Consider the following 57671-nt stretch of genomic DNA (forward strand, 5'->3'; position numbering starts at 1 on the left):
ATCAACTTTATCGTAAATATCTTAGCTGGATTAGCAGCATACAGTTTCTTCCCTAAGAAACCTTCAATCAAATATCAAACGGTAAAAACTAACCAATTGTACGCTTTTTAATTATCGAATTCAGGTTGATAATTTTGTTGATAAAAACATTAAAAACAATTAAACTTCAGAAGAAGAATAGTATGGAAGAGTCAATATTTTTAAAATTAGGTTATTTTCCAAAAGAACTACCACCTCCTTTTAATACGACCAAGCTAGCCAAAAACATCGTAGAACTAAGATCAATATGGACCAGTACTTTTAACAGACTTAATAAGACAGAACGACAGAAATACAGAGAAACAAACTCTTGTAAATATAATATTCCAAAAAATGGATACATAAGGAGGGTACTCCATATTCCAAATCCTTTTAGTCACATCCAACTTACAGAAGTTATTTCATCTAACTGGAATGATATCCAAACTAAGTTAAATAATTCAACAATATCTCACAGTAGGCCTGTAGAAAATACTCTTTCTATCAGGTCATTAAAAACAAAAAGTAATTTTAGAGACTTCACTTTGGAGCGTTTGCTATTGTCAGCAGATATGCTATTCGAAGTAAAAACTGATATTTCAAGGTTCTATAATAGTATTTACACGCACTCAATTCCTTGGGCGATCCACGGTAAAAGTGTAGCGAAAGAAAACAGAACAGATTTAGACCTATTGGGTAATAAGTTAGACAAAATTCTTCGGGAAGGAAATCATGGTCAGACAATGGGAATTCCTATTGGTCCTGACACCTCCCTAGTTATTGCTGAGATTGTTCATAGCGAGATAGACAGGTCAATTCAAGAACAATTTCCGAGATTAAAATTTTTGAGATATATGGACGACCTATATGCATATTGCGACAACTTAGCAGAAGCTGAAAAGTTTATCAAAAATTACCAGATTTTGTTAAGTGAATATCAGCTTGAACTCAATGAGGAGAAAACAACCATCAGCCAAAAAATATTTGAATTCGAAAACAAATGGACATCACAACTATCTGCCTTCAAATTCAGAGGTACTATAGGACAGAAAACAGATATTGAGCGATTTGCCTCCATTACTTTTGATTTATATAAAAAATACCCGAATGACTCGATATTACTTTATGCCATCCAAATATTATCCAAGCAAGATATCATCGACAACTCTTGGGAAATATATCAGGCTATTCTTTTCAAAGTTTTGTTAGTAGAACCAAAGGCAATGGAAACTATCGCAAAAATTTTCATTAAAAATGAGAATAAGGTTGATAAAAAAATATTTAAAGGAATCTTAGACAAGATACTTGATGAAAATGCAGGTAAAAACCATCATTATGAACTATCGTGGGTACTCTGGTTAATGAAAGAGTTCTCTTTTAAACTGACTAAAGCGCGAGCAGATATGATTGTAAAATCACAAGATAGCTTTTCTCTCTTATTATTATTGGATTTAAAATCTAATGGTATGATCTCAAGTCGTTTTGACACAGAAAAAATCAAAGATATGATTAGCCAAGATGCTTTATCTGGAGAGAAGTGGTTGCTAATCTATGAAGCTCTTCTAAAGGGTTGGATAGAATTAGATAATGACCTTTTATCAGACAATAAATTCTTTTCTATTATGAGAGAATTAAATATTTCTTTTTATGATGAGACATATACATCTCGACCAACGATCAATGAGAATACAGTTCAAGAAAGATCAATTTATGATTTCTTAAATCCACCTATTTCCAGACCTTTTTAAACATGAATGATTTTAAATTAATAGCAGTACGTCCCAGAAAAGGATGTTCGAAAGATATCTTGAAGAACCTAAAAGAAGATCACTACTACTTTTTTGACAATAATTACGAGCCCTCAGAAGACGATTTTATTAAAAAGAAAGACATATCCTACGGACATGTACCTCAAAATTTTTATTATGAAAGAAAAGAAGGCAACAGTACCTCGCTTAATCATGTAAACATACAAGCAGTTGTAGGCAAAAATGGTGAAGGTAAAAGTAGCCTTTTAGATTTTCTGATAAGAATTCTAAATAATTTTCATTTTTTAATTATCCCTGGTAGCTTTAACCAGCTATTATTTATAAAAGACTTGTATGGGGAAATTTACTTCAGCTTAAACGAAAACATCTATAGAGTAAAATTCGTCAATGAAAACTCTCTATGTACCTTCGATAGAAAAAAAGATGATAAGATAGAATCAACGAATATTTTAGATGAGCCAGAAGATGAATGGACATATAAAGAAATCTTGTTTTTTACTTTGGGGATAAATTACTCATTATACTCATGGAACACAGAACATTACAAAAACGAAAAAGTTTCTTCCGCCCCCTCACTATACACAGACAATGGAATTTCTTTTGCAGAACAACAAAATTGGCTTAGGAGACTATTTCATAAAAACGATGGATATCTGACGCCAATCGCACTTCATCCATATAGAAACAAGGGAATTATTGATGTAAATAACGAAGAGTTTCTAACGAGACAAAGATTATTAAGCTTATGTATAAATCCAAAATTAAACTTTGATAAAATTAGCGAAGAGCAAAACTTCACGGATTTCGTAATCAGAGAGAAAGAAACAGATTATATCCTTAATATACTATCTTCTATATCATATGTTATTGATCCAAAAACGGCAACAGATATTTATAGTTTTGTAATCGACAATATAGAGAAACACTATAGTTCATTAGTAAACGAGGACTTAATAAAAACAATTGATTACTTCAAGAACTTACCTCCTAATTTCCTTACAAACATTAATAAAATCAATAGTGTTTTTAAAGACAAAACTCTAGGTGGCGAAAATCAAATTTCTAACTTCCCAAGAAGCAGAAGTGCTCTAGAAAATGATTTAAACCTAAGAGGTCTCACAGAAGAAAATCATAATACCATTATAGACTTCGTTGAAATATTCGAAGAGGACTTACCATATATTAATGATAGAATTCTTATTTTATCATTTTATATAACTGAAATTTATGAAATCTGGAAACAGGTAATTTATAAAAATGGAATCAATGACATTGAAAAAGGTGAAATAGAAAAATGTTTAAATTATTTAACATATAAAACGCTATCAATAACAAATAAGTATCCGAAATACAAAGAAAGACTACCTTTTGACGGTATATACATTTTCTCAAGTAAAACAGTGGAATACTATCAAAGTCTAAGGGAAGTATGTAACGGGTATATCACTTCTTTACTAAATGACCGAAGTCATATTACACTAAAATTATTTCAAACCCTAAATTACGTATGTAATTTTAATAAGGTAAAATATCCTCATGATTATAGTAAACTATTTAGAGACTTAAAAAAAGATAATCTAACAAAAGAGAGTTTCGAAATAAAAATCGAAAAGTATACATCCGTAGTACACTCATTATATGAATCATATTCTAATAAAAAAGAAAATAATACAATTAGCATTGAAAGATTCTACTTAGAATTTTTACCCCCTCCTATTTTTTTTGTAGACTTAAATATCAAGAACGAAGAAGGACAAAAAACAACATTTGACTCTCTTAGCTCTGGAGAAAGGCAACTGATCAACGTTACAAGTTCTATTGTTTACCACTTAAAAAATATCGATTCAATAGATAATAGCAATGAGCACTATGAATTGTTTTCATATAATTACATTAATATTGTACTAGATGAAATCGAGCTTTACTTTCATCCTGACTATCAGAGGCAATTTATTAGTCGATTATTATTCTTGTTAAACCACGTTCATTTTTCAAATGTAAAAGCATTAAATATCTTAATGATTACCCACTCTCCTTTTATACTAAGTGATATACCGAAAAACAATGTATTATTCTTAGAAAAAGGCAAGCAGTCATACCCTATGTCCGAGAACACATTCGGTGCTAATATACATACTTTGCTTCAGCATGGCTTCTTCTTGAACAGTGTGCCTATTGGCGAGTTTGCAAAGAATAAGATCAATGATCTTTTTGATACTCTTCACAATAAAGACCTTAATGACGAATCTTTCCATGATATTGAACAACGGATACTTCTAGTCAGCGAACCTTTCATAAAGTCTCAATTATTAAAGTTATATCATGAAAGAAAACCTCAAAAAAAAACACCTAGAGACGAAGTTTATATATCCTTAATGGAACGAATTAATTACTTAGAAAAACGTTTAGATGATATCAATAATCAAAGATCAAAATAAGCTAGATCAACTCGCACAAGAGTACCTTGCAGAGGTAAAATCGTATTTTAATATTCCCAAAAAAAACAGATTAGCAACTATTTCTAAAGGTAAAAGAAGACTGGAGTTCAGAATGATAAAATATTTAGATGAACACCTTGAGGAGATTATTCTTTGTACTCCATCTAACTTAAAAGCAAAGCACGCTGATTTTATCGATTCTTTTAAATTGAATCTCAACGGAAATAATCAGCATCGAAATCAATTCAAGGCATTTAAAGAAAGAATGGAGAACTACTTTAAACGCATTTTATCAAAGAAAATCACGAAGAATCAGGAAGAAATATCGATTGGGCGATGGCTTACAAAAAAAATAGAGGTAAGTGTATGCCCATATTGTAACCATAATTATACTCTAACAGTAAATGATTTTGAAAATGACGTAAATTTTAGACCAGAATTTGACCATTTTCTACCAAAGTCAATTTACCCAATACTTGCTTTGAGTTTCTATAACTTAGTACCAAGCTGTTCTATATGTAACAAACTTAAAAGCAGTAAAGAAGTAAGGCATACACCTTATAACTTAACTGAAAATACTCCTATAAAATTCGAGTTCTATGGCTACAACAAAGAGCAAATAGAAAACGATGACGAAGATCAGACAAAAAAACACTTACTAGGCTTAGGAAAAAACTACGATTCAATATATATCAAAGCAATTTCAGAGCCCCCATCCACGAGCCCAAACTGCAATATTAAAGTATTAGGGATCGAGCAAGTCTACAATCATCATACAGATTATGTTCAAGAAATAATGGACAAAGCACAACAGTACAACATAAATAGCTACGAAGCAATGATAAATACCTATAAAGGCTTAGGAAAGACAGAAGCAGAAATCGATAGAATAATATGGAGCTCTTATCTGGATGATCATTCCAAACGGCCACTTTCTAAACTAACCCATGATCTTTTAATACAATTAGGGGTAAAAAATGGATAGATACACTATACTCGTTGGTAATGACATCAACAATATCTCACCCGGCGTAAGTTGGGGAGATTTATTAATGAATATAAAAGCAAAATATAACGTTCCTCTTCTTGCTAATGGTAACAAACCATTCCCAATGCTATATGAGGAGATATTCCTTCATGCTATTAAAGAAAACAATATTGATGAAACACAACTAAAAATCTATATTGGAGAGGAAATTTCGCGGATATCTCAAAATAAAATACACAGTTTAATAAGAGAATTATCTACGGACAACATTCTTACGACAAATTATGAATTCAGTCTAGAGGGGGGAATTCCGAAAGTTAATACCAGTTTGGTAAAAGAGACCGCATACAGTGTATTTCGACAGTATGAGGTTAATAGCAAAAAGTACTGGCATATCCATGGAGACTGTAATGTTCCCGCCTCTATAAATTTAGGATATGAGCATTATTGCGGTCAGTTGCAGAAAATGAGGGATTATGTTGTAAATGGCCCTAATTACACATCAAAGAGAATACATAAAGAATCGCTCATCAGGAGGTTGAAAAAGCAAGAAAAACTTAATCTCCAATCTTGGATTGATTTATTCTTCACGAGCGATGTCCATATTTTTGGACTAGCTTTAGATTTTGTAGAAATAGATATTTGGTGGTTATTGACTTACCGAGCTCGATGTAAATATTACAAGAAAAATAGCTTTATTGAAAATAAACTATACTACTATATTCCTCATAAATATGTCGAAGACTCTACTGATAAGATTCAATTACTGGAAGCTAATGACGTTAATATTATTATCATCGAGATCGATGATATTGCGGAATATTATCAAGACGTAATACATAAAATACGGTCAAAGTATGATTGATTTTGAAAAGCATGGCAGTCTATTAGAAGAGTTCAAAATTGCCAACAAATTAATACGTTTAGGATTTGGTGAACTACAGAACATCGACGGAACAAATGATTTCTATTTTCTTCCATTTCAGCTGTTATCTCAGGGATTTGAGCGAATTATGAAGGCTTACATCTGTACTGTTTACTATCATCGTCAGGAAGAGTACCCTAATTATGAATACCTAAAGTCTCTAGGTCATGATTTAAGTAAGTTACTCAATGAGATTATTGAACATTATTATGAGAGAAGTGATCAACACCAGTTGTTGTTAGATCAGAAGCTGTTAGATGACGATAAAGATTTTTGGAAGTTACTCTCCATTATCTCTGAGTTTGGCAAATTTGCACGTTATCACCATTTTGATATTATAACAGGGCACAAAAAACCAAGTATCAACACGGTAAAATCTTGGACGGATTTTGAAAGCCGCCTAATTGAAAGATTGGAAATACCTACTAAAAAAATATTTGATCCAGATCCTAAATCCTTAAATGAAGTATATGCTGAAGTAGCCCGATATATCATTGTAAAATTTGAAAGCTTTGTATCAACACTCGGGAGACAAATTATCTTTGAAATAGCGGGTATCTACGGCAAGCAGGTTTCCTCAATTGGGCTTTATGATTTTGGATTACTTTATCAAGATGATTTTGGATTGACTAACTATAGAGTGAATACTTCGAATTATAACGAGAAACTAAAGCCCAAAACACCATTTACTTTAATCGATAGAATCAAAAGATTCTTGAATACTGACGTTAAATACAAGACTATAAAGAAAGAAGAGTATCAAGGAAGCTGGCCCTTCTATTCTGACAAGGTAACCGTACAGTGTGAGCGGAAAGTTTGGTGTACTATAATCATTGAAGGGAATCAGTATGCACTCAATGGCTCCGCAAAAAGTAAATACAAATTAGAGAATCCACACGACGCAGGCATGGCTATTCTTGGAATATCACTTGGTGATTTTATAATTATAGCTAGGAGTTTGTAACTAATAATTTATGATGAGTGATGAACTAATCAAGCATCGATCTCTAAATCCTTTATATGAATGGGCTGTATGGGGACACCTTTCGAACAAAAGGGAATTAGAATTGATTCTTCTTAAAGGACATTTAATGATTGAGAGCACTTTAGAAGCTTGTTTGTCCGAGAAGATGGAAAATAGATTTAATGAATTGTCATTTTTCAAGAAAATAAAAATATTCGAAGAAATGACATTCGAAAATAAGACCAAACACAATTTCATAATAGAATGTTTAAATCAATTGAATGTGATTCGCAATGAACTAGCTCACGATGCCCTCTTTGAGATGGACGAATCGAATATTATGGATTGGTCAGAAGAAATACATAAGGAATTGTTCGGGACGAAATATAGCAAATACACAATACGCACAAAATTCATTCATGCCTTTTCTTTTTTAGCAATCAACATCCTAGAAATGGATAGTTTAAAATACAGAATGATATCTCAGATTAATGAGACCACTACACCAACTCCACCGCTTGTAGCTCTGCTGCCAGACGATGAAGCCCCTCTTCTATCTTCTTAAGCTGAGGCTGGCGAGGTTTCTTTAGCCCCGAGGAGTAATGTTGTAGCTGACGCTGATTGATCCCAGTAATCTTTTCTAAAGCGGCATTGGTAAAGATCCCTTTGTAATAGCTGAGAAAACTCTCTGCATCAAAGTGGTACACGATCTCATACTTACCTTTGAGTATGGATGGTATATTGTCATCTGTAAACTCCTCGGTAATGATCGCTATGGCATCTAAGATAGATTGCTTGGCCTCTTCGACGGTATCACCACCACCATAGATGCCTGCGGCATTCTCTGCGTAGGCGCTGAACATGTCTTGGCTACGTTCGATAATGATCTTTAATGTTTTCATATCTGTTTATTTTCTATTATCATGGGGATCGGGAGCTAATTAAAGCCCCAGATCCTTCATGATTTTCTTGCGAAGGCCCTCTCCTATCTCTTTGCTACCATGATAAGGAACTGGATAGGTCTTTCCATCCTTCTCATAAATGTAATGAGATCCTTTGGTACGGATATGGATCCAGCCATTGTTTCGCAATAATCTGTGGAACTCACTTGATTTCATAATGAAAAAGTTTTAAATGTGCCTGGATAATTTATGCCTTAAACCACCAATCACACCTCGAACTCCACAATACAAAGGTAGTATATTCACTACTTTAATTCAAAATTATTTTGCACTACCTTTAGCTAGTTGATAAACTTATTCTCTAAAAATGAAAAAAGGAACAAAAATCACCAATAAACCATACCCTTTCAATCCAGATGAAGATCATAACTTGGCTCCGAAAAATAGGATCGCCTATATTATGACTAAGGAAATTAGAATTTTATTTATCGCAGTTAGCATAAATCTGTTTATTGCATTTTTCCTGTTCTACCTTTTGCCGGGGAATGATCTTGCTGATGTCTTTGACTTTATCAATAATTTCGGTCTTAATCTTTTCGTAGGCATCACGGGTTTGTACGCCTTTGCATATTACTGTGGTTTACGATTAAACTGAATGCTTAGAATACGTACTTACTATGGGATTTTAGCCATTTTTATGATATTGTTTGTAGGCACATTAGCAGGCTCTACAGTGGGATATTTACAAGAAGGACTCCCATTAAAACACAATGAATCAATAGTTGAAGGGATAGTAGATTATTATGTTAAGCCATTTTTCTGGATATCCTTCATCGGATTTATCCCGACTATGATATCGGGTGTAGTGATCGGAAGTTTAATAAAAAGAAATTCTAAAAATTAATCGAGAATAGTATAAAAAGTCTCTACATTTAAGTTGCAATTCCACTTATAATTGACTCCTCAATTGAAACTGATTCAGAGAACTTACGTTTATTTTATAAACTTATTTGTGCTGTCTGGCTTGGGAGAATATTGATGAACACGAAACGTATCTTGAATAGCGTCTTCTTTAAAATTATAATTGTTAAACCGTTCTGTTAATATAAACGTTGTATCGTTTAGAATCACACCACTCCTAATTACTGTTTTCACCCCACCTCCTCCTTAGCGTGACTAATACTTATTTCTCTTTCTAAAAAAATTGCTACCGATTAGGCCTAAAATTTGCTATATTGAACTAAGTAAACTTAAATGTGCAAGCAAAGTAATACAATTCGTACCTTTGCAAAGACGAATGGCTAGCAATCGATCATCATGGGACAACAAGACTATATAAAAGATATCGCTCGATTTGGGTTGGAAAACGACCAGGAGAAGCTATTGTCTACGTTGAACGAATTTATCGAGCACAACAAAAGTAGCAAGAGGGTCAACTTTGCCCTGCAGCTACAATCTTTGCTCAAAGATAGCCTACGCAAACAGCAACATAGCGCACTGCAAAAGGTCGGCTCGCCATCACACTATCAACAGTTACAAGACAGAGAAACAGATGAGTTGATCCTAGAGAAACTCACGTCCGACTATAGCTTGGAAAATCTGGTATGTACCGCATCTGCTAAAGATAATCTGGTCAACTATCTGGAAGAGCACCGCAACAGCGAACTGTTATCTAAATACCAACTACCGATATCCAACAAGCTGCTGCTCTATGGCCCATCGGGATGTGGTAAGACATTGGCGTCCTATGTCATCGCGGGTGAGCTACAGAAGATGATGATCGTGGTCAATCTCGGTGCTATAGTATCTTCTAAACTGGGGGAGACAAGCAAAAACTTGGCAAAGATATTTCGTAAGGCGGCACAGGAAGACTGTATCATCTTTATCGATGAGTTTGACTCACTGGGCAAGGTGCGTGACTACAGCCAAGATCATGGTGAGATGAAGCGCGTGGTGAATACGATATTGCAACTCTTTGACTATCTACCGCATAGTAGTATGGTGATCTGTGCGACCAACCAAAAGGATATGTTGGATGAGGCTTTGCTCCGTAGATTTGATCTGGCGATATCGCTAGAACTACCAGATCAACAACAGATACAGCAATTAATACAATTGGTCTTAAAAGAAGGACAGTTTGGCTTTGACCGGAAGGTACCGATGAAGAGTCTGATAGAGGTAGCGCAAGGGCTCTCCTACTACAGTATACAGAAGACGCTGATCAATGCAATAAAACGAAGCTTATTTGCAATAAAAGATACAAAGGCACTAAAGCCCAAGATCAATACGCAGATCTGGTATGATCTGCTGATACAGGAAAAAGAAGCCTTGGCTATTGTATAAGCCAAGGTTTTTTTGTGTAAAAGCATTTTATGCTTCGGCTTCGAGATCTTGGTCGAGATCTATATTATTATTATTAATCACCTCCAAATTATTTATCGCCTGCAATTCGTCATATAGACTCTGATCTTGGCTTTTTGATTGATCCTGTATTCGGATCGCCAACGAGAATTCATGCTCCGGTGTTCGTTCTATCCACTCTCTCAAGTCGTAATCTAAATTATCCTTGACAGCGCAACGAATGACTAGAGCAAGCTTATTTTCTATCTTCTCGATATCATTTTTAGCTAGCATGATATTCATCTGCTGTCTGTTGGAGAGCGGTTTATTGACTAGTGGAAAAAAATCTTCTGACCATGACTGAATATCCTTTTTTACACCAAGTACTTGATTTTTCACTTTTAGTTTTAACGCTGACAATTGCTTATTCTCATAATCGCTTAGTCCTGTACCTTCTTTTCTTTGCTCAAGCCCCCATATCTCGTCTGTCCAATAATCTCTATAGTACCCATGATTTCTATCAGATATGATATCTGCTAAATCATCTACAGAGTCTACTACGCTATTTGCAAAATTAAATGATATGTGCAAAGGATTATAATCTACGTGATTTCCCCAAGCAGGATTAACCTTAAAACATAAGGTAGCCTGGATATCAAGACACTTTGAAGTCGTGGTATCTAATAGATAATCAGGAATATTGACAAGAACAACTTTGTGATGATCTGTAGGGATAATATCTTCGATAAGCAAAGAAACTTCGTCATCGTTTGAATACAACAATCGCTCTCTATCTGGTTTCCCATATCCTACTAAATTACGATGTATATCTTCTGCTGATAAGAATTGTTTTGTGACATTAGCTTTATCACCTCTTTTTAGATCATCAAAATTCGCTTTAAATTTTTCTCTAGAAAAAGTTCCTTTCCGCTTCGTGACTGAACCTTCTAGGTAACTGTGAGAGAAACTATCGGCGCTATTTAGCATCAACGCTTTAACTGATTGTAAGGATATATTGGGATATTTATTAACCAATTTTACAGCCAAATTGAGTGCTAATGGTGTCGCTAGACTGGTCCCTGCATCGAAAGTGTAATAATCTGTCCCAACATCTCCAAATCCGAGTACCTGCATTCCTGAATCGCCGTCTAATAAATCTCCTCCTGGCATCACAATGTCCGGCTTGAAAAGATTTTTATTCGCATAGCTATTGCTCAATAACACACCATTGATTTTTTGCTTAAAATCGTAATGATTTTTTCGTGAATAATAGGCTGGTAAATCTCTATCAAGACTTAAATGTGTAGTAGTGTCCGAGCGATAATTGTCCGCCAATGCACCAACTGAAATATGATTCATGCTTTCGGCAGGCTGGCATATATTAGTAAATTCGCAAGAATGCCAATCGGACGATTCTCCTGGATTATAAAAGTGATTGGGATAGCTATGCAACTCATGGTCATCTGCCTGCATAGCTACAAGATCATCGTAATTCATATTGCCTGCGGCTATAAATATCAAGATATCTTCTTCGTAAGCCAATTTATCTAATAAATATGCAAATAATGAAGGAGCTTCATTATAAGCTTTGCTAGGTCCACAAACAGAAAGATTAAATAGTCTAATTCCTTGGCTACGATGCACATCACGTATTGCTTCAACTATACCTATGATATCGAGGTAACTATTCATACTCTCTAGGATTTTGACAGAGAATATCCGTGCATCTGCGACAATATTCTCCTCAGCTGAAAAATACCTCGCACCAACTGCTGCAAGACTCGCAACTACTGTCCCATGCTGATGAACTGCAAGTAGTGCATCGTTAGTAGCTGTAATATCATGCCCACCCACAACAATTTCTTGAATGGGCTCTATTGGTCTTATTCCATTATCTAGAACTCCAACTACCGTATTGAAAATTAGATTATCCAGAATTCTAAAATCCCAAGTTAATCGAGCCGCATTAAATTGATCTGGCTTTACTTTCACACCACGTAAAGAATGTGCTTGAACCAGAATATCAAAGTTTTTCGCGAGTTCGACTACAATCTCTCGACTTGCCCCTTTTAGCTGAACCATCTTATCATATGCATCTACAGTAAAAGAATCAATTGTTCCTGATGCTTCTAGTTCCTTGAGATGCTTCTCTAAAGTATGTCGCTGTGCTTGGTACGCAGCATCAATATAGGCGGTGTTATTTATGAATTGAAAAACAAGATCTGTAGCACAATTATTTCGGATATCGTCCGCTGTATGATATTTAACATCATACAACGTCGTCATTATAGCATATGCTTTGCCTTGCGGAGAAATCTTATTACTACTTTCTACATATTGATTCAGTAATTCATCAAATCTTCTAAATTTTTCTTTGTCAGTAATGGCAAATAAAATAGTCCTATTGAAGTCTCGTTGCATCACGGCGCTAAGTCCAAATTCGTTCAAAAATCGCGACCGCGTTTTGAATAAGGCTCCATCATTGAAGGGAATTAAAAACCTTATTTCTACAATCTCAATATTCACATTAACAAGTGTCTTGTGACTTAATCGGACTGATCTATCTTGAGCTAATTGAACAAATGAATTGTAGAGTTTTTGCTTATGTAACCTATATGCTTCAGGATCTTTGGGTTCTATTTCTGTATCAGAAACATATCGAGATTTATTAAATTTATTTACCTGTCCAAAAGGATTTTTTAAATATAGATGGGGTAGTTTTCGTTTCATAATTAGCAATTAACTGGATTCAAGACCAATATATCAAATAACACACATTATTACAATATCACTGTTAATATAAGATACCCTTCAAATAGGCCTGTTGTCTGAAAATTTATAAAATATTAGTTTAATTTATTGGGATTCTATGCTAGCTCATCAGCTTTAGCTGCTAGTCTTATAACGTGATGAACTAAGAAGGTGTCAATCAAAGAAAGCGCGTAGTTTCTGTCGATGGGTAACATATCGGGTTTTAATAACTCTTCATCGATATAACGTTTCGCATTCCACAACGAACGGGTCAGTTCAGGATGTTCTGGTTCAATCCTTTTGATGATACGATCGAATGAGCGATTTGCGGCCTTTATAAATTTTTTATGATCTTCCCCTGTTAAAGATAATGAGGAAATTTTTGCGGTAGATGTCTTTGAAATGGAATCTTCTTGTTCCCATTCCATGTCTATTTCTTCATCTTTGGACAGTCGATAACTTTCGTAATAGACGTCCTGCTCTCTTTCCAAGAAAACGTCTTTAAAGATTTGCAATTTGAAGTCATCATCAAGCTTTAGGTTATTTTCGTTTTCTATACCCGATACATATGCATCCCAATCCCGCACTTCAACTCTATCCATATTAGTATACAATAGTCTGGATAGCTCAATTTTGGCCGAAGATGCTTTTGATAGGTCACTCCATTTTTCCAGTCCGCATAACTTCGCAATCACATGCTGGGCATTTCCTAACTTGAAGTTTTCTTCATTAATATTGAAGTCATTTACTAGCAGGTCGATTTGGAAAAATTTTGGATCGTAATCATAAACCTTACGGTCCAGTTTTGAATCAAATGAAGAACTTTGGGTTTTGAAATCTTTTAGAAGATTTTTTGCTTGGAGTTTGAAGTAATCAATAGTTGTCATAATACATTCCTGTTTAGACCTACTTTACTATCCTGGGTATTGATGCGTTCGTAATCTTGTTTGGATAATAAGCAGGAAAAAAGTTTGCATTATTAAACCATTGGCTGAATAGATCTTTGCACGAACGAGCAGGCTTGCCAACAAGCACATACAATGATAAAAAATAATTTTGTTGAAACAAAATTATTTTCAAAGTTAGATCTGCGTATATTGTAAGCTAAATCTTAATCAATATGTCTCCTGAAGAAATTATAGACAGTATTATAGAAGGGCTTACTCAATATCCTGACATTAAGATGGAGAGAAACAAACCGAACGAATTAAAGCTATACGAAACTAATGTTAACGGCCTAGGGATAGAGCTGTACGCTGACTTTCGTGAACATACGGTCTATATAGCCAATTTTCACTGGCATTTTCGTAACGATGAAAAAGAAAATATGGAGATGTATGATCTAATCATCAATGTCCTCCTGGGAAACAAGCGTCTGAAGATATGGTCTTATAATGAAGTAGAACATAAATGGGTTCTCCAACAACTGAATGAAGATGGAAACTGGATAGATGAAATGAGTACAGGCAAACTCAAAAAAACGCTTATTGAATCTGCTACTATCTATTATCGTCAGAACCAAAAAATCACGATGTCCAAATAATGAATAACCTCCTGTCATATAGACCCTTAATCAAGCATATAATTAAGATCGGAATCCTAGTACTCCTCTTGAACGCTGTGGAATCCTGTTCGTATCAAAATGGCAACCTCGCGGAAAATAAGGATACAAAATATTCTTTAACGGATTCACTTTATATAGATACATTGACTAGCGTGTACAACGACATCTTGGAAACAATACTGGAGACAGATACTAACACTGTTGAATTTAAAAATGAAAGGGGACAGCTAGCCTATCTCAAGAACTATTTTGAACAGAATAATATTTCGGACACAATTAACCATCATACCCCTGAAATACTACACCAAATATACTATGAGAATCTCAAAACTTTGTTTGACGATTGGGCTAAAGACTCTCTAGCTATCGTCAAACAGGCCAAAATACCGGATACTATTTTTATCAATCAAACGCTAAGGGATCGATACTATGGCAATCCTAATATCCTGAATATCCAGGCTCAATTGGCCCATTATTCATTTAGCCGCCCCTTACTTTCTGCCGATGGCAAACTCGCCGTCGTATATATGAATTTTGAATGTCCTTTTTGTGGTCACGGCATCATGTACTTCCTAAAGAAAATAGATGCAAGATGGAGAATTATCCTTAAGACAGACACATGGATTTCATAGTGTAAAAGGAGATATGGTCGTACGCTTGGATAACGATAAACGAAAAAACATTGAAGACATTAAAAATATTCTTGTACCTACTCCTCAAGGCATACAGATACCGTTAAGCCAGATTGCCAGGATTGAACTAAAGAACAGTCCTAACCAGATTCAGCGGGAGGATACCAAACGAAGAATCGTGGTCGGCTTCAATGTTCGCGGCAGAGATGTACAAACCATTGTAGAAGAGGTTCAGCAGAAAATAAATGCGAAAGTTAAACTACCAACAGGTTATCGAATTACCTACGGCGGATCATTTGAAAACCTCAATCAAGCAAAAGCCCGTTTGGGTATAGCCGTACCGGTTTCACTGGCCCTGATATTTCTACTGCTATTTTTTGCCTTCAAATCTGTCAAACACAGTCTGCTTATTTATACAGCCATTCCGTTGTCAGCCATCGGCGGTATTTATTTTCTTGCTTTGCGTGGCATGCCATTCAGCATCAGTGCCGGTGTAGGCTTTATCGCCCTGTTTGGTGTAGCCGTACTCAATGGTATTGTATTGATTGCCGAATTCAACCGCCTAAAAGCAAACGGCATAGCCAATACTACGCGTATTGTCTTGAACGGTACCCGTATACGTTTACGCCCCGTATTGATGACCGCATTCGTTGCCTCGCTCGATTTCCTGCCTATGGCTATCAGTACCGGTTCAGGAGCAGAAGTACAACGGCCTTTAGCGACTGTAGTCATTGGCGGATTGATGCTCGCTACCTTTCTGACACTATTTGTACTGCCTATTTTGTACATTCTCTTCGATAAAATTCAAAAACCGAAAAAACGATTTAGAAAAAACAAGAAACTGGTAACAACCGTCCTCCTACTCTTGCTGTTCTCATCCGTTTATGCACAGCAGCCTATCCAACTGGAGCAAGCCATAGATATTGCACATAAAAATAGCAGAATTGCCAAGAACAGTGCTTTGGTGACTTCGTATCAGGAACAGCTGAAAAACAGTTATTTGGATATACCTCAAACGGCTTTAACAGGTGAGTACGGCCGTATCAATACGCAGCACAATGACTATAAGATCGGGGTTTCGCAAAGTATCGCTTTCCCAACAGTATATAACCGAAGAAAGGACTGGCTGCAGGAACAATGGAAAGAAGCGGTTATCCAAGAAGATCTGACTAAAGCACAATTGGAAAAGAGTGTATCCGAAGTATTTTACCAGCTATTGATTTTGCAGGAGAAAGAAAAACTCTTACTAAAAGCCGATAGTTCTTTCGCTCAATTTCTGGAAAAAGCGGCCAACAGATTGCATCTTGGTGAAGCTAATGTTTTGGAGAAATCATCTGCAGAAGTACAACGTGCCCAGATTGCTATTCAATTAAAAGAGCTTCGTAGCACTTATACTATTGCCTTGTTGCAGTTTCAGCTATTGCTCAATACAGAGCAGCAGTACATGCCTGTTGGCAACATTGCCGAACCTGTTGTTGACCTTTCTCTAGCCGAAAACACGATTGATCAACATCCGGAAGTTGCCGTATACCAACAGCGGATTGCAAACGTAACAGCAGAAACCCAATGGGAAAAATCCAAATTACTGCCTGACCTTTCTGTTGGATATTATAAGCAAACGATGAACGACATTAACAAGAGCATGTTCAATTCTGTTCAGGTCGGAGTTGGCATTCCCATTTTCACCAGGGGGCAGCGAGCTTTTGTGAAAGCAGGTCAACAGAAAATTGCGATTGCAGAAAATGAATACCAACATCAAGCGGCCCTACTGCAAAACAAATTCAGGCAAACAATCTTACAATACCAAAATCATGTGGAAGTAGTCAAGAACTATCAGGAAGTCCAGATACCTAATGCCAATTTAATAATCGGCACATCGGAAAAACAGTTTGCCAACGGTGAAATAGATTATCTGCAATGGTCTGTGTTGAACAATCAGGCCATCAACATACAAATCAATTACATAGAAGCTTTGCGATTGTTTAACGAAACTATCATTGAGCTGAATTACATTTTATACGCTAAATAAATAAGATATGAAATATATATCGTTTCTATTATTTTCTTTCCTGACATTTTCGTGCAATCAGGAAAAAACAAATGAACAATCAACAGAGCCCAAAGTCGAGTTGGCTGAAAATGAATTAGTGCTTTCCCCCGGCCAGTTGAAGACCATTGGCATCAATATTGGCACGATAGAGAAAAAACAATTGGCCGGTCTGTTACAGTTAAATGGCAAGGTAGATGTAAACCCGGATTATAAAGTTTCGATATCCAGTACTCTGGGGGGTCACATCACTTCCATCAATGCCCTACCTGGAAAGGCAGTGAAAAAAGGAGAAGTAATCCTGAACTTGGAAGATCAGCAGTTTATCCCGATTCAGCAGGATTACCTGACCACACAAGCCGCATTATTGAGTGTGCAGCCCAATTATGAACGTCAAAAAGAACTGAACAACAGCAAATCGACCAGTGATAAAGTCATGCAGCAGGCAGAAACGGAATACAAATCGCTACTCGCTATCAAAAGAGGACTGGAAGAAAAACTAAGACTGATCAATATCAACCCTTTCAATCTAACTTCAGATAACATCAAAAGAAGCGTCCCTGTATTGGCTCCATTCAACGGTGTCATAAGCAAAGTGTTCGTTAATAAAGGCAGGTATGTTTCTTCTACCGATGTGTTGGTCGAGCTGATCAATCCACAAGGTTTTTTACTTAATATTACGGTGTTTGAAAAAGATCTACCTAAAATTGAAACAGGACAAATTATTGATGCATACACCAATGAGAATCCGGATACGAAATTTCGGGCTAGAATAATCACCAAAGGAACCAGTATCAACGATAACGGTAGCAGTGAGATCATTGCCCAGCTTACGGAAAGTACTCCGGCAAAATTGGTGGATGGTCTTTATATCAATGCGAAGGTAGCTCTTGACAATATCGATGCCTATACCGTCCCAAATGATGCAGTGGTGACTTTTGAAGGTAAAAGTTATATATTTGAATCAAAAGAAAACAATAAATATATACTGCAAGAAGTTGAAGCAGGAGAAAGCAACAATGGTTTTATCGAAGTAAAAAACTATGCGGATTTATTGAACAAAAAAATCGTATCAAAAGGTGCCTATGATCTTTTGATGGCGTTGAAAAATAAAGCTGAAGAATCATGATAGAACAAACCCCAGAACAAAAAGCTATCAAGACCACTTATTTTAGTATAGCCGGTAATTTTTTACTGGCTGTACTGAAATGGTTGGCAGGATATTTTGGTAATTCCTATGCATTGATTGCCGACGCGATAGAATCTACGGCCGATATTTTTTCTTCCTTCCTCGTATTGTTTGGATTGAAATACGCACAACGCCCTGCAGATAAAAACCGTCCATACGGTCATGGAAGGATTGAACCTTTGGTCACTTTTGCTGTAGTAGGTTTTTTAATTATTTCAGCTACCATCATTGCTTACGAAAGTATTCAGAATATCCAAACACCTCACGAATTGCATAAACCTTGGACATTATTTGTTCTTGCGTGCATCATTATCTGGAAAGAAGCATCGTATAGAATTGTTATCAAGAAAAGCAAAGAGACAGGCATGTACGTCATCAAAGTAAATTGGAATTGTAACTTAAAAGTGGGGATTTCTTATTTTACCAAAACTGATTACTGACCCAACATATAAATTATTTTTAGTATTATACCAGATTATTCACTACAAGAATTATTTACAGTAAAAAAAAGCTAAACAATTCTGTAGTGCCTAAATTCTAAATATGATAAACTGATTGATAAAACTAACTCTTAATTTGAAATATTTTAATACTTAAAGTATCAAATACACTGTCATTTTCATCATCGATTATTAGATTAAATCCTCCGAATACATAATATCTTCATAGTCATCTACGAAGGTCGACATATTTAAACTCCCCTAGGTACAAAGGCTTATCATATGATAAGCCTTTTTGCGTTTATAGCTATGCCCATAACCACATTTATACAAACATCCTTTGCAACACGTTGAATAAGTTATATTCAATATGTTACTTTTTATTCCGCTAATCCTTCGAACAATTCAGTATCTTTAAATCTATCAACACATCAATCTATAGATTTTATGAGAAAAACATTTTTATTTAGCATACTCTTTGCTATATCGCTAAATGCATTTAGTCAACAAAACCCAGTATTTCCGGGAAATTATGCAGACCCTGAAGCAATTATTTATGATAATACATATTGGATTTTCCCTACCTACTCTGCTCCTTATGATGAACAAGTTAAATTTGACGCATTCTCCTCTAAGGATATGGTATCTTGGAAAAAACACAGCAACATAATTGATAATATTGAGGTTAAATGGGCAAAACGTGCAATGTGGGCTCCTTCTGTAATAGAAAATAAAGGCAAATACTATTTTTTCTTCGCAGCAAATGATGTACATCAAGGGCAAATAGGAGGAATTGGTGTAGCTGTAGCCGATAAACCAGAAGGACCTTATAAAGATTTATTAGGAAAACCATTAATTAGCGATATTATAAACGGAGCTCAGCCAATTGATCAATACGTATTTAAGGATAAAGACGGTACATTTTACATGTACTATGGAGGCTGGAAACACTGTAATGTGGTTAAGCTAAGTTCTGATTTCACAAAACTGCTACCCTTTGAAGACGGAAGTTATTATAAAGAAGTCACACCGAAGGATTACGTAGAGGGACCAACGATGTTTATTAAAGACAATAAATACTATTTCATGTGGTCTGAAGGCGGCTGGACAGGTCCAGATTATAAAGTCGCGTACGCTATTGCGGACAACCCTTTAGGGCCCTTTGAAAGAATAAATACTATCCTTGAACAAGATCCTGCCGTCGCTACTGGCGCTGGACACCATTCTATAATTAAGATTCCAAACGAAGAAAAATATTATATCGTGTATCACAGAAGACCTCTTGGTAAGACAAGTGCTCACGACCGTGTAACCTGTATTGATGAGATGAAATTCGATAAAGAAGGTAAAATTTTGCCCGTTAAGATGACATTTACTGGGGTGAAACATCCTTTAAAATAATTGCAAAAACAAAGCCGTCTCAAATTTATTAATCCAGACGGCTTTGTTTCTATTTGCATTCCGCTTATAATCTTACAATCTCTCCTGTTTTTACACTTTCATCACAGGCTAAAGCAATTTTCAGACTATTTAAAGCATCGTCCATTGATTTGGAAAGATCCCAATCGTTTTTGATTGCATCACAAAAAAAACGCTGCTCACGATTGCATAATTCTTGGTGATCTGGTTCATCTGCAAGATTAATCCATTCGTCTTCTTTTACAAACTTATTATTTTCATCAATTAAAGCATGATGCACACGAATGGACTCTGTCTTAGTGTGCGCTTCTACAGAATCCGACTGACCGTCTTTTGAAGCTGCATTCGCAACGATAGAAACAGCACCCTTAGGGCCGATGACATCTTTTACAAAGAAAGCTGTTTGGCTAACCATAGGCCCCCAGCCTGCCTCGTACCACCCTACAGAGCCGTCATCAAAACGAATTTGTAACTGTCCATAATTGTAATTATCCGCAGGAATATCATCCGTCAATCGTGCGCCAATAGCAGATACAGATACTGGCTTAGCAATGGTCATCTGACACATGACATCTATATAATGAACACCACAATCCACTATTGGGCTTAAGGTTTTCATTAAGTTACGATGAACATCCCACATATAACCTTGACTTTGTTGATTTAGGTTCATTCGAAATACCAAAGGCGAACCTAACTTTTTCCCCTCTTCTATGAATCGCATCCAAGAAGGATGATGTCTTAGGATGTAACCAACTACTAATTTCTTCTTGGCTTTATTGGCTGCATCAATCACACGCTGAGCACCAACAACCGTGTCTGCAAGAGGCTTTTCAATAAACACATGGGCACCATTTTCAAATGCTTTAACTGCATAATCTTCATGTGTATCAGGATATGTAGAAATACACACAGCATCAGGATTTGTCGCTAATAATGCATCTTCGTAATCATCGAAAAGCGCATAATCAACACCCAATTGCTTTTGCAATTCAACATTACTATTTCCGCGAGACACTAAGCCTACAATTTCAAATTCTGAAAAGTTATGGTAAGCTTTGGCATGTGAAGCCCCCATATTTCCACAGCCTACAACTAATATTTTAATTTTATTCATTATACAAATGATTTCATCCCTGGCCTAGCTATTTCAAAAGTATCCTCTGGCATATCCCACGAATAGGCATTTGAATTCGGACTTAAAACCTCTTGTGAGGATAATATTTGTTCTAATGTTATACGTTTACCGGTGTATGCGGATACTTTCCCCCAAATGGCGAGCAAAGTTGAGTTTACCATATGGTCACCATCATTGATTGTTTTTCCACTACGTAAAGCTGCTACCAATTCATCATGTTGCGTTTGATACATATTATTCGAAGCACCTGAATATTCATATGGTTTATCACCGTGAATTTTGTAAGAACTCATTAAATTTACATCAACATTCCCTTTGGTTCCTAATACTTCAACAGAATTACGGCTGTCAGTTCCACTTTGTTGTCTACCAAAATGTATACCTTTTACCCCATCACCATAATCGTACTCTACGGCAAAATGATCGTACCCATTACCTAGCGCATCCCATTTCCATGTTTGTCTACCCCCTGTAGCGAATACGGATTTAGGCAATCTGTTTTGCATAATCCAGTTCATATAATCTAAACTATGCACAGTCTGTTCAATAATTAAATCCCCGGCATAACGCTGGAAGTAATACCAATTTTTTAATTGATACTGCATTTCATTATACTGCGCTAATCTCGGTTTAACCGTATTTTCACCACCACATCTAAAAGTTGTGACCGAACGAACCTCCCCAATATCTCCTCCTAAAACACGTTTCATGATTTCGCGATTTGGCACGAGGTAGCGAAAGCAAAAACCAGACACTATATTTAAATTCTGTTCTTTAGCAGCTTTTACACTCTCCATAACTCGCTTTAAGCCTGGAATATCAATAGCTACAGGCTTCTCGCAAAAGATATGTTTACCTTTTGAAACTGCATATTCCATGTGGTCAGGTCTGAAGTTTGGCGGACTACACAACAACACAATATCAACATCCGTATCAATCAATTGCTTGTAACTTTCAAAACCCAAGAATTGTCTTTCTTTAGGCACGTCAACTCTAGCGTTATCCTTTCTTTGTGCAAGCTTTAAAGCTTGATCCAACTGCTCAGAAAAGACATCAGCTAAAGCTGTAACAATTACATCTCGGTCTGCAGTCATTGCTTGCACTAGAGCTCCTACACCTCTTCCTCCACACCCCACTAAGCCGACTTTGATTTTTCGATTCATAGGTATATAATTAGCCATGGAAGCAAATGGTAAGCTACCAATTACTAGACCACTTGTTTTGATAAAATTTCGTCTAGAGTATTTCATGCTATAAATATGCAACATTTAAAAATTTTTAGAAAGTTGAAAGTCATTAGTTTCCATTTTTATAACTGAAAACATCAAAAATATTACATATTTTCACGCAGCAATGGTATAAACTATGGAAAGCACACAAAATTTAGAACCACTTATTACCAATAACACCGTGATTGTCGGAATCTTAATGGCAATTTTAGGTTTAGTATTTTACACATCAAATATTAACAACAAATTTGTAAAAGGATTTTACGATATAATCCCTCCTTTGTTGCTCTGCTACTTTTTACCAGGATTATTAAATTCGTTTAATGTTTTCGATGGTGCTAATTCGCCACTAACAACGATTGGAAGTCGCTATTTTCTTCCAGCCTGCTTGATTTTATTTATACTCAACTTAGATATTAAAGAAATGTGGGCATTGCGCAAACGCGCAGGATTGATGTTTATAACAGGTACAATCGGTGTTTTATTGGGCGGACCTCTGGCTGTTTGGTTGACTGCATTAGTAGCTCCTCAGGTTGTGGGTGGTATAGGCCCAGATGAAGTATGGCGAGGATTGGGGACTTTAGCGGGATCTTGGATCGGAGGCAGCGCGAATCAAGTGGCATTGAAGGAAATTCTTCAGCCCTCACCGACACTATTTTCTTCTATTATAGCTGTTGATGTTTTTGTAGCCTACACGTGGATGGCTCTCTTGTTGTATGGCGCTGGCAAAAGCAAAATGATGGACAGATTTTTCAAAGCTGATTCGCGAGATGTGGATGAATTGATGGTAAAACTGGAAAAGAAAGCCCAAGAAAATGCTAAAATGCCACAAACGAAAGACATTATTTTGATGTTGTCCATTGCCTTTGCAGGCACAGGGCTTGCAACTTTTTTAGCTGAACCTGTTGCTGCGTACATAACTGAAAATCATTCGCAATTGGAAACATTTTCATTGACAAACACCTTCTTTTGGATTATTCTATTTGCCACAATTATTAGTATAATATTATCCTTTACGCCAGCACGTAAGTTGGAAAACGTTGGTGCTTCCAAAATGGGTACCGCTCTATTATATATGCTGATTGTAACCATCGGTATGCAGATGGACATTTTAGCCATTCTAGACAATCCAGGACTTTTTATAGTAGGTATTTTATGGATTTCCTTCCATGCTTTATTACTTATATTAGTAGCTAAGATTTTTAAAATTCCTTTTTTCTATTTTGCCGTCGGAAGTATGGCTAATGTGGGAGGTGTAGCATCAGCTTCAGTAATGTCAGCTGCATTCCATCCTTCATTGATTTCTGTTGGTGTTATTTTATCTGTATTTAGCTATGCTATTGGAACATACGCTGGCTGGCTAACAGCTATACTTATGCAATTGGCTTCGCCAATTTAGAAATATTTAGCATTTAAAATAAGAGCGATAAAATTTACATTTATCGCTCTTTCTTTTTTCATAAATGCCCGTTTAAATAATAATCACTATTTTAGAAGACACTTAATCATTATGGACGAAAATATTTTTTACGAAGGGCAGGTATTATGGTCTCAAATAGACGCAAATCGTCATTTAAGGCATTCTGCATACGCTGATTTTTGTGCGCAAGCACGAAGCAATATGCTCACTAAGGCAGGATTATCATTAGAGGAATTTGCTAAGCAAAAAATTGGTCCTATTTTATTTAGAGAAGAACTAATCTACCAACGTGAAGTGAAACTTGATGAATACATTAAGGTTAGTACCGAATTAAGTAAATATAACACTTCGAATGGTCGATTTTCTTTTGTACACAAAATCTTAAAATCTAATGGAGAAATAGCTGCTACAGTAAACGTCGATGGTGCATGGCTCGATTTGGTCGCTAGAAAACTAACCTCACTTCCTGAAAATTGGAAGCCTATAATACAAAACATTCCTAAATCACCTCACTATATAGAAGTAAATGAATAAAATATATCTTCCATCTGCACTTTTGTGTGCATGTTGCCTAATTGCATCTCCATCAAAAGCACAATTGATGCGTGCTAAAGACTTGTACACAAAAGCTGACTCCCTAAGAGGGCAATTGACACCTTTACGAACTTGTTACGATGTACAATATTACCATTTGGATGTCAAGGTTGATCTTGAAAACAAGTTTATATCAGGCTCTAACCTATTTAAATTTAAAGCTGTAAATGATTTTAAAAAATTACAGTTTGACCTTTTTGATAACTTATCTGTTGATAAAATTGAATACAAAGGCAAAGAGTTGAAGTTTACCCGCGAATTTAACGCTGTTTTTGTGACGTTTCCAGAACACATCAAAAAAGACCAAATAGAATCTTTCAAAGTGTATTATTCGGGCAATCCTATTCAGGCTACAAGAGCACCTTGGGATGGTGGATTTGACTGGAAAAAAGACAGCAACGGAAAACATTTTGTAGCTACTGCAGTGCAAGGACTTGGTGCAAGCGCTTGGTGGCCGAACAAAGATCATCTTTCCGATGAGCCAGATAGTATGTTGATTTCGGTCGCAGTACCCAAAGGTTTGATGAATGTTTCAAACGGTAGGTTGGTCAGAACTGAAGTATTAGACAATAATTATATAAAATACCATTGGCGGGTAACAAAGCCTATCAATAACTATAACATATCACTAAATATTGGTGATTATGTACGTATCCATGATAAGCTGAAAACCGAAGACGGGTTGATGGATGTAGATTATTATGTGCTAAATGAAAATGCAACAGCAGAAAAAATCAACCATTTGAAAAAGAATGTAGCTGAGACATTAGAAGCATTAGAATATTGGTTTGGTCCATATCCATTCTTTGAAGACAGTTACAAAATTGTGGAAACAGCACATCTGGGCATGGAGCACCAATCTGCTATTGCCTATGGTAATAAATACCAAAATGGTTATTTGGGACGTGATGGATCAAACACGGGCTGGGGCAAAAAATGGGATTTCATCGTAGTGCATGAGTCGGGACACGAATGGTTTGGAAATAACATAACAGCTAAAGATCTAGCAGATATGTGGATTCACGAAAGCTTCACCAACTATTCCGAAGCGTTATTCATTGACTATCATTACGGCAAAGAAGCTGGTCAAGCATATGTCTATGGAAATCGCTCGGGGATAAGAAACGACACACCTTTACAAGGTCCTTATCACGTAAATAAAGAAGGTTCGGGGGATATGTATGTCAAAGGCGGCGTACTATGGAATATGGTTCGCACAATAATCAGCGACGATGCTAAATGGAGATTTATTCTAAGAAGCTTGAACAGAGATTTCAAGCACAAGCAGGTAGATTATAATGATATTTTGAATTATGTTTCTCAAAATGCAAATTATGATTTTAGTAAAGTTTTTGAGCAATATATTCAAAACACTACCATTCCTACACTCGAAGTTAAGTTTCAACCGAACGGCGATGTATTTGCAAGATGGAAAACAAATGTAAAAAATTTTAAAATGCCAATTCACTTGGGATTGGATAAGACTACTTCGCGTGTAAATTTAACAGATGAATTTTCTAAAATTGATATTAAAGGTTTGACAAAAGATAATTTAAAAATAGACACACATAACTATTATATCAAAGTTCAATTACAATAAAAACACTTCAAAAGTCGTTAAATACGCATTGAGGAATAGAATATCTATTTCAATATAAAAAAGATAACTAATTGTAGGATTTTATGGTAATCCTACTATCATTATCAGTTTTTTTTAATTAATTTTGTTCAAATTTTACACAAAGAATCAGGACTTTTTAAATGGGTTTATTCAATTGGTTTACGCAAGAAGTTGCGATTGACTTGGGGACGGCAAACACCCTAATTATACATAACGATAAAGTAGTAGTGGATGAACCTTCAATAGTGGCATTTGACCGCACTACCAATAAAGTAATAGCTATTGGTAGACAAGCGATGCAAATGGAGGGTAAAACACATGACAATATAAAAACAGTTAGACCTTTACGTGATGGTGTTATTGCAGATTTTACTGCTGCTGAAGCACTTATACGCGGTATGGTTAAGCTCGTTAACAATGGTAAATCTTGGTTCTTCCCTTCTTTACGAATGGTAGTATGTATTCCTTCAGGAATTACAGAAGTAGAAAAACGTGCTGTGCGTGACTCTGCAGAAATTGCTGGAGCGAAAGAAGTATATCTTATCCATGAACCAATGGCTGCTGCTGTGGGTATTGGTATCGATGTAGAGGAGCCTGTAGGAAATATGATTATTGATATCGGTGGTGGTACTACCGAAATCGCAGTAATTGCATTATCAGGTATCGTATGTGACCAATCCATTCGTGTCGCCGGTGACAATTTTGACTCAGATATCGTACAATATATTCGCCGTCAACACAATATTATGATCGGTGATCGTACGGCTGAAAAAATCAAAATCGAAGTTGGTGCTGCTCTTCCAGAGCTTTCAGATCCACCAGCGGATTTTGCAGTTCAAGGTCGTGATTTGATGACGGGTATCCCAAAACAAATCACAGTTTCATATACAGAAATTGCGCACTGTTTGGACAAATCGATTTCGAAAATCGAAGAAGCAATTTTAAAAGCTTTAGAAATTACTCCTCCAGAATTGTCAGCTGACATTTATCAAACTGGTATTTATTTGACTGGTGGTGGAGCTTTATTAAGAGGTTTAGACAAACGTATCCAAGCAAAAACGAAATTGCCTGTCCATGTCGCTGAAGATCCTCTTCGCGCGGTTGTTCGTGGTACCGGTATTGCATTGAAAAACATTGGAAGATTCAAATTCTTAATGCAATAATCATTTCGATATAAGATATTTAAGCGCGATATAGAAAAGTAAAACTTCTTCTATATCGCGTATTTGTTAATAGTAAATTAAACTTTTAGTCAACAACAATACATGAAAAATCTGTGGCTTTTCTTGGTCCGATATAATGCCTTTTTTTGGTTTATACTATTTTTCGTGTCAGCTTTAGCTTTGGTTGTTAACAATAACAATTACCAGCGTTCCTCTTTCATCAACTCCTCAAATTTAATTGTTGGATCTTTTTTTACAAAATTCAATTCTTGGAAAGAATATATGCATTTGGCAGAATCTAATAAAGATCTTTTGGATGAAAATGCACTTCTTAGACATCAACTGCAAGAATTAAGAAGTAGAGATACCCTTTTTGAAGCTTTGAATACCGACTCACTTGACAATCCTAGTCGTTATGAATTCATAGTTGCTTCTGTTGTAAATAATAGTGTACACCAGAAAAACAATTATATTACTATTAACAAAGGATCACGTGATGGAATTCAAAAAGATATGGGCGTTATCTCATCTACTGGCGTGGTAGGAACGGTTTTGAATGTCTCACCTAATTTTAGTACAATTAAATCGTTGCTGCACAAAACTGAGAAAATTTCAGTTTCGATAGACTCTACGTCGTCAGCATTTGGTTCATTGGTGTGGGGTGACAATACCGAATCAAGATTTGCTATGGTTAGAGATATTCCTAATCATGTAAAATTATATGTTGGACAGCCAATTTATACATCTGGTTTTTCATCGAAATTTCCTAAAGGCATAAAGGTGGGTTATATTGTGCAAACAGATATTGTATCTGGAGGATCATTCAAGGATGTACGAATATTACTGACAACTAAATTTGAAAAACTGACACATGTATATATTGTCAAAGACAAATTGGCTAAAGAAAAGGTAGAATTAGAAACATTAAGCGAGCAAAACGATGGCTAAAATTGTACTTTTCAATATAATTCGATTTTTAGTGTTGATCCTTATTCAGGTTGCGGTATTAAAGAATATAGGCTATTACAATCTAGCAGTAGCATTCCCTTATATTTTAATCGTTCTGCTACTACCCATCGGAATTCCGAATATTCTGCTTTACGTATTGGCATTTTTGACGGGATTAAGCATTGATGCATTTTACGATAGTATAGGAATTCATGCAGCAGCCTGTGTTGCACTTGCTTTTTTTAGAATATTCTTTCACAAAATTACCATAGAATTAGACGAGCAAGAATCCTTTAATACACCGTCGTGGGGAAACATGGGCTTTAAATGGTATTTAACATATATTTCGCTTTCTATTCTCATTCATCACGTTATATTGTTTTTTGTGGAAGCCTTTTCATTCCATAACTTTATACAGACAATGCTAAGTATTGCATTTAGCTCCATATTCACATTAGTCCTTATTTTTGTTATAAGTCTATTGACTTATCATAAGAAATCACGTGTAATAAATTAAACTTCGATGAATCATGAATAGTTTTTTTGAGAGAAAATATGTTATTCAGGGAATCATCCTTATTATAGCAATTACAATAGTAGCACGATTATTTTATTTACAAATAATCGATGATTCCTACTTATTATCAGCCAATAACAATGTCTTACGTAAAGTAATAGAATACCCAGCTCGAGGAGTTATTTTGGATCGTAATGGTGAAATTTTAGTTCAAAATGAACCTGTCTATGACCTTATGGTTACACCAAGGGAGGCAAAAAATATTGATACGGCATTGCTTTGCCAACTTATAGGAATTGATAAAGAGGGATTTGATAAACGCATGAAAAAAGCGCGAGATCATTCGCCATATCGTGCTTCTCTTTTCGAAAAATTAATTCCCAAGGAAACTTTTGCTATACTCCAAGAGCATATGGACAAGTTTCATGGATTTTACACAGTAGATCGTAATATTCGTACTTATCCAGATAGTGTAGCAGCACAGTTTTTAGGTTACATTCAAGAAGTAAACGATAAAGATATAGAGCGTTCAAATGGATTTTACCGATCGGGGGATTATATTGGTGCATCGGGTGTGGAACGTTCTTATGAAGAATTGTTACGTGGCACGCGCGGTGTAAAAAACCAAATGGTGGATGCTTTGAATCGTCCGCAAGGTGCATTTATGGACGGGAAATACGATACATTAGCTATTTCGGGAGAAGGATTAATCTCTTCATTGGATAAAGAAGTACAACTTCTTGCTGAAAAATTGATGCGGAATAAATTGGGATCAGTTGTTGCCATTGAGCCTTCGACAGGTGAGATTTTAACTTACGTAAGTAGCCCAAGCTACAATCCAAATCTAATGGTAGGTCGTGAAAGAGGTAACAATTACATGAAAATGCTTCATGATCCTTATAAGCCTATGTTCAATCGCCCCATACAGGCTTCCTACCCTCCTGGATCAATTTTCAAAGTAGTAGCCGCACTTACTGCACAACAGGCAGGACTTATTACGCCCCAAACAATTTTTAATTGCCCTGGAGGATATCGCTATGGTCGAAATGCGATTATGCGATGTACACACGTTGACGGTCCCACCGATCTAGTCAAATCTATCCAAAAGTCTTGTAATACATACTATGGTTATGTATATGCGCATATGTTGGACAAACGTGGGATGCCAACATATCAGGCATATGATTTATGGCGCGATGGATTATTACAATTTGGCCTTGGACAACCATTAGGCATTGATTTACCAGGTGAAAAAGGTGGAAACGTATATTCCGCAGAATATTATACGAAGAATTTCGGTAGCAATAAATGGACTTCGAGTTACAATATATCACAATCGATTGGTCAGGGGCAATTAGGTATTACTCCGTTGCAAATGGCGAATGTCACGGCGATTGTTGCCAATCGAGGATATTATTATAGACCTCATCTTATAAAAGGCATAGGTGAAAAAAAGATTATTAAAAAAGAATTTACGGAGAAGATTTGGGCTGGTGTAGATTCGAAGCATTATGAACCAGTAATCGAAGGAATGAGTCGAGCGGTTTCCTCGGGTACAGCTGCTGCTTCAAAAATTCCGGGAATAGAGATGTGTGGTAAAACAGGAACTGTACAGAATCCACACGGTGAAAATCATGCTGTTTATTTTGCTTTTGCACCAAGAGATAATCCGAAAATTGCGATAGCTGTATTCGTTGAAAATGCTGGTTATGGCGGTACTTGGGCGGCTCCAATTGCAAGTATGATTATTGAAAAATATATTCGCGATACCATAAGCTTGCCAAAACATATTCAAGATCGTGTAATGAATGCCGTTATTTTACCTAAAGTAAAAACTAAAGAAGTAAAACCACAGGTTAAGCAAAAACAAGATAGCACAAAAAATAGTAAAGGTTCAACGGGAGCAATTAAACAAGCTGCTTTACAATCGACAAACAGCGGAAATATATTGGTTCATCACAGTCAAGTGAGAAGAAATTATGAACAACGATAAGAAAGGATTTTTGGGTAGAATTGATTGGATTACCATTTTAATATGGTTGGTTTTGTGTCTTATTGGCTGGTTCAATATACATGCTGCTGTTTATGACCCCGAAAACCCGGGATTATTTAGCATGGCTACGAATTATGGGAAGCAATCGATCTATATTTTCACAGCTTTAATCATTGGATTTAGTATACTAATAATCGACCAAAGATTCTTTATTTCAGCCACACCTTTTGTTTATATCGTAGTTGTGCTGTTATTAGTTGCTGTATTGGTCGTTGGTCGAAATGTTGGAGGAAATCAGGCTTGGATTCCAATAGGAAGCTTTCGTTTACAACCTTCCGAATTTGGAAAATTAGCAACCTGTCTACTTCTAGCATACTTTTTAAATACCCAGACTAACAAAAACCCTACATTAAAAGGCTTAGTAGTTGGTGCTTGTATTGTACTATTTCCGGTTTTTTTGGTTATGCTACAACCAGATACAGGCTCTGCGTTGGCATTCTTTTCGTTAATTTTCGTTTTCTATAGAGAAGGCTATGTGAGTACCAAACTACTTATTTTTGGTGGATTAGCTATTTTACTCTTCATTATGGCATTGTTGATCAATCAATGGATACTCATTGGAATTATAGCTGCCGTGTGTGTAATATTTATATTTCTTCTTGGCAAAAAACGAAAGTATTTGATTGATATAGGTGTTATTTTCGCTGTTGCAAGTATATATGTACTTAGTGTGGATTTTGCCTATGAAAATGTATTGCAATCTCATCAGCGAAATCGTATTGATATTATTTTAGGTAAAATGGATGACCCCAAAGGTCAGGGTTATAACCTAAATCAATCTAAGATTGCTATTGGCTCTGGTAAATTATTTGGAAAAGGCTATCTTCAGGGTACACAAACCAAGTACAATTTTGTCCCAGAACAAAGTACAGATTTTATTTTTTGTACGGTAGGTGAAGAATGGGGATTCGTAGGTTCAGTGACTGTAATAGCAATTTACATCTTCTTACTCATGCGAATCATTCATATCGCCGAACGGCAACGAACTACGTTTGCTCGGGTATATGCCTACGGAGTCGCTTCTATCCTATTTTTCCACTTCTTTATTAATATTGGGATGACAATTGGGATTGTACCAGTAATTGGGATTCCATTGCCTTTTATTAGCTACGGTGGGTCATCTTTGTGGAGCTTTACGATATTATTGTTTATTCTTTTAAAGTTTGATTCGACAAGAAAAGGACTTTCACCGAATTAAATTACTATAAAGTTCGCAAGTAATTAAATTTAGCCCCTTCGACTTTTTCCATTTTGGTCACAAATGAATTTACTTGCATTTTGCGCATTTCAACTGTCATGGTGCACGCATTATCAAATTGTTGGTCTAATACAGTGATATTTTCATCCTTGACGATGCGCATTACATCATTCATAACCAAATATTCAAAATCTATTTGATAAACATCATTTACAGTCTTCTGAACAATTACTGCATTTGCCAAAGCTTCTTGTGCAGCAGTTTTGTAGGCGTTAATTAGGCCAGGTACGCCCAATAATGTTCCCCCGAAATAACGAACTATGACTACGAGAATATTTGTAACGTCTTTGGATAATAAGACATTTAGTATTGGTCTACCTGCAGTTCCAGATGGTTCACCATCATCATTGAGACGAAAAACCGTCCGATCTGGAGACAAGCGATACGCCCAACAATGGTGTCTAGCCTTTGGATGCAAAGATTTTAGTTCAGCAATAATTTCTTTGAGCTTATTTTCATCCTTAAAAGGATAAGCATAAGCTATAAATTTACTTCCCTTGTCACGGAAAATTCCTTCCGCAGTTTCCTCAATTGTAAAATACGTATCTTCAAATATACTCACAGGTATGCAATTAATAAAATAGAAATTACAGCCAATACCAAACCTATTTTGTTGGTCAAGCTCAACTTTTCATTAAACATAAAAACTCCCACTAAACTTCCCAAAACGATAACCCCTACATTCATAGCTGTAAAAACTATGGATGGATTCTCCGAAATTGCTCGGTGTGCCTTCATGTAATAATAAATATTTGCAAAGTTAAACAAACCCAAAATCAATCCCCAAACAATTGCCGATTTATCCAACGAATCCTTTTTCCAACCAACTTTATATCCTAAGATCAGCGCAGCAAACAGCATAGCTCCAATAAAAACAACAAACATCGATGCGGTATATGGGATTTCCTTGTATTGCGCTATTTGTTTGAATAATATATCTATAAATCCCATACCCACGAAAACTATTATTGGATATATGGAGTTAGTTGATGTATTGGTGTATGATTTCTTTGTCCAGCCGACTGAACAGCCTACCGCGACCAAACCTATCACAATACCTACAATTTTATTAAGATGTATTACCTCCTTAAAAATAACAAAGGATGCAATTAATGGAACAAACAAAGACATGCGCTGCGCAACATCTGTCTTCACAATACCACTGTATTTTACAGCCAGTGCGATAAAAATAAACAAGGTGGGTAAAAGTATGCTTAATGGAATATAGAATTGATAAGGTAATTTTGTCCAACTCAAACCGGCTAACGATGGATCAAACAGGAAATAAGTCAGTAATACCGTTGTAGGATAATTCCATAGTACCAACTGTTGTACATCGACTTGCCTTTGCCTAGCTATCTTTATAAGTACACCTACGATTACACTACAACAGACACTTATCAAAACATATATCATATAACAACTTTTTTTTACGATTACAATTATATCAAATAAAATTGAATTAGACATATCGTAAAAATCAACTATATAATCGACAAACTATCATTCAATTTACGACATTTTTCAACCAAAAAAATGATTAAAAATTAATCAAAAAATAAGCCTATTTTTTATATAAAAATTAGACAAATAAAATTCATTAAAAAAATCTATAAAATCAATTAAAACCACAATTAAGGCACATTTTAAAATTAAATGAATAAATTTATACATTATTTTCAATAAAAATATAGCGATTTTTATGTTTAAAAAACGTCAATTTTTACTCTAATAAATGATATGAAAAAACATTTTTTAATAAAAAATTTTGCATTTATAAATTATTAGTCTACCTTTGGAATATCAAAACGAGAACATGAAAAACTTTAACACATATTATTTTAACTTCTTTTATTTTAGCAATAAGAGCTGGGACAACTAATTGTGTAATTGTTAAAACATAACTACTAAGTCCCGGTTTGAAAACTGGGACTTTTTTTTGTGAACATAAAAACAACATGAGTATAAAAATTGCAATTCAAGGTGTTAAAGCATCATTCCACGAAGAAGCTGCTTACAAATATTTCGGTCAAGATATCGAAACAATTGAGTGTGGTTCTTTCAAACAAACCTGCGAAATGCTTAAACAAGGTAAAGCAGATTATGTGGTAATGGCAATCGAAAATTCCATTGCAGGAAGTATCCTACCGAATTACAATCTGTTGAGAGATTACAGATTCCACATTATCGGTGAAGTACATCTGAATATTCAACAAAATCTTTTGGCTTTGCCAGGCGTGAAGTTGAGTGACATTCAAACTGTGGAGTCCCACCCTATTGCAATCCGTCAATGCGATGAGTTTTTGGGAGAACACCCAGAATGGACAATTAAAGAAGGAATGGATACTGCGGGCTGTGCTAAGAAAATTGCAGAAGATAAATTGACTTCAACAGCAGCTATCGCAAGTGAATATGCAGCTAAAATCTATGGTCTTAATATTTTAGAAAAGAGAATTGAAACACATAAAAAAAATGCAACGCGTTTTCTTATTCTAGCAAACGAAGTAGTAGAACAGAAAAATGCGAATAAAGCTTCTTTATCATTTCAAACAGGTAATGCAGTTGGTTCATTAGCTGCTGTATTACAATGTTTCGCAGAACAAAATGTAAATCTGAGCAAAATCCAATCGATGCCAGTAGTCGGTCGTCGCAATGAATATGATTTCTATGTCGATGTAGAATGGAAAAAACAATCAGACTTCGATGCAGCCATTCGCAAAGTACTGAAGCATACGGTGAATTTTAGTATCATGGGCGAATACATTAAAAACGAAAAAGTATAACACAAACATATCAGCGTAACTAATCAAATTGTAAATAAAAAAATTGAAATAAAAATGAAACATTCATTAGAAATCCAACCATTAAATTCTTGGATAAATACAGACGGTAAACCATTAATTATATCAGGTCCATGTAGTGCAGAGACTGAAGAGCAATTATTATCTACAGCACACTTACTAGCAAATACAGGTAAAGTTCATGTATTACGTGCAGGTATTTGGAAACCACGTACACGTCCAGGAGAATTTGAAGGTATCGGAAGTATTGGATTAGAATGGTTGAAACGTGCAAAAGAAGAAACTGGTCTATTAACTGCGACTGAGGTTGCAACAGCTCAACACGTAAAAGAAGCTCTAGATTCTGGCGTTGATATCTTATGGATTGGTGCGCGTTCGACAGCAAACCCATTCACTGTTCAAGAAATTGCTGATGCGATCAAAGCATACGGTAAAGATGTTCCAGTTATTGTTAAAAACCCTGTCAACCCAGATTTGTCGCTATGGATTGGTGCATTAGAGCGTGTTAATGGTGCTGGAATCAAGAAAATTGCTGCTATCCACCGCGGTTTCTCATCATACGAAAAAACTGCTTTCCGTAATGAACCAATGTGGGATTTAGCGATTCAATTGAAAACAATCGCTCCAGAATTACCTATTATCAATGATCCTAGCCACATCTGTGGTAACCGTGAATTGATTCCTTACGTTGCGCAAAAAGCAATGGATATGGATATGCAAGGTTTCATCATCGAATCACACATCGATCCTTCAGTAGCTTGGACAGATGCAAAACAACAAGTTACGCCTGCTGCTTTAGCAGAATTGTTAGATAATCTATCATACCGTCAACCTGAATCTGCAGACCCTGCTTTCTCTGATAAATTAGCAGAATTACGTTCACAAATTGACAAATTGGATGACCAAATCTTAAAGTTAATTGGTGATCGTATGAAAGTAGCGGAGAAAATCGGCGAATACAAACGTGATAACAATGTTACTATTTTACAAGTTTCTCGTTGGGATGAAATTATTCAAAAACGTGTTCAATTAGCTAAAGCATTAAATTTGGGTGAAGATTTCTCAGTGAAATACTTAGAGTTATTGCACAATGAGTCAATCCGCAAGCAAAATGAGATTATGAACGTTAATACAGCTACGGAGGCATAATGAGTCAAACAAGCATTAAGCTATCTCATTCAACAAAAAAATTAAGTGGCACGGTACAACTTACTGGCTCTAAGTCAGAGAGCAACCGTGCTCTTATTATACAAGCATTAAGTAAAGGCAAAGTTTCTATTGAAAATCTTTCGGAAGCTGATGATACTGTTTTATTGACAAGAGCCATAAAAGATGCAAACGCAGAAGGCGAAGGTCAAAAAACAATTGACATTGGTCCAGCTGGAACTGCGATGCGTTTTATGACGTCCTATTTGAATCTGATTCCGGGTGATTTTATACTGACTGGTTCAGAACGTATGCAACAACGTCCGATTGGTATTTTAGTGGATGCATTGAAGACTATTGGTGCGGATGTGCATTATGTCAAGAAAACAGGCTATCCTCCTTTACATATTGAAGGCAAATTATTTCAAGGGAAAGATAAAGTAAGCATCAAAGGCGATGTAAGTAGTCAATACATCTCTTCGCTCCTATTGATAGCGTCATCTTTGAAAAAAGGTTTGACTATTGAAATTGAAGGGGAATTGACATCGCGTCCTTATGTAACAATGACCTTAAATATGCTTGCTGAAGCGGGTATTCAACACACTTGGGAAGGCAATAATATTCAAATTCTTCCACAAGAGGCGAAAGAAGCAACGATTTACGTAGAACCAGACTGGAGCGCAGCTTCATACTGGTATGCTATGGTTGCCTTGGCTGAAGAAGCTGAAGTCAGACTTCCAGGATTAAAGAAAAACAGTCTGCAAGGTGATATCGCGATCTCTGAAATCATGGAACATTTTGGCGTGAAAACGACTTTCGAAGAAAAAGGAATTTTGCTCCAGAAAACAGCTTTACAATCGGATAAAACGTTATTTGATTTGAAAGAATGTCCTGATTTAGCGCAAACTGTAGTTGTTGTTGCCGCTGTTTTGAAACGCAATGTATCTTTTACAGGTTTAGAAACCTTGAAAATTAAAGAAACAGACCGTATCGCTGCATTGCAAAATGAAATCGGAAAATTTGGAGCTACATTTACAGAAGATAATGAAGTTTATCATTTGAATACCGATAATGTACAAGAGCCTGAAGCAATTTCGATAGCGACGTACGAAGACCATAGAATGGCAATGGCATTTGCACCTTTGGCTTTAGTTTTCAAAGAAATCCAAATAGAAGAACCACACGTGGTTGAAAAATCATATCCAATGTATTGGGATGATTTAACAGCACAAGGTTTTTCCATAGCAGATTAAAATAACGCTGATTGTCATTTTGAACGAGCTTCAAAGTAATGAGAAATCTATCAGAAAGGATAACTGTTAATTGCAAAGATTTCTTCTAACGTCGGAATGACAGGATGTAAAATTATTAGTCGGCAAATAGTATATTTACGCTACTAAAATCAAATTATGGCAGGAAATTCATTCGGCGATTTATTTAGAATAACCACATTTGGTGAGTCCCATGGCAAAGCAATTGGGGTTATTGTAGATGGTTGCCCCTCAAATATTGAAATTGACGAAGCATTTATTCAATCTGAATTGGATAAACGCAAGCCTGGTCAATCAAAAATCACAACACAACGCAAAGAAAGCGATACCGCGCAAATTTTATCAGGAGTTTTCGAAGGAAAATCTACAGGTACACCAATTTCGATTGTGATTCCCAACGAAGACCAACGTTCTAAAGATTACTCTCATATCTCAGATAAATTCCGTCCTTCGCATGCCGATTACACATATCAAATGAAATATGGAATTCGTGATTACAGAGGTGGAGGTCGTTCTTCAGCACGAGAAACAGCAGCTCGTGTAGCGGCAGGTGCTATCGCCAAGTTATTTTTAAAACAACAGGGTATTGAGATTTTTGCGCACGTCTCTGGAGTAGGTCAAATTGAAGCACCAAATGTGGATTCTTCGGATTTGAACGCTTTGTTAGAAACACGTGAATCGAATATCGCTCGTTGTGCTGATCCCGCAACTGCCAATGAAATGATTGATTTCATTGATAATATCCGCAAAAATGGCGATACTGTTGGTGGACGTATTTCTACTATTATTAGAGGTGTGCCTGCAGGATTGGGCGAACCTGTATTTGACAGATTACATGCGGAATTAGGCAAAGCTATGTTGAGCATTAATGCCGTTCATGGATTTGAATACGGTTCTGGATTTGAAGGTTCGAGAATGCAAGGTTCTGAACACAATGATATTTTCATTACTGAAAACGACAAGGTAGTGACCAAAACTAACTTTTCAGGAGGTATACAGGGAGGTATTTCTAATGGTATGGATATCACATTCAAAGTAGCTTTCAAAGCTGTAGCAACTATTATGCGTGATCAAAATACCTTGAACCAAGCAGGCGAAGAAACAACCATTTCGGGCAAAGGAAGACACGACCCATGTGTAGTTCCTCGTGCGGTAATAATTGTTGAAGCAATGGCAGCTTTAGTTATTGCAGACCAATTGTTGAAGCAAAGAGCTTATACAAATATTTAAAATAGTTTCCGTATTTTCACGGAAACTATTTAACCTTTTATTACCTATGAAATCTTTATTCATCACCTTCCTTAGCTTTATGCTATTTTTCGTTGTGCAAGCTCAAGAGCAATATGCCACAACGAAAGATGGAAAGAAAGTATTACTTCGATCCAATGGCACTTGGGAATACGTGAATAGTAAATCAATTTCGAGTAATCCCTCTTCTTCCAATAATAATATTCAAACTGTTAGAAGTAATTCAACGAATAATTCAGGCAGAACCTATATACGTGGTCCTCGAGGAGGCTGCTATTATATAAATAGAAACGGTGGTAAAACCTACGTGGATCGCAGCCTATGTAATTAAAATTTAACTTATTAAAAATTTTATATTCAAAATTTAATAAGAAAACATATCTTTGGATCATAACTAAGTTAATCTAATTGCAATTATGTCAGAAGCCCCTTCTTTTATTTTAGCGTGCGACATTGGTGGAACTCATATTACTTCTGCAATTGTTAATACCCAAAATTGGGAAATTTTATCATATACACTAACTCGCGCGCATATTAATTCGTCGTCAGATGCTAAATCGATTTTTCAAGGATGGTCGAACAATATAAAATCTTCTCTAGATAAATTTGATGGAAAAATTGAGCATATTGGAATAGCGATGCCTGGACCTTTTGATTATGAGGGTGGTATTTCCTTAATGAAAAATCAGGACAAGTATGATGCTATTTATAAACTTAATACGACTGAAGGCATTTTGACTGAATTGCAACTTCAAAATCTGGAAATTAAATACATCAATGATGCAGCAGCGTTTTTACAAGGCGAAATATATGCGCAGCATCTTTCATCGGAAAATAAAGTTTTAGGAATTACATTAGGCACTGGTTTGGGATCAGCTGTATGGTCAAAAGGAAAAACAGCATTTGATGCGGATCTATGGAAAGAAAAATACAAAGAATCCATCTTCGAAGAACATCTTGTGACCCGATGGTTTACACGACGTTTTAAAGAATTAACAGGGAATCAAGAGAAAGGTCTAAAAGAGATTATAGAAAATCATAAAGATACAATCGCATTTGAGCAATTGATGCAAGAATATAGAAATCACTTAAAAGATTTTTTAGCTTATTTTAGTGAAGTACATTCATGCAATCACTTCATTTTTGGAGGAAATATTACCAAAGCTTGGGATTACATTGCTACAAATGATGAGTTCTCTGCATATAAAATTACAAAAGCACAATATGCTGAAAAAGCAGCACTAATCGGTGCTGCTTCTATATTTTCAAATCAAAATACGTAGTCTTCTAGGCTAAGTACTTTGGAAACTGTTGTGGATTTACATCATTCATAATTTCATACACCGCTTCAATAATATCATCAACAGATGGTTTAGTGAAATAATCGCCATCCGATCCGTAAGGTGGACGATGTGCTTTAGCCGATAAAGTTCTCGGTTTGCTATCCAAATGGTAATACCCGTTTTGAGCTTCTATAATTTGTTGCAAAATAAATGCGGAAGCACCACCAGGCATATCCTCATCGACAACCAAAATTCTATTTGTTTTGCGCAATGAAGCCAAACATACTTGCGTACGATCAAATGGTTGAAGACATTGTACATCCACTATTTCCATCGAGATACCAATTTTATCCAATTCCATTGCCGCCTCTTGTACCAGACGTAATGTAGAACCATAAGAAACTACCGTAATATCTGCTCCCTCACGAATAACCTCTGCAACACCAATAGGAACCGTAAATTCCCCAACATTTGATGGCATTTTTTCTTTCAAACGGTAACCGTTTAAACATTCAACTACTACCGCAGGATCATCTCCGCGTAATAGCGTATTATACATGCCAGCAGCTTGCGTCATGTTGCGTGGCACACAAATATGCAAGCCGCGCAAAGCTCCCAATAAAACAGTCATTGGAGAACCAGAATGCCAAATCCCTTCCAAACGATGTCCACGTGTGCGAATAATCACAGGCGCTTTTTGTTGACCTTTAGTTCTGTAGCTCAAAGATGCTAAATCATCGCTCAAAACAGGTAATGCGTAAATTAGATAGTCTAAATATTGAATTTCGGCAATTGGACGAAGACCTCTTACAGCCAAACCAATTCCTTTTCCAATGATAGCTGATTCGCGTATCCCAGTGTCGAAGATGCGTAAATCGCCAAATTTATCTTGTAAGCCTGCAAATCCTTGATTAACATCACCAATTTTTCCGACATCCTCACCGAATGCAACTAGGCGATCGTCATTTTTGAAATTAGCTTCAAAACAAGCGTTGAGCACCTCTCTCCCATCCAAAATAGGAGAATCTGCAGAATATGAAGGTTCTATAATTTCTACTTCAAGGGGAGAAAACGAATTTTCTACATGCAATTTGCTGTTGTAGCGGTCTTCGTTTAATTTTAGTTTTTCCTGATACCAAGTATTTAAGGCTGCTTTCTCAGTAGAATCCTCAAAACGCAGATCTCGCAAAACCTGACGCACTGTTGAATAAATTTCTTTTAAAGAAGGCTCTGTAGTACTTTTTAAAATATTCAATGGAAGCTCAACGATTTCATTATCAAGCTCAGAAAGATAATGAATAGCTTCATCCAACTCAGTTTGTATTACTTTTCGATAATCTGTCCATGCACGCTTTTGTTCTTTACGAACATATTCTTTGGCCAATGACTCAATCTGCTTCAACTCATCATCCACAGCAATCCCTGCATCTATAATCCATTTACGCAATTTGACATTACAATCAAATTCTTGCTCCCATTGCAATCTCTCTTGGGATTTATAGCGTTCATGCGAACCTGAAGAGCTATGACCTTGTGGTTGCGTCATTTCAGTGACATGCACCAAACATGGAATATGTTTTTCGCGCGCTACTTTAGCTGCTCTTTCATATGTCTCACACAATCCGGCATAATCCCAACCCTTTACTTTAAAAATTTCGAAACCAAAATGGCTATTATCGCGTTGAAAACCACGAAGTACTTCTGAAATATCGGACTTCGTAGTTTGTATTTCATTAGGAACAGAAATACCATAACCATCATCCCAAATCGAGATGACAGCAGGAATTTGTTTTACTCCAGCCGCATTAACAGTTTCCCAAAACACACCTTCTGATGTCGATGCATTACCAACCGTACAGAACACGACCTCATTTCCACTGTATGAAAAATAGCGTAAGTAATCTAATGCTTTATTATTTCTATATAATTTAGAAGCTAATCCCAACCCAAGTGTACGTGACATTTGCCCACCGGTAGTTGAAATATCCGAAAATGAATTTTTTTGTTTGGTCTGATCTTTCCAACTTCCATTATCTTCTGTCAGATTCGTTGAAAAATGGGCAACCATCTGTCTTCCTGCCGAAGATATATCCGCTTTTATATCAGGATTGGCATACAACTGAGAGAAAAAATGATATGGCGTACTAATGCCAGACACAAAAGCTAATGTCTGATCTCTGTAATAACCAGACCGCCAGTCACCTTCTTTGAAAACTTTTGCCAAAGCAATCTGTGCTACTTCTTTGCCATCACCAAAAATCCCAAACTTAGCTTTGCCCGTAAGAACTTCTTTTCTACCTAGTAAACTTACATACCGACTTTGAACTGCAGCTTCATAGTCTTTTAATATGATCTCACGAAAATCATCATAACTTAACTTTGAAGCAGCGATATCCATTGGTGTATTCAGTTTCGTATCTATCATTAACTTATATTCTTGTTCAACAAAAGTAGCAAAATAACTCTTTACAATATAGCCAATAATTTAATATTACATCTAAAATATAGATAAGAATTATGTACTTTTAAGCACAACTTAAAGAATTAAATTAGAATATGAGTGTAACGAATAATGAGAATAATCCAGAAGTTGGATTAGGCGATTTAGAGAAGACGGTGATATTGAATTCATTATTAGAAGTACCTTTTGAAGAACGCAACGAAAAATGGGTAGAAAGATTTCTTCAATCTATCGATCAAGCCAACCTAAAATTAGGAAGTCCAGAAGTGGTAATTGCGAGCGATGGATTCCCATATATACAACTTCAAAATGTAAAAACAGACGAAAGCTTCCAAGCATTTGTAATTAATAAACAGCTTCCCGCTATACTTACTCAGGGATTTGGAATTGTGATTAATGCGCAAAATGAGAGACCAGACTGGATTTTTACTTATGGTGATATTGTAAATTATGAACTGAATGATACTTTTTATTCGGATGAAAGCATTTTCTCCAATAATAAAGAACAAATTGTTATACAACCCGACGAACAAATCTTAGTTGGTGCACCTTCGGATTCAATTTTACCAAAATATGTTAAGAATCAACTACGTGAATTTTTAAAGCATGCCGGAATTGAAACGCCTAAAGCAATGATGATTGCACGTAATTATGAGAATGAGCAAGATGTAAAGCAAGATTTGGTTTTTAATTTTACACCTCCACAAATTGCTGACGAGAAAAAATTTGAAATTATTTCGAATACTATAGGATGGCTTTTGCCAAGACATTATTCAGTATTATTCGTAGACGAAAATGCTGTTGAAAAAGGATTTATAGAAATTTAGACTTATGACCTTTAAATATTTTGCTTCTGCTTTATTATGCGCTTCACTAATAGGATGTTCTGCAAGAAAAGAACATAAGGAAGAATGGAAACCATTATTTAATGGCAAAGATTTAACTGGTTGGACGGCAAAGATTTATCCTTATGATGTAGGTGAAAACTACGCTAACACGTTTCGTGTCAAAGATAATGTGATACAAGTGAATTATGATGGCTACGGTGACAAATTTCAGGATCGCTTCGGTCACTTATATTACGATATGCCTTATTCACATTACCATTTGAAATTAGAATATAGATTTTATGGGGATTTGTATCCTGAAGCACCAAGTTATACGTTGCGAAATAGTGGAATCATGTTTCATTCCCAAGATCCACGCACTATGCCTGCAAATCAAGATTGGCCAATATCAGTTGAAATGCAATTTTTAGGAGGATTGTCTGATGGAAAATCCAGAACGACAGGAAATATGTGTTCACCAGGTACACATATATACCTCAATGGAGAATTGAATACTACACATTGTATCAATTCGAATTCCAAAACCTACGATGGCGATCAATGGGTTAAAGCTGAACTTATTGTTTTGGGCGATTCGTTAATTCAACATATCATAGAGGGCGATACAGTATTAACGTATTCCAAACCGCATATAGGTGGTCCTGTAGTAAATAACTTCGATCCTCGTATCAAAGTAGATGGCTCAGCTCTCAAAGAAGGTTTTATTGCATTACAAAGTGAAGGTCAGCCTGTAGAGTTCAGAAATATATATTTAAAAGATTTATCTAAGAAAAACTAAAAAATCAATGTTTCCATTTAACGTTAGAGTATACGGAATACTTAGAACAGAAAACGATGATGTGCTGATCACGGATGAAAGAACTCAAAGCGTATCTTTCACTAAGTTTCCAGGAGGAGGATTAGAATATGGAGAAGGATTAATAGATGCACTCAAAAGAGAATTTATCGAAGAGTGCAATTTAAAAGTCGACATAGTGAGGCATATATATACTACTGATTTTTACGAGAAATCAAGTTTTAATAATAGTCAAATAATTAGCGTATATTATGAGGTTAAGGCTTTAGAAGATTTAAATATCGATCTAAAGAATTCACCATTCGAATTTGATAACAATATTATTGCAGATAAACTAGAAGTATTTAGATTAATAAATCTAAAAGATTTCACGATAGATGAATTAACATTTAAAACGGACAAAAAAGCTTTAGAAATATTTAAATTATTAACCAATAGTTAATAATTAAACTAATTAATATTTTTTTCTATAAAATTTTGAAATATTAAAACTTAATTTACTAAATTTATATCATCGATGATTCCTTGAAAATTTCAAAGCATCGATGCCCTATTCTCTTTTCATAAGAGATAAATAGTTAGTGTGATTTTAAGGCGATACTCCCAATATCGCCTTATTTTTTAGTTCAAAAAATAAGCTAATATCGCAATAATTATTCCGCCTAGAATAATCATCCATTTGAAACTTTTATCACCTTCTCTACTTCTATATTTGAAGTCTCTTTTATATTTATCTAAATCCATAGCGTCCTCCTTTTAGTATATGATGCAAATAGTCACTTTATTACATAATCTATTCGTGATGATAGGGTTCACCTTTCATAATCGTATAAGCGCGATATATTTGTTCAACGAAAAACAAGCGAACCATTTGGTGAGAAAAAGTCATCTTCGATAATGAAACAAGTGAATTGGCGCGTTGTTTTATTTCTTCAGAAAATCCATACGGTCCACCGACCAAAAACACGATATGCTGAACACTAGCAATCATTTTTTTCTCTAAAAAACATGAAAATTCTATAGAACTGTATTCTTTCCCACGCTCATCCAATAAAACTACATAATCCGTGTTTTGAATATGTTTATTAAATAATTCAGCTTCCTTTTCCTTTTGTTGTGATTGAGAAAGATTTTTCACATTCTTGACATCAGGGAGTACTACGATATTGAAAGTAATATAATGTTTTAATCGCTTATTATATTTATCAATTCCCTCTTGAATGTATTTGTCATCCGTTTTTCCTATGCACACTAGCGTTATCTTCATAACGTAAAATTCAGATAAATATTTGCATTAAAAAAATAAATAGTGATTACTATCACTATTTAAAATAAATATAGAAAATTATTTATTGTTTTTCAACAATAAATTAAACTAAAAATCGTATTTCGTTGCGTAACAACACAATCTTCTCATCGGATTCCAATTTATTCAAAATGCGGGAGATAACAACACGTGAAGAATTCAGATCCTTTGCAATTTCTGCATGCGTTATTGTTAATATTCGGTTTTCCTCAAGTTTGACTTTTTGATTTAAATAAGACATTACTCTTTCTTCCATATTGGAAAATGCTAAACTGTCAACGGCTTTTATCATTTCATCTAAACGAGTAGAATAACTTGATAGAATAAAGTTTCTCCAAGATTCATTTTCTGCTAACCATATGCTGAAATAATTATTTGGAACAAAAGCTATGTCAACCTTGGAATCAGCGATAACACGAATTGCACTTATCCGATTTTGGGTGCAACAGGTAGCTGTCATCGTACAAGTATCCCCACCGCTTAAATAATACAATAACAACTCACCTTTTTCAGCATCTTCGCGCATGACTTTGACAGCTCCGCTTAAAACAAGAGGTATAAAATGAATGGATTGACCTATTTCTAAAATTACTTCCGCTCTTTCAAAGCTTCTGAACTTAGCAACAGTCTCGATCTCACTTAGAATATTATTATCCAAAACGCCTGCATAGCGCGTTTTCAGCAAATCGTTCATATTTATATTATTTATACCAAAGGATTTCCCTTAGCTATCCAATCTTGCATACTTCCTGGATAATTTTTTACATTCGTGTATCCTTCTTTCTCAAGGAAAGATGTTGCTATTGTTGCCCTATCACCAGATTGACATTGAATAATTAGCGATTGATCCATATCAAAAGTAGGTAAATTCTTGGCCATATGCCCTACAAAATGATGCTTAGCTCCCTCAATGTGTCCTTTTCTAAACTCCACGGCACTTCGTACATCTAATAAAATTGACTTGTCCTTTGCTAATTCTTGTTTGACGAATTCCGCATCTACGATTGTAGTTTTAGTCAAATCACCTCTAATATCGGTTATAAAACCTTTAATATTATCTAATCCAATACGCATCAGTTTTCGGGTGATATCTTCCTTATCCACTTCTTCCCCAATTAATACCAAAGGTTTTTCATAAGGTAACATCCATCCTGCCCAAGTCGCCAAACTATTGTTGTTTTGAATATTTATAGATTTTGGCAAGTGACCATTCGCAAACTCCACTTTATTCCGCGTATCCACAAGAATTGCATCAGTAGCTATTTCATTAAGTGTTATTGTTGGATGCTTCGGAACCTCAGTTAATAACGCTCTATCTACTTTGTTCAATTTTTTCATCTTAGCAAAGTAGTATGGAGCTTCAGGCTGATCACGTAACAACTCCTCTTTAAAAGATTCAAAATCGTCATATTGCAATGCCCAATTTCTAATCTTTTCATACCCTACTGTGGTACTTGCTACCGCTCCCAAAGATTTACCACATGCAGAACCAGCTCCATGTCCAGGCCATACTTGAATATAATCGGGTAAAGATTTAAACAATTTTAACGACTCAAATAATTGCTGTGCACCAATATCTTTAGAACCTTCAACACCTGCAGCTTCTTCCAGTAAATCAGGTCTTCCTACATCACCCACAAATACAAAATCACCCGTAAATAGCATCACTGGTTGTTCTGTAGCTGGATGATCGGTCAGTAAGAAAGAAATACTCTCAGGCGTATGGCCAGGCGTATGAATCGTCTCCAAAGTCAAGTTACCAATGGAGATAACATCAGCATGCTTCAAGCCGATATGTGGAAACTCATACTGCCAATCAGCTCCTCCTTCATCAGATAAGTACAATTTTGCACCTGTCAAAGCAACAAGTTCTCTACTACCGCACAAGAAATCTGCATGAATGTGTGTTTCAGCCACATGCGTTATTGTTAAATTGTTGGCTTTAGCGATTTCCAAGTACGTATCCACATCGCGCTTAGGGTCAATAATTATTGCTTCTTTTGACACCTGACAACCAATCATATAACTCGCTTGAGCTAAAGTTTTATCATATATTTGTTCGAAAAACATTTCTAATAATTTTTAATTAAATAACACCAAATTCAGTAAGTAACACAAAAATTGCTACTGCCATAATTCCCATTGAAAAGATACGCTTCAACTTCATTCCATCTATTTTATTACTGATAAAAAAACCAATAAAAATCCCTACAATAGTCAAAAGCGTATATAGCAGCAATAAATTCCAATCAAATAATTCGATCCTTCTCCAATCACCTAACAATCCTAAAATAGAATTGATAGCGATCAACACTAATGATGTTGCTACAGCCTTTTTCATACTCAGATTGAAGAAATTAGTAAGCGCAGGAATAATTAGAAATCCGCCTCCAGCACCTACAATTCCTGTTACACTCCCCACAAATACACCCTTTAGTACAATAGTTATAAAGGGGAAATTTGTTTGTGGAATATTAATTTCTTGAAACATAGCATAAGCCGCAAATAGCATCAGGATTGCAAATAGAACCATCAATACAACTTCTTGCGCAACAGTATGGCCAAATAAATTTAGATGATCAGGGATTAATGGAACAATAAATTTCCGTGTCAAGAAAACTGATATCATTGACGGAATACCAAATTTCAAAAGCTTATCAAAATCAACATCTTTATGTATAAAGCCCTTTACACCACCTATAATTGATGTTGCTCCGATAGCAAAAAGCGAATATGCCGTTGCTAACACAGGATCAACCCCAAATACATAAACAAAAATTGGTACGGTGAGTATGGATCCTCCACTACCAACTAATCCTAACGTTACACCAACGAAAACCGCTAATATTAATCCAAATACAAACATTTAGTATCCAATTAGTGAGGCAAATATTTACGAATCAAACCGTAAAAATATGTTCCTGCCAATGCGCCGATGATAACGATGATGATTGAAAACACACCAGATCCCAAAAGTGCGAATATCGGTCCTGGACATGCCCCAACTAATGCCCAACCTAATCCAAAAAAAATACCACCAATAAGATATCTGGGAATTGATTTTGATTTTGGTTGAATAACTATATCCTCCCCATCAACATCCTTCGATTGACTTCTTTTAAAATATTGTACTCCGATTACGCCAACTGCTAGTGCAGACCCAATAAATCCATACATATGAAAAGATTGGAAATTAAACATCTCAAATATTCTAAACCAAGATGCTGCTTCAGCTTTATACATTACTATACCGAATGCTATTCCTAATAGCACGAAAATTAACTTTCTCATCATTCTAAAAAATTAAAGGGAACAAAACATGAACCATCAGAAGTCCACCAATAAAGAATCCAACGACAGCGACTAATGAAGGCCATTGCAGATCACTCAAACCCGAAATCGCATGTCCGGACGTGCAGCCACCTGCATAACGTGTTCCAAAGCCAATAAATAATCCACCTACCAATAGAATGATTATATTCTTCGGGCTTAAATCAAAAAATAATTCTGTAGGTAAATATGCTTTACCCGCACTTTCAAATCCATACGCTTGTAATGCAGAGATTGATTCTTCCGAAATAGGTGCTACTTGATTATTTGCTAAAAGATTTGCTGCTACGAATCCACCGATTATAGTTCCGAGTAAGAATAACAAATTCCAACGTTGAGATTTCCAGTTGAAATCAAAAAAATCACAACTCTTACCTGCCCCCATTGCGGCGCACATCGTTCTGAAATTGGATGAAAATCCAAAAGATTTCCCCAATTTTATTAGAATCAACATGATGATTGCGACTATTGGTCCTCCAATGTACCAAGGCCATGTTCCAAATATCATTTCCATATTTATTTCATTTTATACTACAAAAGTAATTGCTCTAATTCATTATGTTGGTAACTTAAGTTACTTAAAGATCATAATTACCAAAACAAAACTTTCAAGTCTTATCTAATTTACATAAAACAAAATCAATTATAGCTTAATAACTCATTATCCGAAAATTATTCATTTTTAATTTATTATTACCATAAAATCAACAGAATTAAGACTAAATAGCCTTAAAATAATATCTACTAAGAATATGGATTTAAGAGAAAAAATATACTATTTAAATCCAAAATCAACTCAGACATATCAGCAAAAGCAACTAGACTTGACGCTATATTGATTTAATAATTCCTAAAATATTTATAGCTTTAGCACATGGCAATTTTAACAGAAAAATTTAATACCGTAAACGATACAGCTCCTTTCTCGGCAATAGCGGAAAAGGATTATATCCCGGCCTTTGAAGAAGGCATTACATTGACTTTAAAAGAGATTGAAGATATTGTAAGCAACCCCGAGCCTCCAACATTTGCAAATACGATTGAAGCATTAGCGTATTCAGGATTAACATTGGATCGAATTAGTAATCTATTTTTTAATCTGCATTCCGCAGAAACAAATGATGAATTAGAAAAAATTGCACAAGAAGTCGCACCAAAACTTTCTGCACTTGGCAATGATATCACACTTAATATTGATTTGTTCTCTCGAGTGAAAGCGGTATACGATCAGAAAAGCACTTTAAACCTGACTCCTGAACAAGAAACTTTACTGGAAAAATCATTTAAAGATTTTGCTCGTAATGGCGCTCTATTAAATGATGAGCAGAAACAAAAATTACGCGAGATAGATTCCAAACTAGCTGTATTAAAATTAAAATACGGTGAAAATGTTTTAGCAGATTCTAATGCCTACCAATTGCATATAACGAATGAAAAAGATTTAGCTGGTCTGCCTGAAGGTGTTATAGAAGCAGCCGCATCACTTGCAAAATCAGAAAGCAAAGAAGGTTGGATATTTACGTTGGATTACCCCAGTTATATCCCTCTTGTGACTTATGCTGATAATCGCGAATTACGCAAAGAGATTACTTTAGCTGCAGGACGTAAAGGTTTTCAACAAAATGATAACAACAATGAAAGTAATGTCTTAGAAATAGCTAAGCTTCGTCATCAACGCGCACAACTGCTAGGCTATAAAACACATGCTGATTTTGTGTTAGCAGAGCGAATGGCAGAGTCACCTACCAAAGTACTTGCTTTTCTAAATAACTTGTTAGAAAAAGCTAAACCAGCAGCGCAACACGAATTCGAAGAACTTACAGCATTTGCTAAACAAAAAAATGGCATTGAGCAATTGGAAAAATGGGATGGATCTTACTATTCTGAAAAACTAAAACAAGAGAAATTCCAGTTGGATGATGAACTTTTAAAACCATATTTCAAATTAGAAAATGTATTGCAAGGTGCATTTGAGATCGCCAATAGATTATTTGATTTAAATTTTACCGAAGTACAAACCATTGACAAATATCATCCAGATGTACAGACTTATGAGGTGACAGATGGAAATAATAATTTTGTTGCTGTTTTCTATGCCGATTTCTTTCCACGCAAAGGCAAACGTCAAGGTGCTTGGATGACTTCTTTCAAACCGCAATATATTAAAGATGGCACTAATGAAAGACCACATGTTTCTATTGTCTGTAATTTCACACCTCCTACAGAAACTAAACCAGCTTTATTGACATTCAATGAAGTAACGACTCTATTTCATGAATTTGGTCATGCATTGCATGGCATGTTGGCAAATACACAGTATCCCAACCTATCGGGTACTTCCGTTTATTGGGATTTTGTGGAATTACCAAGTCAAATTATGGAAAACTGGTGTTATGAAAAAGAACCTTTAAACTTATTTGCTAAACATTACCAGACAGGTGAGATTATTCCAATGGAATTAGTTGAAAAAATCAGAGAATCTGCTGCATTCCTTGAGGGTATGGCAACAGTGCGTCAATTGAGCTTTGGTTTACTCGACATGGGCTGGCATGGTAAAGATCCTTCATCCATTTTGAATGTTAAAGAATTTGAAAAAGAGCAATTCGCTTCTACGCAATTCTACCCCGATGTAGAGGATAATGCGATGAGCACATCATTCTCCCATATATTTAATGGCGGATATTCATCTGGCTATTACAGTTACAAGTGGGCGGAAGTATTGGATGCTGATGCTTTCGAATATTTCAAAGAGAATGGAATTTTTAATAAGGAAATTGCAGACCAATTTAAAGATAATATCCTTTCGCAAGGTGGCACGGTTCATCCCATGAAGCTTTATAAGCAATTTAGGGGGCAAGAACCGCAAGTTGATCCGTTGTTAAGAAGAGCAGGATTGCTAAAATAATTAAATTAAACATACTTCTATACAGTATTTAGTATAATTTAATAAAAATTATTGCCACTGATTATCAAACAAATGCCTTTTTACATCGGTAAAAAGGCATTTTATTTTAAAAAACATTTTGCAGAAATGGATTATAGCTCTATATTTGCATCATCAAATCGGGACGGACGCGATGTTCGAAACAAAATTGAAAGACTTAAAAAAGCGAAAATAGCTCAGCTGGTAGAGCACAACCTTGCCAAGGTTGGGGTCGCGAGTTCGAATCTCGTTTTTCGCTCCAGAGTTGCCTAGGTGGTGGAACTGGTAGACACGCAGGACTTAAAATCCTGTTCCTGTTAAAGGAGTGCGGGTTCGATTCCCGCCCTAGGTACTTCAAACCCTTGATAACACATTGTTTATCAAGGGTTTTTCTTTTTATAGGGTGTAAAAAAAGGTGTAAAAGTTCGCCAGAAATTATTTAAAAAAACTGTATTATAGATTGGTATTTTGTGTAAATCGTCAGCAAAAAGTGGACACGTTATTTTAAAATCATAAGGAGTGTTTTCATCAAAAAGCATTAGATTTAATTATGGGAACACCAAAGAAAAAGAGTACTGAATCATTTGTAAAAGACATTCGTAAGAATGCGCGCAGGATCTTTACAGCCGAACAGAAGATTTTGATCGTTATGGAGGGTCTTAGAGCCGAGACCTCTGTGGCAGAATTATGCAGAAAGCACAGCATCGCCCAGTCCCAGTTCTACGCTTGGAACAAAGAGTTTATGGAAGCTGGCAAAAAACTTCTCAATGGAGATGTTGTACGTGAAGCTACCAGCGATGAAGTTTCAGATTTAAAGAAAGAAAATGCCCAGTTGAAAGAGATGGTAGCCGATCTGGTATTGCGTTACGATATTATAAAAAAAAGTTTGGACATGCTGGATTAATCCATAAATATCGGAAATATATGAGATTATCAGCAGGTGAGAAATACGAAATCATTCAGACCGTTACCACGAGTGAAATCGGTGTGAAACGCACCTTAGCAAGCTTCGGGATCGCTAGAAGTAAATTCTATAGATGGTATCAGAAGTATCTTGAAAACGGTTATGATGGCTTGAAACAAGGCCATAGAACTTATAAAAGACAATGGAACAGCATTCCCGAAGACCAAAAAGACCTAGTGGTTGAATTAGCTCTGGAACACTCCGAATTATCCTCCCGGGAACTGGCGTACAAGATCACCGATGAACATGGTATTTTTATCTCAGAATCCAGCGTTTACCGGATTCTGAAGCAAAGAAATCTGATCCCGGCGCCGAATCATTTCCTTCTTTCAGCAGCAAATGAGTTCAAGGATAAAACCAGCTTTGTGCACCAGATGTGGCAGACCGACTTTACCTATTTTAAGATTGTCGGTTGGGGATGGTACTATCTGAGCACGGTTCTGGACGATTACAGCCGCTACATTATCCATTGGGAGCTGTGCGATTCAATGAATGCAGAAGATGTGAAAAGAACGGTAAATACAGCCATTGAGAAAGCAAGACTAAAATCGAAAGCCAAACCAAAGTTGCTGTCAGATAACGGCCCTTGTTATGTTTCAAACGAGCTAAAAACATATCTCAAAGAGGATATGAAGATGAAGCAGGTTCACGGCAGACCGATGCATCCGCAGACACAGGGGAAAATTGAACGGTATCACAGAACGATGAAAAACGTAGTGAAATTAAACCACTTTTACCATCCAGAAGAACTTATCGAAGCCCTGGGAAACTTTGTGGACAACTATAACAATAGACGTTATCACGAATCGCTGCAAAACTTAACACCTGCAGATGTCTACTGTGGACGATCTGAAAGAATTTTGGAAAAAAGACAACAGGTAAAAATCGATTCTCTGAATAAAAGAAGACAATTGTATAATCAACAAAAATTAATAAATTTATAACTCGAAAGTCTCCTTAAGGTTCCATCCTAATGTGTCTAATTTAGTTTGAAGACGTACATTCAATAGGTATGCTTTTTACTTAATAGGGTTAAAAGAGTATTCAGAAATTGTTCTAATAAACATTCCTGAACACTCTTTTTTATTCCTCCTACTACCACTCTAAGACAAAGGCAACTATAGATACAGGGATTTACTTTGACAATTTCAATATCCTATACGCTCCCCTTGCTACAATTACAAATACAATAGCCCCAATAATCAAATCTGGATAACTTGAATTGAGCCAATTAACTAAAAGACCAGCAACAATAACTCCCGAATTGATAATGACATCATTTGATGTGAATATCATCGAAGCCTGCATATGCGCTTCTTTACTTTTGTTCTTTTGTAAAAGATAAAGGCAAAATACGTTTGCAATCAACGCTAAAACTGAAACGACAATCATTGTCTTGAAATCAGGCATAGCTTCAATTCCCATAAAACGTCTGATAACTTCAACGAAACCTACAATAGCCAGTAGGACTTGGAAGTATCCAGCAAATCTGGCGATGTTGTTTTTTAGAGCGATTGTTCCACCCACGGCGATTAATGCCAATGCGTAAACGACACTGTCTGCAAGCATATCCAAGCTATCGGCTATCAATCCCATTGAACCTGAAAAAACTCCGAATAACATTTCCAATCCAAAGAACAGGAAGTTGATAATCAACACGATCCAAAGTAATTTCCGTTGCTTGTTGCTTGTATCTGTTTCAACAACAAAATTGCTTTTTTCAGTTGAAACCAATGTAGTATTTAGGTTCAGTGTTCCCAAGGCCAAAAAAATTGGCTCTGGGTTTCCATTGTGATAAACGTCCAATTTTCTATTGGCTATATCAAATTCCAATCCTTTTACCGTATCAAAGTCTTGCAGTTTCATACGGATTAATTGCTCCTCGCTTGGGCAATCCATTTTAGTTATATTGAATATGGTTTTTTCCATTTGTTTTAAAGCTTGAATTTTATTCCTCCGTTAATCACAAATCCGTCCAAAGGTGCATAAATGTCTTTAAAAACCGGATTGGTTATTGTCCCTGTATAAATGCTATCAAAGCGTGTTTGTCGGGTGTCAAGGAAGTTTTCAAAGTTGATATACAGAGAAAATCTTTCCCAAATCTTTTCAGCCATAAATCCAGTAATAAAGTAATCTTTGCCCGTAGTTCCATTATTCAGCTTTTGGCGACTGAAATAATAGGCTTCCAGACCAATTTTCCATTTGTCTTCTATTTCATACATCAGGATGGAATTAATGCGGTGTTTTGGTGTTAAAGGGCTTTCTACAGTCGTTCCATTTTGGTGTAATCGGGCATCTGTATAGGTATAACCCAAAAACAATTTCAGGTCATCATAACCAATTTTAATATTGGTTTCTGTTCCTTTGGTATGGATGTAGCCAGGAGAATTAACAAACTGATACAGATTTGTCGACGGATTTTCAAGTAACAAGGGATTATCCAAATAGGTGTAAAAGAACAATTGATTTATGCTAAATGACCAATCTTCCCCAATGTAGGTGCGGTAATTGATGTCTGCATTTGCTCCATAACTTTTTTCCAATTTATTGGTCTTGTCGTCAATGGGCATTACATTTTGATATTGTAGGCGTTCGCTTTCTTCCGTAAAAATGGTAGGTGTTTTATAGCCAAATCCACCACCAACTCGTGAAGTTAAGCCCTCGGCAATGTGGAATAGAGCCGAAACTCTCGGTAAGAATACCACCCCATAATCCACAACATAATCCGTTCTAAAACCTGTTTCCAATTGAAACCAATCCGTAGCATTAAAAGAATTTTGTACAAAAGCACCGAATGTGGTCTGATTATAATCTCTCAACGGAGATGCCATAATCTGCTTTTCTTTGAAATTATCCGTCCAAATATTAATACCTGTGACCCATTCCGATTTTTCAGTACTGTTGGTGTAGTTGGCTTCGGTAAAACTTGCTGTTTGTGTTCCCTCAAACTGATAGTTTGGAATGGTAGTATTTCGGTTAAAATAACTTACACTATTTTTGACTTGAACAGTACTGTTTTCATTGATGATATGGTCGAAAACAAATTGTGTGGAATAGCGTTGTGTTTTATTTTCCTCAAAATATTGGTTTGTATTATCTCCATTTCCTTTGATGTAAAGCATATCACCTCCCAAACGGCTCTCGATCGTTGTGTTGATACCGAAGTTCAGTTTCGTCTTTTCATTGAAATAAATGAAGAGCTTCGGATTCAGTACATAGCGTTCGAATTGTGGAATAGCGGATAGTCCGTTCTTAGCAGGATCATAAGCTGCGTTACGGTTATGGGAAGCAAATATAGTTGTTCCAATTTTATTAAACCTTTGCCCATAAAAACCGTTTATATCTAAACCTCTACCGGATGTTCCGTTAAGGTGAAAACGTAAATCTCTTTCTTCCGTTGGTGTCTTGGAAATTAAATTTACCAAACCTGCTATTGCTCCACCACCATATAACGTAGATGTAGAACCTTTGATGACTTCTACTTGTTTGAGGTCAAGTGGTGGTATCTGTAACAAGCCCAATCCACTTGAAGCACCTGAATAAATGGGAAAACCGTCTTTCAGGATTTGTGTATATCTTCCGTCAAGTCCTTGAATACGGATACTTGCATTGGCGCTAGTAGGCGAAGTGGTTTGTACGTGAATACCTGTACTTTCCGCCAAAAGCATACGAATATCTCCTGGTTTCATATTACCTTTTTCACCCAATTCCTCACTTCCAATAAATTCGATACGGGTAGGAATATTCTGTATGCTTCTTGTACTCCTTGTAGAAGATATAACCACTTCTTCTAATTCCTCTGAATTTTCTTTGAGTAAGATTTCAATAACGCTGATGTTCTTTAATGGGAATTCCAATGTATCAATATGGTCGTTAAAACCGATATAGCTGAAATGTATTTCCTGTATCCCGTCAGGAATATTTTCTATTATGATGAGACCTTTTTCGTTTGATGTAGCGGCAAGCGAGGTTCCTTTTATAGATGCTGTCACTCCAATCAAAAGATTTTTGTTTTCACTGTCTTTAACAACAGCATTTAAAGTGTTTTGCGCGAAAACACAGAGATTTAGTGTCATAAAAAATGACATAAAGAGTATTTTTTTCATTGTCTGAAAAATTATTAATGTTTGAAAAATAAGAATTGACGGTTTGTAGCACCGTAATCTGTTATTGTGCCGAAGACACTAAAAACATTAATTAATTTTAGGGGGTTGCCAAATGGAAGAGAGTAAGTCTGAAACAGCTGACGCTGTTATTACACCTAATTTCTTTTTAGGTTGTTGGACATAATTGGTTGTTAAAGCATAAAAGGAAGTAATTACAAATCCAGTACAGGTATTGCATTTAGAAAAAGGAGAGCAACATTCCATACCGCAATCGTCGCTATCTTGTTCTTGACTATTTGTTGTTTGATGTATGACGTCAAAGCATTTATCTTCCATAAAGCCTGGCAAAGTCGATAAGACCAAGACCATTAATGCTAATATGAATGATAAATGCTTCATTTTACAAATATATTAAAAACTACGTTACACCTTCTCCCGAGGGAGTAAATTAAAATTACTCCCTATTTTTCATAAATTGACTTGTCCATTAAAATTTCATGCGTTGTATGCGTACAGCGTTTAAAATTGCCAATAATGCAACACCCACATCAGCGAAAACGGCTTCCCACATTGTAGCCAAACCACCTGCTCCCAGAACTAGTACAATTCCTTTTACTACAAATGCCATTGTGATATTCTGCCAAACAATTTTCTTAGTTTGCTTACCGATATTGATTGCCATCGGTATTTTACTCGGTTTATCATCCTGAATGACTACATCAGCTGTTTCAATTGTAGCATCGCTACCTAAACCGCCCATTGCAATACCAACATCGCTCAAAGCCACTACAGGCGCATCGTTCACTCCATCGCCTACAAAAGCTACGGTTTCGTTTTGGGATTTGATTTCTTTTACTTTAT

The 57671-nt window shown here is 35.8% G+C and carries 52 protein-coding genes, 2 tRNA genes and 1 pseudogene (1 of these 55 running past the window's edge); 36 read left to right on the top strand and 19 right to left on the bottom strand.

Going from position 1 to position 57671, the window contains the following annotated elements; genetic code table 11:
* The 7 genes and pseudogenes from FLS47_RS19120 to FLS47_RS00990 all read left to right on the top strand — a co-directional run.
* Nucleotides 1-111: pseudogene (locus FLS47_RS19120) on the top strand (IS982 family transposase); the annotation flags it as partial.
* Between the two features lie 71 nt (nt 112-182).
* Nucleotides 183-1766, top strand: a complete 1584-nt coding sequence (locus FLS47_RS00965) for an RNA-directed DNA polymerase (protein ID WP_149912532.1) — start codon at nt 183-185, stop codon at nt 1764-1766.
* Between the two features lie 2 nt (nt 1767-1768).
* A complete protein-coding gene (locus FLS47_RS00970; RefSeq protein WP_149912533.1) occupies nt 1769-4225 on the top strand; it encodes an AAA family ATPase in 2457 nt (818 codons plus the stop codon).
* The gene (locus FLS47_RS00975) at nt 4197-5210 is read left to right on the top strand and encodes an HNH endonuclease family protein (protein WP_149912534.1); all 1014 of its coding nucleotides are present in this window, start codon (nt 4197-4199) and stop codon (nt 5208-5210) included. The genes FLS47_RS00970 and FLS47_RS00975 overlap by 29 nt, the downstream gene beginning before the upstream one ends.
* On the top strand, nt 5203-6078 hold the full coding sequence (locus tag FLS47_RS00980; protein ID WP_149912535.1) for an SIR2 family protein: 876 nt from the start codon (nt 5203-5205) through the stop codon (nt 6076-6078). Before FLS47_RS00975 ends, FLS47_RS00980 begins: the two co-directional genes overlap by 8 nt.
* A complete protein-coding gene (locus FLS47_RS00985; protein ID WP_149912536.1) occupies nt 6071-7102 on the top strand; it encodes a hypothetical protein in 1032 nt (343 codons plus the stop codon). Before FLS47_RS00980 ends, FLS47_RS00985 begins: the two co-directional genes overlap by 8 nt.
* 10 nt (nt 7103-7112) lie before the next feature.
* Entirely contained in the window at nt 7113-7667 is a 555-nt protein-coding gene (locus tag FLS47_RS00990) for a hypothetical protein (RefSeq protein WP_149912537.1), read from the top strand.
* On the opposite strand, the gene FLS47_RS00995 is transcribed toward FLS47_RS00990, so the two are convergent.
* Nucleotides 7603-8004 (bottom strand): type II toxin-antitoxin system HicB family antitoxin, encoded by a 402-nt coding sequence (locus FLS47_RS00995; protein WP_149912538.1) that lies wholly within the window; start codon nt 8002-8004, stop codon nt 7603-7605. The genes FLS47_RS00990 and FLS47_RS00995 overlap by 65 nt on opposite strands.
* Nucleotides 8005-8043: 39 nt before the next feature.
* Complete coding sequence (locus tag FLS47_RS01000; RefSeq protein ID WP_149912539.1) at nt 8044-8220, bottom strand: type II toxin-antitoxin system HicA family toxin; 177 nt, start codon at nt 8218-8220, stop codon at nt 8044-8046.
* A 151-nt stretch (nt 8221-8371) separates the two neighbouring features.
* On the opposite strand from FLS47_RS01000, the gene FLS47_RS01005 reads away from it, so the two are divergent.
* Both FLS47_RS01005 and FLS47_RS01015 read left to right on the top strand, forming a co-directional pair.
* On the top strand, nt 8372-8659 hold the full coding sequence (locus FLS47_RS01005) for a hypothetical protein (RefSeq protein ID WP_149912540.1): 288 nt from the start codon (nt 8372-8374) through the stop codon (nt 8657-8659).
* Nucleotides 8660-9321: 662 nt separating this feature from the next.
* Nucleotides 9322-10347, top strand: coding sequence for an AAA family ATPase (locus tag FLS47_RS01015; protein ID WP_149912542.1), 1026 nt, complete (start codon nt 9322-9324; stop codon nt 10345-10347).
* A gap of 27 nt (nt 10348-10374) precedes the next feature.
* Here FLS47_RS01015 and FLS47_RS01020 read toward each other — a convergent pair whose 3' ends face one another.
* Entirely contained in the window at nt 10375-13074 is a 2700-nt protein-coding gene (locus FLS47_RS01020; protein WP_149912543.1) for a S8 family peptidase, read from the bottom strand.
* A gap of 137 nt (nt 13075-13211) precedes the next feature.
* A complete protein-coding gene (locus tag FLS47_RS01025; protein WP_149912544.1) occupies nt 13212-13982 on the bottom strand; it encodes a hypothetical protein in 771 nt (256 codons plus the stop codon).
* Between the two features lie 296 nt (nt 13983-14278).
* Here FLS47_RS01025 and FLS47_RS01030 point away from each other — a divergent pair, with 296 nt between their 5' ends.
* From FLS47_RS01030 to FLS47_RS01055, 6 genes are all read left to right on the top strand, one after another.
* Entirely contained in the window at nt 14279-14638 is a 360-nt protein-coding gene (locus FLS47_RS01030) for a hypothetical protein (protein WP_149912545.1), read from the top strand.
* Nucleotides 14639-14826: 188 nt separating this feature from the next.
* Nucleotides 14827-15291, top strand: a complete 465-nt coding sequence (locus tag FLS47_RS01035; protein ID WP_149912546.1) for a hypothetical protein — start codon at nt 14827-14829, stop codon at nt 15289-15291.
* Nucleotides 15245-17320, top strand: a complete 2076-nt coding sequence (locus FLS47_RS01040; protein ID WP_149912547.1) for an efflux RND transporter permease subunit — start codon at nt 15245-15247, stop codon at nt 17318-17320. The genes FLS47_RS01035 and FLS47_RS01040 overlap by 47 nt, the downstream gene beginning before the upstream one ends.
* Nucleotides 17321-17327: 7 nt before the next feature.
* Nucleotides 17328-18467 (top strand): efflux RND transporter periplasmic adaptor subunit, encoded by a 1140-nt coding sequence (locus tag FLS47_RS01045; protein ID WP_149912548.1) that lies wholly within the window; start codon nt 17328-17330, stop codon nt 18465-18467.
* Nucleotides 18464-18967, top strand: coding sequence for a cation diffusion facilitator family transporter (locus FLS47_RS01050; protein ID WP_223225076.1), 504 nt, complete (start codon nt 18464-18466; stop codon nt 18965-18967). The genes FLS47_RS01045 and FLS47_RS01050 overlap by 4 nt, the downstream gene beginning before the upstream one ends.
* Before the next feature lie 447 nt (nt 18968-19414).
* Nucleotides 19415-20368, top strand: coding sequence for a glycoside hydrolase family 43 protein (locus FLS47_RS01055; RefSeq protein WP_149912549.1), 954 nt, complete (start codon nt 19415-19417; stop codon nt 20366-20368).
* Nucleotides 20369-20432: 64 nt separating this feature from the next.
* Here the strand turns inward: FLS47_RS01055 and FLS47_RS01060 are convergent, their stop codons facing one another.
* On the bottom strand, nt 20433-21503 hold the full coding sequence (locus tag FLS47_RS01060) for a Gfo/Idh/MocA family protein (RefSeq protein WP_149912550.1): 1071 nt from the start codon (nt 21501-21503) through the stop codon (nt 20433-20435).
* On the bottom strand, nt 21503-22774 hold the full coding sequence (locus tag FLS47_RS01065; protein ID WP_149912551.1) for a Gfo/Idh/MocA family protein: 1272 nt from the start codon (nt 22772-22774) through the stop codon (nt 21503-21505). The genes FLS47_RS01060 and FLS47_RS01065 overlap by 1 nt, the downstream gene beginning before the upstream one ends.
* A 115-nt stretch (nt 22775-22889) precedes the next feature.
* On the opposite strand from FLS47_RS01065, the gene FLS47_RS01070 reads away from it, so the two are divergent.
* From FLS47_RS01070 to rodA, 8 genes are all read left to right on the top strand, one after another.
* A complete protein-coding gene (locus tag FLS47_RS01070; RefSeq protein WP_149912552.1) occupies nt 22890-24152 on the top strand; it encodes a DUF819 family protein in 1263 nt (420 codons plus the stop codon).
* A gap of 111 nt (nt 24153-24263) precedes the next feature.
* The gene (locus tag FLS47_RS01075; protein ID WP_149912553.1) at nt 24264-24707 is read left to right on the top strand and encodes an acyl-CoA thioesterase; all 444 of its coding nucleotides are present in this window, start codon (nt 24264-24266) and stop codon (nt 24705-24707) included.
* Complete coding sequence (locus FLS47_RS01080; protein ID WP_149912554.1) at nt 24700-26367, top strand: M1 family metallopeptidase; 1668 nt, start codon at nt 24700-24702, stop codon at nt 26365-26367. Before FLS47_RS01075 ends, FLS47_RS01080 begins: the two co-directional genes overlap by 8 nt.
* Before the next feature lie 161 nt (nt 26368-26528).
* Nucleotides 26529-27551, top strand: a complete 1023-nt coding sequence (locus tag FLS47_RS01085; protein ID WP_149912555.1) for a rod shape-determining protein — start codon at nt 26529-26531, stop codon at nt 27549-27551.
* A 102-nt stretch (nt 27552-27653) separates the two neighbouring features.
* Entirely contained in the window at nt 27654-28499 is an 846-nt protein-coding gene (gene mreC / locus FLS47_RS01090; protein ID WP_149912556.1) for a rod shape-determining protein MreC, read from the top strand.
* Nucleotides 28492-29016: a rod shape-determining protein MreD gene (locus tag FLS47_RS01095; protein ID WP_149912557.1), complete on the top strand. Its 525-nt coding sequence runs from the start codon at nt 28492-28494 to the stop codon at nt 29014-29016. Before mreC ends, FLS47_RS01095 begins: the two co-directional genes overlap by 8 nt.
* A 13-nt stretch (nt 29017-29029) precedes the next feature.
* Nucleotides 29030-31009, top strand: a complete 1980-nt coding sequence (mrdA, locus tag FLS47_RS01100) for a penicillin-binding protein 2 (protein WP_149912558.1) — start codon at nt 29030-29032, stop codon at nt 31007-31009.
* The gene (gene rodA, locus FLS47_RS01105; RefSeq protein WP_149912559.1) at nt 30996-32267 is read left to right on the top strand and encodes a rod shape-determining protein RodA; all 1272 of its coding nucleotides are present in this window, start codon (nt 30996-30998) and stop codon (nt 32265-32267) included. Before mrdA ends, rodA begins: the two co-directional genes overlap by 14 nt.
* Before the next feature lie 4 nt (nt 32268-32271).
* Here rodA and FLS47_RS01110 read toward each other — a convergent pair whose 3' ends face one another.
* Together FLS47_RS01110 and FLS47_RS01115 are read right to left on the bottom strand one after the other, a co-directional pair.
* The gene (locus FLS47_RS01110; RefSeq protein ID WP_149912560.1) at nt 32272-32889 is read right to left on the bottom strand and encodes an IMPACT family protein; all 618 of its coding nucleotides are present in this window, start codon (nt 32887-32889) and stop codon (nt 32272-32274) included.
* A complete protein-coding gene (locus tag FLS47_RS01115; protein ID WP_149912561.1) occupies nt 32886-33743 on the bottom strand; it encodes a DMT family transporter in 858 nt (285 codons plus the stop codon). Before FLS47_RS01115 ends, FLS47_RS01110 begins: the two co-directional genes overlap by 4 nt.
* A gap of 542 nt (nt 33744-34285) precedes the next feature.
* Between FLS47_RS01115 and FLS47_RS01120 the strand changes: the two genes are divergently transcribed.
* The 6 genes from FLS47_RS01120 (at nt 34286) to FLS47_RS01145 (ending at nt 40076) form a co-directional block, all read left to right on the top strand.
* Complete coding sequence (locus FLS47_RS01120; RefSeq protein WP_149912562.1) at nt 34286-35110, top strand: prephenate dehydratase; 825 nt, start codon at nt 34286-34288, stop codon at nt 35108-35110.
* A 54-nt stretch (nt 35111-35164) separates the two neighbouring features.
* Nucleotides 35165-36277, top strand: coding sequence for a chorismate mutase (locus FLS47_RS01125; protein ID WP_149912563.1), 1113 nt, complete (start codon nt 35165-35167; stop codon nt 36275-36277).
* Nucleotides 36277-37527, top strand: coding sequence for a 3-phosphoshikimate 1-carboxyvinyltransferase (gene aroA / locus FLS47_RS01130; RefSeq protein ID WP_149912564.1), 1251 nt, complete (start codon nt 36277-36279; stop codon nt 37525-37527). Before FLS47_RS01125 ends, aroA begins: the two co-directional genes overlap by 1 nt.
* A gap of 156 nt (nt 37528-37683) precedes the next feature.
* Complete coding sequence (gene aroC / locus FLS47_RS01135) at nt 37684-38775, top strand: chorismate synthase (protein ID WP_149912565.1); 1092 nt, start codon at nt 37684-37686, stop codon at nt 38773-38775.
* Between the two features lie 46 nt (nt 38776-38821).
* The gene (locus FLS47_RS01140) at nt 38822-39124 is read left to right on the top strand and encodes a hypothetical protein (protein WP_149912566.1); all 303 of its coding nucleotides are present in this window, start codon (nt 38822-38824) and stop codon (nt 39122-39124) included.
* Nucleotides 39125-39209: 85 nt separating this feature from the next.
* A complete protein-coding gene (locus tag FLS47_RS01145; protein WP_149912567.1) occupies nt 39210-40076 on the top strand; it encodes an ROK family protein in 867 nt (288 codons plus the stop codon).
* Between the two features lie 4 nt (nt 40077-40080).
* Here FLS47_RS01145 and FLS47_RS01150 read toward each other — a convergent pair whose 3' ends face one another.
* On the bottom strand, nt 40081-42501 hold the full coding sequence (locus FLS47_RS01150) for an alpha-ketoacid dehydrogenase subunit alpha/beta (RefSeq protein WP_149912568.1): 2421 nt from the start codon (nt 42499-42501) through the stop codon (nt 40081-40083).
* 131 nt (nt 42502-42632) lie between these two features.
* Here FLS47_RS01150 and FLS47_RS01155 point away from each other — a divergent pair, with 131 nt between their 5' ends.
* From FLS47_RS01155 to FLS47_RS01165, 3 genes are read left to right on the top strand one after another with little or no spacing between them, the layout of a single operon-like run.
* The gene (locus FLS47_RS01155) at nt 42633-43364 is read left to right on the top strand and encodes a hypothetical protein (protein ID WP_149912569.1); all 732 of its coding nucleotides are present in this window, start codon (nt 42633-42635) and stop codon (nt 43362-43364) included.
* 4 nt (nt 43365-43368) lie between these two features.
* Nucleotides 43369-44163, top strand: a complete 795-nt coding sequence (locus FLS47_RS01160; RefSeq protein WP_149912570.1) for a 3-keto-disaccharide hydrolase — start codon at nt 43369-43371, stop codon at nt 44161-44163.
* A gap of 7 nt (nt 44164-44170) precedes the next feature.
* Nucleotides 44171-44623, top strand: coding sequence for an NUDIX domain-containing protein (locus FLS47_RS01165; protein ID WP_149912571.1), 453 nt, complete (start codon nt 44171-44173; stop codon nt 44621-44623).
* Between the two features lie 351 nt (nt 44624-44974).
* Here the strand turns inward: FLS47_RS01165 and rlmH are convergent, their stop codons facing one another.
* The 6 genes from rlmH to FLS47_RS01195 all read right to left on the bottom strand — a co-directional run bounded on the left by rlmH (nt 44975) and on the right by FLS47_RS01195 (nt 49331).
* Nucleotides 44975-45448: a 23S rRNA (pseudouridine(1915)-N(3))-methyltransferase RlmH gene (gene rlmH, locus FLS47_RS01170; protein ID WP_149912572.1), complete on the bottom strand. Its 474-nt coding sequence runs from the start codon at nt 45446-45448 to the stop codon at nt 44975-44977.
* A 103-nt stretch (nt 45449-45551) separates the two neighbouring features.
* Nucleotides 45552-46181 (bottom strand): Crp/Fnr family transcriptional regulator, encoded by a 630-nt coding sequence (locus tag FLS47_RS01175; RefSeq protein ID WP_149912573.1) that lies wholly within the window; start codon nt 46179-46181, stop codon nt 45552-45554.
* Nucleotides 46182-46192: 11 nt separating this feature from the next.
* Entirely contained in the window at nt 46193-47557 is a 1365-nt protein-coding gene (locus FLS47_RS01180; RefSeq protein WP_149912574.1) for an MBL fold metallo-hydrolase, read from the bottom strand.
* Nucleotides 47558-47573: 16 nt separating this feature from the next.
* The gene (locus FLS47_RS01185; RefSeq protein ID WP_149912575.1) at nt 47574-48353 is read right to left on the bottom strand and encodes a sulfite exporter TauE/SafE family protein; all 780 of its coding nucleotides are present in this window, start codon (nt 48351-48353) and stop codon (nt 47574-47576) included.
* Nucleotides 48354-48364: 11 nt separating this feature from the next.
* A complete protein-coding gene (locus FLS47_RS01190) occupies nt 48365-48781 on the bottom strand; it encodes a DUF6691 family protein (RefSeq protein ID WP_223225077.1) in 417 nt (138 codons plus the stop codon).
* Between the two features lies 1 nt (nt 48782).
* A complete protein-coding gene (locus tag FLS47_RS01195) occupies nt 48783-49331 on the bottom strand; it encodes a YeeE/YedE family protein (RefSeq protein WP_149912576.1) in 549 nt (182 codons plus the stop codon).
* A 360-nt stretch (nt 49332-49691) separates the two neighbouring features.
* Between FLS47_RS01195 and FLS47_RS01200 the strand changes: the two genes are divergently transcribed.
* From FLS47_RS01200 to FLS47_RS01215, 4 genes are all read left to right on the top strand, one after another.
* Nucleotides 49692-51722, top strand: a complete 2031-nt coding sequence (locus FLS47_RS01200) for a M3 family metallopeptidase (RefSeq protein ID WP_149912577.1) — start codon at nt 49692-49694, stop codon at nt 51720-51722.
* A gap of 204 nt (nt 51723-51926) precedes the next feature.
* Nucleotides 51927-52002: transfer RNA gene (locus FLS47_RS01205), tRNA-Gly, on the top strand.
* 5 nt (nt 52003-52007) lie between these two features.
* A tRNA-Leu gene (locus FLS47_RS01210) sits at nt 52008-52092 on the top strand.
* Nucleotides 52093-52290: 198 nt separating this feature from the next.
* Nucleotides 52291-53648, top strand: a protein-coding gene (locus FLS47_RS01215) for an IS3 family transposase (protein ID WP_394349495.1) whose coding sequence is annotated in 2 segments (ribosomal slippage) — nt 52291-52606 and nt 52606-53648 — 1359 coding nt in all. Because the reading frame shifts where the segments join, the coding sequence is not laid out codon by codon here.
* Between the two features lie 190 nt (nt 53649-53838).
* Here FLS47_RS01215 and FLS47_RS01220 read toward each other — a convergent pair.
* From FLS47_RS01220 to FLS47_RS01235, 4 genes are all read right to left on the bottom strand, one after another.
* Nucleotides 53839-54633 carry a cation transporter gene (locus FLS47_RS01220; protein ID WP_149912578.1) on the bottom strand — a complete coding sequence of 265 codons (795 nt, stop codon included), beginning with the start codon at nt 54631-54633 and terminating at the stop codon, nt 53839-53841.
* 5 nt (nt 54634-54638) lie between these two features.
* Complete coding sequence (locus FLS47_RS01225; protein ID WP_149912579.1) at nt 54639-56810, bottom strand: TonB-dependent receptor; 2172 nt, start codon at nt 56808-56810, stop codon at nt 54639-54641.
* Between the two features lie 87 nt (nt 56811-56897).
* Nucleotides 56898-57209 carry a hypothetical protein gene (locus FLS47_RS01230; RefSeq protein ID WP_149912580.1) on the bottom strand — a complete coding sequence of 104 codons (312 nt, stop codon included), beginning with the start codon at nt 57207-57209 and terminating at the stop codon, nt 56898-56900.
* An 88-nt stretch (nt 57210-57297) separates the two neighbouring features.
* Nucleotides 57298-57671, bottom strand: partial view of a heavy metal translocating P-type ATPase gene (locus tag FLS47_RS01235; RefSeq protein WP_149912581.1) — the final stretch only. It continues 1663 nt past the right edge of the window; the window shows 374 of its 2037 coding nt (coding positions 1664-2037); the start codon falls outside the window, past its right edge; the stop codon is at nt 57298-57300.

Origin of the sequence: Sphingobacterium cavernae, from assembly GCF_008520265.1 — a bacterium.
Classification (GTDB): Bacteria; Bacteroidota; Bacteroidia; order Sphingobacteriales; family Sphingobacteriaceae; genus Sphingobacterium; species Sphingobacterium cavernae.

Excerpts from the sequence above, each read along its gene's own strand:
- FLS47_RS01195 (WP_149912576.1), bottom strand. The coding sequence starts at position 49,331 with ATGGAAATGATATTTGGAACATGGCCTTGGTACATTGGAGGACCAATA.
- FLS47_RS01005 (WP_149912540.1), top strand. The coding sequence starts at position 8,372 with ATGAAAAAAGGAACAAAAATCACCAATAAACCATACCCTTTCAATCCA.
- FLS47_RS00980 (WP_149912535.1), top strand. The coding sequence starts at position 5,203 with ATGGATAGATACACTATACTCGTTGGTAATGACATCAACAATATCTCA.
- FLS47_RS01085 (WP_149912555.1), top strand. The coding sequence starts at position 26,529 with ATGGGTTTATTCAATTGGTTTACGCAAGAAGTTGCGATTGACTTGGGG.
- FLS47_RS01050 (WP_223225076.1), top strand. The coding sequence starts at position 18,464 with ATGATAGAACAAACCCCAGAACAAAAAGCTATCAAGACCACTTATTTT.
- FLS47_RS01125 (WP_149912563.1), top strand. The coding sequence starts at position 35,165 with ATGAAACATTCATTAGAAATCCAACCATTAAATTCTTGGATAAATACA.
- aroA (WP_149912564.1), top strand. The coding sequence starts at position 36,277 with ATGAGTCAAACAAGCATTAAGCTATCTCATTCAACAAAAAAATTAAGT.
- FLS47_RS01185 (WP_149912575.1), bottom strand. The coding sequence starts at position 48,353 with ATGTTTGTATTTGGATTAATATTAGCGGTTTTCGTTGGTGTAACGTTA.
- FLS47_RS01155 (WP_149912569.1), top strand. The coding sequence starts at position 42,633 with ATGAGTGTAACGAATAATGAGAATAATCCAGAAGTTGGATTAGGCGAT.
- FLS47_RS01225 (WP_149912579.1), bottom strand. The coding sequence starts at position 56,810 with ATGAAAAAAATACTCTTTATGTCATTTTTTATGACACTAAATCTCTGT.
- FLS47_RS01055 (WP_149912549.1), top strand. The coding sequence starts at position 19,415 with ATGAGAAAAACATTTTTATTTAGCATACTCTTTGCTATATCGCTAAAT.
- FLS47_RS00975 (WP_149912534.1), top strand. The coding sequence starts at position 4,197 with ATGATATCAATAATCAAAGATCAAAATAAGCTAGATCAACTCGCACAA.
- FLS47_RS01000 (WP_149912539.1), bottom strand. The coding sequence starts at position 8,220 with ATGAAATCAAGTGAGTTCCACAGATTATTGCGAAACAATGGCTGGATC.
- FLS47_RS01120 (WP_149912562.1), top strand. The coding sequence starts at position 34,286 with ATGAGTATAAAAATTGCAATTCAAGGTGTTAAAGCATCATTCCACGAA.
- rlmH (WP_149912572.1), bottom strand. The coding sequence starts at position 45,448 with ATGAAGATAACGCTAGTGTGCATAGGAAAAACGGATGACAAATACATT.
- mrdA (WP_149912558.1), top strand. The coding sequence starts at position 29,030 with ATGAATAGTTTTTTTGAGAGAAAATATGTTATTCAGGGAATCATCCTT.
- FLS47_RS01070 (WP_149912552.1), top strand. The coding sequence starts at position 22,890 with ATGGAAAGCACACAAAATTTAGAACCACTTATTACCAATAACACCGTG.
- FLS47_RS00965 (WP_149912532.1), top strand. The coding sequence starts at position 183 with ATGGAAGAGTCAATATTTTTAAAATTAGGTTATTTTCCAAAAGAACTA.
- FLS47_RS00985 (WP_149912536.1), top strand. The coding sequence starts at position 6,071 with ATGATTGATTTTGAAAAGCATGGCAGTCTATTAGAAGAGTTCAAAATT.
- FLS47_RS01190 (WP_223225077.1), bottom strand. The coding sequence starts at position 48,781 with ATGATGAGAAAGTTAATTTTCGTGCTATTAGGAATAGCATTCGGTATA.
- FLS47_RS01115 (WP_149912561.1), bottom strand. The coding sequence starts at position 33,743 with ATGATATATGTTTTGATAAGTGTCTGTTGTAGTGTAATCGTAGGTGTA.
- FLS47_RS01080 (WP_149912554.1), top strand. The coding sequence starts at position 24,700 with ATGAATAAAATATATCTTCCATCTGCACTTTTGTGTGCATGTTGCCTA.
- FLS47_RS01220 (WP_149912578.1), bottom strand. The coding sequence starts at position 54,633 with ATGGAAAAAACCATATTCAATATAACTAAAATGGATTGCCCAAGCGAG.
- FLS47_RS01150 (WP_149912568.1), bottom strand. The coding sequence starts at position 42,501 with ATGATAGATACGAAACTGAATACACCAATGGATATCGCTGCTTCAAAG.
- FLS47_RS01140 (WP_149912566.1), top strand. The coding sequence starts at position 38,822 with ATGAAATCTTTATTCATCACCTTCCTTAGCTTTATGCTATTTTTCGTT.
- FLS47_RS01065 (WP_149912551.1), bottom strand. The coding sequence starts at position 22,774 with ATGAAATACTCTAGACGAAATTTTATCAAAACAAGTGGTCTAGTAATT.
- FLS47_RS01020 (WP_149912543.1), bottom strand. The coding sequence starts at position 13,074 with ATGAAACGAAAACTACCCCATCTATATTTAAAAAATCCTTTTGGACAG.
- FLS47_RS01180 (WP_149912574.1), bottom strand. The coding sequence starts at position 47,557 with ATGTTTTTCGAACAAATATATGATAAAACTTTAGCTCAAGCGAGTTAT.
- FLS47_RS00995 (WP_149912538.1), bottom strand. The coding sequence starts at position 8,004 with ATGAAAACATTAAAGATCATTATCGAACGTAGCCAAGACATGTTCAGC.
- FLS47_RS01060 (WP_149912550.1), bottom strand. The coding sequence starts at position 21,503 with ATGAATAAAATTAAAATATTAGTTGTAGGCTGTGGAAATATGGGGGCT.
- FLS47_RS01015 (WP_149912542.1), top strand. The coding sequence starts at position 9,322 with ATGGGACAACAAGACTATATAAAAGATATCGCTCGATTTGGGTTGGAA.
- FLS47_RS01145 (WP_149912567.1), top strand. The coding sequence starts at position 39,210 with ATGTCAGAAGCCCCTTCTTTTATTTTAGCGTGCGACATTGGTGGAACT.
- aroC (WP_149912565.1), top strand. The coding sequence starts at position 37,684 with ATGGCAGGAAATTCATTCGGCGATTTATTTAGAATAACCACATTTGGT.
- FLS47_RS01165 (WP_149912571.1), top strand. The coding sequence starts at position 44,171 with ATGTTTCCATTTAACGTTAGAGTATACGGAATACTTAGAACAGAAAAC.
- FLS47_RS01160 (WP_149912570.1), top strand. The coding sequence starts at position 43,369 with ATGACCTTTAAATATTTTGCTTCTGCTTTATTATGCGCTTCACTAATA.
- FLS47_RS01095 (WP_149912557.1), top strand. The coding sequence starts at position 28,492 with ATGGCTAAAATTGTACTTTTCAATATAATTCGATTTTTAGTGTTGATC.
- mreC (WP_149912556.1), top strand. The coding sequence starts at position 27,654 with ATGAAAAATCTGTGGCTTTTCTTGGTCCGATATAATGCCTTTTTTTGG.
- FLS47_RS00970 (WP_149912533.1), top strand. The coding sequence starts at position 1,769 with ATGAATGATTTTAAATTAATAGCAGTACGTCCCAGAAAAGGATGTTCG.
- FLS47_RS01025 (WP_149912544.1), bottom strand. The coding sequence starts at position 13,982 with ATGACAACTATTGATTACTTCAAACTCCAAGCAAAAAATCTTCTAAAA.
- FLS47_RS01075 (WP_149912553.1), top strand. The coding sequence starts at position 24,264 with ATGGACGAAAATATTTTTTACGAAGGGCAGGTATTATGGTCTCAAATA.
- FLS47_RS01200 (WP_149912577.1), top strand. The coding sequence starts at position 49,692 with ATGGCAATTTTAACAGAAAAATTTAATACCGTAAACGATACAGCTCCT.
- FLS47_RS00990 (WP_149912537.1), top strand. The coding sequence starts at position 7,113 with ATGATGAGTGATGAACTAATCAAGCATCGATCTCTAAATCCTTTATAT.
- FLS47_RS01175 (WP_149912573.1), bottom strand. The coding sequence starts at position 46,181 with ATGAACGATTTGCTGAAAACGCGCTATGCAGGCGTTTTGGATAATAAT.
- rodA (WP_149912559.1), top strand. The coding sequence starts at position 30,996 with ATGAACAACGATAAGAAAGGATTTTTGGGTAGAATTGATTGGATTACC.
- FLS47_RS01040 (WP_149912547.1), top strand. The coding sequence starts at position 15,245 with ATGCAAGATGGAGAATTATCCTTAAGACAGACACATGGATTTCATAGT.
- FLS47_RS01045 (WP_149912548.1), top strand. The coding sequence starts at position 17,328 with ATGAAATATATATCGTTTCTATTATTTTCTTTCCTGACATTTTCGTGC.
- FLS47_RS01230 (WP_149912580.1), bottom strand. The coding sequence starts at position 57,209 with ATGAAGCATTTATCATTCATATTAGCATTAATGGTCTTGGTCTTATCG.
- FLS47_RS01030 (WP_149912545.1), top strand. The coding sequence starts at position 14,279 with ATGGAGAGAAACAAACCGAACGAATTAAAGCTATACGAAACTAATGTT.